The organism is Scytonema sp. HK-05 (assembly GCF_963872035.1).
Taxonomy (GTDB): Bacteria; Cyanobacteriota; Cyanobacteriia; order Cyanobacteriales; family Nostocaceae; genus Kalymmatonema.
In genome coordinates this window covers 46,639-104,309 of sequence record NZ_CAWMYC010000097.1, presented here as the reverse complement: position 1 = coordinate 104,309, position 57,671 = coordinate 46,639, and the positions used below count along the sequence as shown (strand labels likewise).

The 57,671-nt window shown below is 44.4% G+C and carries 47 protein-coding genes and 2 pseudogenes (1 of these 49 running past the window's edge); 23 read left to right on the top strand and 26 right to left on the bottom strand.

Annotated features, from left to right (window positions below):
- Positions 1-15, top strand: partial view of a recombinase RecA gene (gene recA / locus AACT52_RS15860; RefSeq protein ID WP_073632089.1) — the 3' end only. Its footprint begins 1,074 nt before the window's first position; the window shows 15 of its 1,089 coding nt (coding positions 1,075-1,089); the start codon falls outside the window, past its left edge; it ends in the stop codon at positions 13-15.
- 56 nt (positions 16-71) lie between these two features.
- Here the strand turns inward: recA and AACT52_RS15855 are convergent, their stop codons facing one another.
- The 8 genes from AACT52_RS15855 to AACT52_RS15820 all read right to left on the bottom strand — a co-directional run bounded on the left by AACT52_RS15855 (position 72) and on the right by AACT52_RS15820 (position 4,285).
- A complete protein-coding gene (locus AACT52_RS15855; protein WP_073632088.1) occupies positions 72-731 on the bottom strand; it encodes a Na(+)/H(+) antiporter subunit B in 660 nt (219 codons plus the stop codon).
- Complete coding sequence (locus tag AACT52_RS15850) at positions 728-1,342, bottom strand: DUF4040 domain-containing protein (protein WP_073632086.1); 615 nt, start codon at positions 1,340-1,342, stop codon at positions 728-730. The genes AACT52_RS15855 and AACT52_RS15850 overlap by 4 nt, the downstream gene beginning before the upstream one ends.
- On the bottom strand, positions 1,339-1,620 hold the full coding sequence (locus AACT52_RS15845) for a monovalent cation/H(+) antiporter subunit G (RefSeq protein WP_073632084.1): 282 nt from the start codon (positions 1,618-1,620) through the stop codon (positions 1,339-1,341). The genes AACT52_RS15850 and AACT52_RS15845 overlap by 4 nt, the downstream gene beginning before the upstream one ends.
- Positions 1,617-1,868 carry a hypothetical protein gene (locus AACT52_RS15840; protein WP_073632083.1) on the bottom strand — a complete coding sequence of 84 codons (252 nt, stop codon included), beginning with the start codon at positions 1,866-1,868 and terminating at the stop codon, positions 1,617-1,619. The genes AACT52_RS15845 and AACT52_RS15840 overlap by 4 nt, the downstream gene beginning before the upstream one ends.
- On the bottom strand, positions 1,865-2,254 hold the full coding sequence (locus tag AACT52_RS15835; protein WP_073632081.1) for a Na+/H+ antiporter subunit E: 390 nt from the start codon (positions 2,252-2,254) through the stop codon (positions 1,865-1,867). Before AACT52_RS15835 ends, AACT52_RS15840 begins: the two co-directional genes overlap by 4 nt.
- A complete protein-coding gene (locus tag AACT52_RS15830; protein ID WP_073632079.1) occupies positions 2,251-3,684 on the bottom strand; it encodes a cation:proton antiporter in 1,434 nt (477 codons plus the stop codon). The genes AACT52_RS15835 and AACT52_RS15830 overlap by 4 nt, the downstream gene beginning before the upstream one ends.
- Positions 3,681-4,016: a cation:proton antiporter subunit C gene (locus AACT52_RS15825; RefSeq protein ID WP_073632077.1), complete on the bottom strand. Its 336-nt coding sequence runs from the start codon at positions 4,014-4,016 to the stop codon at positions 3,681-3,683. Before AACT52_RS15825 ends, AACT52_RS15830 begins: the two co-directional genes overlap by 4 nt.
- 113 nt (positions 4,017-4,129) lie before the next feature.
- Positions 4,130-4,285 (bottom strand): hypothetical protein, encoded by a 156-nt coding sequence (locus AACT52_RS15820; protein WP_158054658.1) that lies wholly within the window; start codon positions 4,283-4,285, stop codon positions 4,130-4,132.
- Positions 4,286-4,386: 101 nt separating this feature from the next.
- Here AACT52_RS15820 and AACT52_RS15815 point away from each other — a divergent pair, with 101 nt between their 5' ends.
- Positions 4,387-5,607 (top strand): ATP-binding protein, encoded by a 1,221-nt coding sequence (locus AACT52_RS15815; RefSeq protein ID WP_443216654.1) that lies wholly within the window; start codon positions 4,387-4,389, stop codon positions 5,605-5,607.
- A 143-nt stretch (positions 5,608-5,750) separates the two neighbouring features.
- On the opposite strand, the gene AACT52_RS15810 is transcribed toward AACT52_RS15815, so the two are convergent.
- Positions 5,751-5,909 (bottom strand): hypothetical protein, encoded by a 159-nt coding sequence (locus AACT52_RS15810; RefSeq protein WP_158054656.1) that lies wholly within the window; start codon positions 5,907-5,909, stop codon positions 5,751-5,753.
- Positions 5,910-5,992: 83 nt separating this feature from the next.
- Positions 5,993-6,217: pseudogene (locus AACT52_RS15805) on the bottom strand (pentapeptide repeat-containing protein); the annotation flags it as partial.
- A gap of 237 nt (positions 6,218-6,454) precedes the next feature.
- Here AACT52_RS15805 and AACT52_RS15800 point away from each other — a divergent pair.
- A complete protein-coding gene (locus AACT52_RS15800; protein ID WP_073632075.1) occupies positions 6,455-10,195 on the top strand; it encodes an ATP-binding protein in 3,741 nt (1,246 codons plus the stop codon).
- A 545-nt stretch (positions 10,196-10,740) separates the two neighbouring features.
- On the opposite strand, the gene AACT52_RS15795 is transcribed toward AACT52_RS15800, so the two are convergent.
- Positions 10,741-12,354: a serine/threonine-protein kinase gene (locus AACT52_RS15795; RefSeq protein WP_073632073.1), complete on the bottom strand. Its 1,614-nt coding sequence runs from the start codon at positions 12,352-12,354 to the stop codon at positions 10,741-10,743.
- A 731-nt stretch (positions 12,355-13,085) separates the two neighbouring features.
- On the opposite strand from AACT52_RS15795, the gene AACT52_RS41390 reads away from it, so the two are divergent.
- Together AACT52_RS41390 and AACT52_RS41385 are read left to right on the top strand one after the other, a co-directional pair.
- A complete protein-coding gene (locus AACT52_RS41390; protein WP_443216653.1) occupies positions 13,086-13,196 on the top strand; it encodes a hypothetical protein in 111 nt (36 codons plus the stop codon).
- On the top strand, positions 13,180-13,278 hold the full coding sequence (locus AACT52_RS41385) for a hypothetical protein (RefSeq protein WP_443216652.1): 99 nt from the start codon (positions 13,180-13,182) through the stop codon (positions 13,276-13,278). The genes AACT52_RS41390 and AACT52_RS41385 overlap by 17 nt, the downstream gene beginning before the upstream one ends.
- Positions 13,279-13,356: 78 nt before the next feature.
- Here AACT52_RS41385 and hemL read toward each other — a convergent pair whose 3' ends face one another.
- Positions 13,357-14,655, bottom strand: a complete 1,299-nt coding sequence (hemL, locus tag AACT52_RS15785; RefSeq protein ID WP_073632071.1) for a glutamate-1-semialdehyde 2,1-aminomutase — start codon at positions 14,653-14,655, stop codon at positions 13,357-13,359.
- Between the two features lie 129 nt (positions 14,656-14,784).
- On the opposite strand from hemL, the gene AACT52_RS15780 reads away from it, so the two are divergent.
- Positions 14,785-14,970 (top strand): ChaB family protein, encoded by a 186-nt coding sequence (locus AACT52_RS15780; protein WP_073632069.1) that lies wholly within the window; start codon positions 14,785-14,787, stop codon positions 14,968-14,970.
- A gap of 100 nt (positions 14,971-15,070) precedes the next feature.
- Positions 15,071-15,721 carry a bifunctional phosphoribosyl-AMP cyclohydrolase/phosphoribosyl-ATP diphosphatase HisIE gene (gene hisIE, locus AACT52_RS15775; protein ID WP_073632109.1) on the top strand — a complete coding sequence of 217 codons (651 nt, stop codon included), beginning with the start codon at positions 15,071-15,073 and terminating at the stop codon, positions 15,719-15,721.
- A gap of 10 nt (positions 15,722-15,731) precedes the next feature.
- On the opposite strand, the gene AACT52_RS15770 is transcribed toward hisIE, so the two are convergent.
- On the bottom strand, positions 15,732-18,164 hold the full coding sequence (locus tag AACT52_RS15770) for a glycoside hydrolase family 31 protein (protein ID WP_198940933.1): 2,433 nt from the start codon (positions 18,162-18,164) through the stop codon (positions 15,732-15,734).
- 96 nt (positions 18,165-18,260) lie between these two features.
- A pseudogene (iscB, locus tag AACT52_RS15765) lies at positions 18,261-19,543 on the bottom strand (RNA-guided endonuclease IscB).
- 785 nt (positions 19,544-20,328) lie between these two features.
- Between iscB and AACT52_RS15760 the strand changes: the two are divergent.
- On the top strand, positions 20,329-20,526 hold the full coding sequence (locus tag AACT52_RS15760; protein ID WP_041039473.1) for a DUF2811 domain-containing protein: 198 nt from the start codon (positions 20,329-20,331) through the stop codon (positions 20,524-20,526).
- 712 nt (positions 20,527-21,238) lie between these two features.
- On the opposite strand, the gene AACT52_RS15755 is transcribed toward AACT52_RS15760, so the two are convergent.
- On the bottom strand, positions 21,239-21,958 hold the full coding sequence (locus tag AACT52_RS15755; protein ID WP_073632067.1) for a response regulator transcription factor: 720 nt from the start codon (positions 21,956-21,958) through the stop codon (positions 21,239-21,241).
- A 683-nt stretch (positions 21,959-22,641) separates the two neighbouring features.
- Here AACT52_RS15755 and AACT52_RS15750 point away from each other — a divergent pair.
- The gene (locus tag AACT52_RS15750) at positions 22,642-23,277 is read left to right on the top strand and encodes a CPP1-like family protein (protein WP_073632065.1); all 636 of its coding nucleotides are present in this window, start codon (positions 22,642-22,644) and stop codon (positions 23,275-23,277) included.
- A 114-nt stretch (positions 23,278-23,391) separates the two neighbouring features.
- Here AACT52_RS15750 and AACT52_RS15745 read toward each other — a convergent pair whose 3' ends face one another.
- From AACT52_RS15745 to AACT52_RS15730, 4 genes are all read right to left on the bottom strand, one after another.
- Positions 23,392-23,667 (bottom strand): hypothetical protein, encoded by a 276-nt coding sequence (locus AACT52_RS15745; RefSeq protein WP_143172802.1) that lies wholly within the window; start codon positions 23,665-23,667, stop codon positions 23,392-23,394.
- Positions 23,668-23,995: 328 nt separating this feature from the next.
- On the bottom strand, positions 23,996-24,694 hold the full coding sequence (locus AACT52_RS15740) for an HAD family hydrolase (protein ID WP_073632063.1): 699 nt from the start codon (positions 24,692-24,694) through the stop codon (positions 23,996-23,998).
- Between the two features lie 98 nt (positions 24,695-24,792).
- On the bottom strand, positions 24,793-25,938 hold the full coding sequence (gene hppD, locus AACT52_RS15735; protein ID WP_073632060.1) for a 4-hydroxyphenylpyruvate dioxygenase: 1,146 nt from the start codon (positions 25,936-25,938) through the stop codon (positions 24,793-24,795).
- 137 nt (positions 25,939-26,075) lie between these two features.
- Complete coding sequence (locus AACT52_RS15730) at positions 26,076-26,894, bottom strand: peptidylprolyl isomerase (RefSeq protein ID WP_073632057.1); 819 nt, start codon at positions 26,892-26,894, stop codon at positions 26,076-26,078.
- A gap of 636 nt (positions 26,895-27,530) precedes the next feature.
- Here AACT52_RS15730 and AACT52_RS15725 point away from each other — a divergent pair.
- A complete protein-coding gene (locus AACT52_RS15725; RefSeq protein WP_073632055.1) occupies positions 27,531-28,361 on the top strand; it encodes a hypothetical protein in 831 nt (276 codons plus the stop codon).
- A gap of 210 nt (positions 28,362-28,571) precedes the next feature.
- On the opposite strand, the gene AACT52_RS15720 is transcribed toward AACT52_RS15725, so the two are convergent.
- The 4 genes from AACT52_RS15720 to AACT52_RS15705 form a co-directional block, all read right to left on the bottom strand.
- Entirely contained in the window at positions 28,572-29,444 is an 873-nt protein-coding gene (locus tag AACT52_RS15720) for a hypothetical protein (RefSeq protein ID WP_073632054.1), read from the bottom strand.
- Positions 29,445-29,858: 414 nt separating this feature from the next.
- Entirely contained in the window at positions 29,859-31,520 is a 1,662-nt protein-coding gene (locus AACT52_RS15715; protein ID WP_073632052.1) for a permease, read from the bottom strand.
- Between the two features lie 319 nt (positions 31,521-31,839).
- Positions 31,840-32,502 carry a response regulator transcription factor gene (locus AACT52_RS15710; protein WP_073632050.1) on the bottom strand — a complete coding sequence of 221 codons (663 nt, stop codon included), beginning with the start codon at positions 32,500-32,502 and terminating at the stop codon, positions 31,840-31,842.
- Positions 32,499-33,701 carry a sensor histidine kinase gene (locus tag AACT52_RS15705; protein WP_073632048.1) on the bottom strand — a complete coding sequence of 401 codons (1,203 nt, stop codon included), beginning with the start codon at positions 33,699-33,701 and terminating at the stop codon, positions 32,499-32,501. Before AACT52_RS15705 ends, AACT52_RS15710 begins: the two co-directional genes overlap by 4 nt.
- A 442-nt stretch (positions 33,702-34,143) precedes the next feature.
- Here AACT52_RS15705 and AACT52_RS15700 point away from each other — a divergent pair, with 442 nt between their 5' ends.
- From AACT52_RS15700 to AACT52_RS15660, 9 genes are all read left to right on the top strand, one after another.
- Positions 34,144-34,479: a hypothetical protein gene (locus AACT52_RS15700; protein WP_143172801.1), complete on the top strand. Its 336-nt coding sequence runs from the start codon at positions 34,144-34,146 to the stop codon at positions 34,477-34,479.
- 87 nt (positions 34,480-34,566) lie between these two features.
- The gene (locus AACT52_RS15695; protein WP_073632043.1) at positions 34,567-35,829 is read left to right on the top strand and encodes a S41 family peptidase; all 1,263 of its coding nucleotides are present in this window, start codon (positions 34,567-34,569) and stop codon (positions 35,827-35,829) included.
- A 507-nt stretch (positions 35,830-36,336) separates the two neighbouring features.
- A complete protein-coding gene (locus AACT52_RS15690) occupies positions 36,337-37,992 on the top strand; it encodes an efflux RND transporter periplasmic adaptor subunit (RefSeq protein WP_073632041.1) in 1,656 nt (551 codons plus the stop codon).
- Positions 37,989-41,222 (top strand): efflux RND transporter permease subunit, encoded by a 3,234-nt coding sequence (locus AACT52_RS15685; protein ID WP_073632039.1) that lies wholly within the window; start codon positions 37,989-37,991, stop codon positions 41,220-41,222. Before AACT52_RS15690 ends, AACT52_RS15685 begins: the two co-directional genes overlap by 4 nt.
- 176 nt (positions 41,223-41,398) lie before the next feature.
- Positions 41,399-41,653 carry a hypothetical protein gene (locus AACT52_RS15680; RefSeq protein WP_339374988.1) on the top strand — a complete coding sequence of 85 codons (255 nt, stop codon included), beginning with the start codon at positions 41,399-41,401 and terminating at the stop codon, positions 41,651-41,653.
- On the top strand, positions 41,653-42,072 hold the full coding sequence (locus AACT52_RS15675) for a PIN domain-containing protein (RefSeq protein WP_073632037.1): 420 nt from the start codon (positions 41,653-41,655) through the stop codon (positions 42,070-42,072). The genes AACT52_RS15680 and AACT52_RS15675 overlap by 1 nt, the downstream gene beginning before the upstream one ends.
- A gap of 420 nt (positions 42,073-42,492) precedes the next feature.
- Entirely contained in the window at positions 42,493-45,627 is a 3,135-nt protein-coding gene (locus AACT52_RS15670; RefSeq protein ID WP_073632035.1) for an efflux RND transporter permease subunit, read from the top strand.
- Positions 45,628-45,922: 295 nt separating this feature from the next.
- The gene (locus AACT52_RS15665; RefSeq protein WP_198940931.1) at positions 45,923-46,954 is read left to right on the top strand and encodes an esterase/lipase family protein; all 1,032 of its coding nucleotides are present in this window, start codon (positions 45,923-45,925) and stop codon (positions 46,952-46,954) included.
- Positions 46,955-47,022: 68 nt separating this feature from the next.
- Positions 47,023-47,538 (top strand): GUN4 domain-containing protein, encoded by a 516-nt coding sequence (locus tag AACT52_RS15660; RefSeq protein ID WP_073632033.1) that lies wholly within the window; start codon positions 47,023-47,025, stop codon positions 47,536-47,538.
- Here the strand turns inward: AACT52_RS15660 and AACT52_RS15655 are convergent.
- Complete coding sequence (locus AACT52_RS15655; protein WP_073632031.1) at positions 47,525-48,025, bottom strand: hypothetical protein; 501 nt, start codon at positions 48,023-48,025, stop codon at positions 47,525-47,527. The two genes, AACT52_RS15660 and AACT52_RS15655, sit on opposite strands and share 14 nt — an antisense overlap.
- A 35-nt stretch (positions 48,026-48,060) precedes the next feature.
- A complete protein-coding gene (locus AACT52_RS15650) occupies positions 48,061-48,759 on the bottom strand; it encodes a hypothetical protein (RefSeq protein ID WP_073632029.1) in 699 nt (232 codons plus the stop codon).
- Positions 48,760-48,807: 48 nt separating this feature from the next.
- On the opposite strand from AACT52_RS15650, the gene AACT52_RS15645 reads away from it, so the two are divergent.
- Complete coding sequence (locus AACT52_RS15645; RefSeq protein ID WP_073632027.1) at positions 48,808-49,281, top strand: hypothetical protein; 474 nt, start codon at positions 48,808-48,810, stop codon at positions 49,279-49,281.
- 15 nt (positions 49,282-49,296) lie between these two features.
- Here AACT52_RS15645 and AACT52_RS15640 read toward each other — a convergent pair whose 3' ends face one another.
- Complete coding sequence (locus tag AACT52_RS15640; RefSeq protein ID WP_073632025.1) at positions 49,297-52,797, bottom strand: AAA-like domain-containing protein; 3,501 nt, start codon at positions 52,795-52,797, stop codon at positions 49,297-49,299.
- A gap of 871 nt (positions 52,798-53,668) precedes the next feature.
- Between AACT52_RS15640 and AACT52_RS15635 the strand changes: the two genes are divergently transcribed.
- The 3 genes from AACT52_RS15635 to AACT52_RS15625 all read left to right on the top strand — a co-directional run bounded on the left by AACT52_RS15635 (position 53,669) and on the right by AACT52_RS15625 (position 57,417).
- Entirely contained in the window at positions 53,669-54,247 is a 579-nt protein-coding gene (locus AACT52_RS15635; RefSeq protein ID WP_073632023.1) for a PadR family transcriptional regulator, read from the top strand.
- Between the two features lie 213 nt (positions 54,248-54,460).
- Positions 54,461-56,737: a Mu transposase C-terminal domain-containing protein gene (locus tag AACT52_RS15630; RefSeq protein ID WP_073632021.1), complete on the top strand. Its 2,277-nt coding sequence runs from the start codon at positions 54,461-54,463 to the stop codon at positions 56,735-56,737.
- A complete protein-coding gene (locus tag AACT52_RS15625) occupies positions 56,731-57,417 on the top strand; it encodes an AAA family ATPase (RefSeq protein WP_083630349.1) in 687 nt (228 codons plus the stop codon). Before AACT52_RS15630 ends, AACT52_RS15625 begins: the two co-directional genes overlap by 7 nt.
- Positions 57,418-57,671: the final 254 nt, after the last annotated feature.

Below are 57,671 nucleotides of genomic sequence, written 5' to 3'. Positions count from 1 at the left end.
GTCGAAGAAGAATAACAAAGCGTGCTTTTGCTTGCAGTTTGGTGTGTGGAGCATCGCTCCACACACTTAATTCACAACAATCCCCGATAATGAATAAAAACTAAAATAGCCGCCCAAGAACCCAAGGCAACTTTTACTGCGACTAGGATGTTGAGCACAGGGATAACCCCGCCGCTGAAAAGTGCGCCCAACTCTCCGTGCGGTAATTCTAATCCGGCTAGAGTGATAACCGACAGGACGATGAAAATAAGAACCGAAACCTTCTCCCATGTAGCGGCGTGCCAGCGCTGATAGATTGCCTGCATCCACTCCGTTGATGAGGTAATCGCAACAAGACCGATCGCCGTTCCGCCCGCAACTCCAGCCGCAAAACCACCGCCCGGACTCAGATGCCCCCGAATAGCCAGTTCGATACCCACCATCGCGGCAATGGTTGCTCCTAGACGCGCCATAACAATCGATGGTTGATCGGTGAACTGATAGATCGCACAAAACGGTCTCTCATTCGCCAGTAGAAACTTTGCACCCATTACCGCGATCGTAAATACCACCACTTCAAAGATCGTGTCATACAGGCGATTCCTGAGAATGACAGCCGTAACTGCATTAGGTACTCCACTATCTTTTACAAGCGCTTCAACGATCGAGAGCGATAAGTCCGGTGCCGGATTGGGCATGATCAGGAATTTGACGAACAGCGCTATCCCCGCTGCAATATAGACCCATTTCATTTATGTTCCTCCCCTGAGGAGAGTGCATTTACATAGGTTAGGTTTGTCGCTGGTGACGAAAGTTCGGTTCGCATGATGTCATAGAGGCGTCGAACCCTAGTTGTGGTGTGATAGGGTTGCTGTTCGTCCTGACTCGCTACGGGGTCTTGATTATCGTACTCTCGTCTGACACAGGTCGCATGGACTTCTTTGTCCATCAGCGCCCGGTGCAAAGCCTGTGTATTCGTGTACGGGACTAGCTCAAGACGCATATAGTGTTTGCCGAAAATTGTTCGTAACTCATCCATCAGTTGCCCTAAATGGGACTCGTCATCTGTCTCGATTGCCTTTGGCACTGCGCTTTGCGCAATCGCCCCGTCTTCGAGTACACCAAGACGCATCACCAGCGATGAACGCACTGCGATCGCATAGAGAGTAATCGCCAGCAGGGTCCCCATCAATGCTTGGGTCAAAGCAACATCCGCCGCCCCGAAAACCGCAAATACCAATGCCGCCACCGCTCCCACTATTCCCTGGATTACCAGGGCATGGTATGGATTGGTCTGAAGTACCAGCATGAGTGCGGACAACGGCAGCAGGGCGGTTATGACATAGATATAGCTATCATTCATGATTGATTCCCTCCACTGCTGGAACCGTATGCCAACACATACCCCAGCACTGTATTCCAGATTGCTAAGGTGATAATGCCAAGGATGAGCAACGGCCATTCGCTAGGTACCTTCGGCAGGAGCAGTCCTACCATGATGAGCATGCTCCCTAGCGTATCTGCAACCGAAAGAGTATGCAGCTTGAATAATACCGAGCGATCGCCGACCAGGGGAAAGGTTCCCCAAAACCAGAAGAAAATCCCTATACCTATGCAGGTGTAACTAAGCGCGGTGATCATAGTTCATTCATGCGTTTAAGGACTTGTGCCAACAACATTAATCCGGCATTACCCACACTCAGGATGATGACCCCTACAACACCAAGCATCCAATCATCCCGTAAGACAGATACAACCAGGAGTATGATTGATGTCTTGGTAGCGATACTGGCAAATGCCAACATCTTCTGCCAGATATTTTCATCCTGCCAAGCCTCGTACATGGGTATGAGCAGAGCCAGAATCATTGCAATCAGTGCCAAGTTCATGCCTTTTTCCTCCGGCGCACCCAGTGGACTTCGTACCAGCCATTTTCGTGATATTTCAAGACAATGGTCTTGGGCGTAAAAGTAATCAGAAATATATCCAGGAAGATGAGTCCAGGTGTCCGTCCGGGTTTGACTTGTTCCATCGTCACATCTTCGTAATTATGGGGACGGAGGATCATTTCAAAGGCTTCCTTATATGCCTGCGGAATCGCCACGAGGGTTTCCCACAGCGCCCGCAGCCAGTCCTTTAATCGTCCTGGGGTTTTGGGGCGTCCCGGTAATAGGAGTGCGATGGTGACACCGATGATGATATTTGCCACACTCAGATTAGCGGTGAGCAAAAACCAGATGGCCAGTCGCAATATCAGATTCAGATACCCAATCATGCCAACACCATCCAAAAGAGCAGGATTAACATTAGACTCATCCCACCGATCAGATGCTCAAATTGCTCCATAACACGGGGCAGCTTGAGTACGGATCGTTTGAAAATCAAAAGATACGCCAACCAACCCAGGCCAATAGTTGCCAGTGGTTTCACGATATTCTCAAGGCTATACGCCTCGTAATAGACAACGTTTGCCGCAAACAGACCACCGATCAGCAGGATCGCCGCTGGCCAGAAACCGGGCTTTACTACCTCCTCGCCGTCCGCTTTATGCGGCAAGAATATGAATTTGGCAAATGAGATTGCTGTTCCCAAAGCCGCAACGTTCATGGCGATCGCATGAGCGGGCAGAAGATTCTTCGTCGTCAACACCTTCGCCCCAAAGCCGGACAACAAGGGAAAGCCTGAGATCGAGAAGCTGGCGATAACCAAAGCAATCCAGACGGTTGTATTGATCGGCTTGTGTTGCAGTTCCTTGAAATTTCGGCTCGGTAAAGCACCCGCAATCAGGAAGAGTGCCGATTTGACCAGTCCGTGAGTCAGTGCATAAAAGCCACCTACGACTGGGGCAGCGAGGATAAAGCCTAACTGCGAAACCGTATGAAACGCCAGCATCCGCTTGGCATCCTTTTCAAAGACGGCATAGAACACGCCTAGCAGGGCTGTCCCAACTCCGAAAATCCGGATGAGTGGATCGACCTCCGCCACCATCAGCGCACAACGTACTAGCGGATAGACTCCAGCTTTGACCACAACTCCCGACAGTAAGGCTGATACCGGCGTCTCCGATTCGGAGTGGGTCAACGGTAGCCACAATCCCGATACAAACACCCCCCCCTTAACCAAGAGTCCCAGAAAGATAAGGGCAAGCGCCTCCGGCGGTGCCCCGCGCAAACTTGCAAAACTAAACGAATGATTGGTCTGATAGGCTAGAACCGCGCCCACCAGATAAAACAGCATTGCCGTGTTGCTAATAAACAGATAGCGCAAGCCAACCCAAATCGAGCGATCAGTGCGAGTATAGGTAATCAAGAGAAACGCGGCAATCCCGCTCACCTCTAACGCCACGTATAAACTGATAAAGTCTGCACAGGCGAACGCGGCATTGAGGCTGCCATGTAAAATGATGGCTTGTGCATAAAAGAAAGTCGTCTTATCGCTGTGCCAACAGTAGAGGATGACTGCGGCTGTTACCAGCGCATTGGTCAAGATAAAGTAGCCGCTTAACTGATCGACTATTAATGTGACGCTGAAATGATCGAGTAACTCTAGTTTCAGGGGCGACTGTTCGACAAATAGCTGCAACGCATATGCAGCCGAAGCAAATGCCGTGAACAATGCGAGGGTTTTGTCAAGTTTGGGGAACAGATAAATGGTGAACCCCAAGAAAAACGGTAGTGCGATCCATGCAAGGGTAATGGTATTCATGGGGTATTGCTCTTCTCGATCTCGTTGGTTTCCAGGGTGGGATTATCCCGTGCCAGCTTCATGACACCGACCAGCATTAAGCACTGAATCGAAAAGCCAATCACAATCCCTGTCAATATGACCGCCTGGGGGACGGGATCGGCGTAAGCCCCATTTGCGCCGTCTGAAATAATGGGTGTGAATAAGCCATCTCGCGATGCAATCAGCACGTAATAGGCGATAACCCCTGTGCTCATGACATCCATGGAGATGATCTTCATAACCAGGTTCTTTTTAAGGATGATGCCCAAAAATCCGCAGAATATTGTTGCGAAGACGAATGCTTCTAACACGGGAATTGCCTCACAGAATGTCTCTAAAACTTACGTGTTTCTGTGTCTTAGTTAGGTGGGTTAAAACGATTGACAATCGCTCGCTGCCCAGAGAATCATCGGTGAACCTACTGCTAAACAAGTCCTAAAACTTTCTCAATTTCTAAAATTTCTAAAGTATGCCAAGTTGTCGGCTGCACAGGACGCTGTGCGGTCGTGGACAGATGAACCATGAGTAAATACTTATCAAACCGTGCTAAAACATATATAGCACGATTAAATAGTGCCATACTATAGCAGCACTATAGAAAAGTGCCAAGATAAAGCATAGACTGATGCCACATTAAACCACTTTGCGAGTCACTAAGCCATTCAAAATGCTCTCACTCAAATGAAAGAATCGACTGATGCCAGAGCCATGCTAAACTTTAGCACTGACTCACGCGCCGACAAAGTCAACGGCTTGCGAGATAGTCAAGCTCCAAATCAAAACGTCATACCCGTGAATCTCTTAAATTTGTCAGCACCGTTTGAATTAGTCGGGCGGCAGGCTCAATTTCAACGCATCACGCAGGTTTTAGCGCATGATGGTGACTTGCTAATTGCTGGAGTGCCGGGAAGCGGACGGCGGACTCTGGTACGGCGGGCGGCTCAAGAAGTTGGCGCTCAAATCTTGGAGGTTGACTGCATCCGAGTTACCGATGGTCAGCGCTTTGTGCAATTGCTGTGCGAGAGTATAGACCAGACGTTTCAAACTGCAGCCGCTCGATCGCCAATGCAAGAGTGGATTGAAGGCAAGGCATGTGGATTATTTGTCCTGAAAGACGAAGCAAGTGGCAGACAGCGGCTGAAACCCGTTCGGCCAGAGAGCCAAGAGCAACAATGGAGAGCATTTGAGGTATTACTCCATCTTCTGCAACAGTTAGCGGAGTTTTCGGGCAAACGGGTGGTGCTGATTTTGGAAAGCTTCCCCCACATTCGCTCTTGGGATCGCAATGGAATCTGGGAAACGTTCTTGAGGAACGAGATTCAGCGTCAAACTCAGGTAAGTTATGTATTAATCGCCACGATCGCAGAAATCAGCATTCATCTCGATGAACCTGGCAATAATTTGGAAATCGTGCAACTGGCTCCCTTAGCCGATGATGTTGTCGCCACTTGGGTTCAGGAGGGCTTGCACACCGAAGGGCTGACATTCGATCCGCGATCGCAAGCGCTGGAAATCTTTGTCAATGCGGTGCAGGGACACTTAGGCGATGCTTCGGCACTGGTGCGACGCCTAAAGTCGCTACGAGTTTCTGACGGGCTAATTCGCGATTGGCACGTCCAGCAGGCAATCCAAGAACTCCTAGCTGACCTATCGATGGTCTTTGAGTCATTACTCATGCTGCTTCCCGCCAATCAGGCGCATCTTTTAGAGTCCTTGGCGTTAGACCCTACCGACAAGCCGCAAAGTCGAGATTACATTCACAAGCATTACCTGTCCAGAGGGGGCTCTCTCCAAGGAGCGATCGCGGGATTGCAGCACAAAGGCTTGATTTACGGTGCTGAACAAGGTTACCGACTTGCTCTGCCTCTTTTTGCTTTGTGGCTTCGCCAGCGCCTGAGTTAAATTCACTCACTCTAACCGAACGAGTCCGCGTTTGATGGCTAGGGTAGCGGACAGAATTTTTTGTAGGATGCGTTAGCCTTGGCTAACGCATCCATCGCAAAGGACAGCATGGGTTAGCGAAGCGTAACCCATCCTACATTTCTTCACGTCGAGCTAGCTTGAAAAAGCACCCGACCAGGGAGCAGGGAGCAGGGAGCAGGGGAATTATGTAATTTTTCATGGGTGCTGGTGAACCAGCGCTCTCCGGCGGGAAACCCGCCGTAGGCGACTGGTGAACCCGGAGGGTGTACCCAGTTCATCATGGCTACTTAATTGATGAGTTGTTGAACAATTTTCTCTTATTAAAGTGACAAAATACACATCATATCTAGACGAGCTTCGCAAATCACAACAAGCCTTGCTTACCACAGGGGCGCACAGTCATCCAATTCGTCTTAGCTAGTGCTAACTGCTCTTGAGAAATGTTGGCACCTGTCAGATTAGTTCCACAAAGATTAGCTCGCTGGAGATTGGTATTGTTAAGATTGGCATAGCTAAGATGTGCGCCTCGTAGGTCTGCTCCTTCTAAATTGGCATAACTGAGATAAGCCTTGGTTAAATTAGCGTCTTTGCCTGTACTACTTTGTACACACCTCTACTTACCACTTTGTCAACATTTGGATGTTAGAGGCGTTTGCCCTGCTTATTGTACGGCTTCGTTCCTAAGAGTAGAGCCAGGAAACGCCTCGCCAAATTTAGAGTGATGAAGAGTAAAGGTATGTAGTGCAAGTATCAAATTACTAGTTCGCCTCTATACTGGAAAAATATTTACAATTAGGTAAATAAATTTTGAGAAGGTGACACGCAATTGACTACAGCAGAAAGACTAGAAGCAATCACTGAGCGAGGAAAATTTGAGCTTTTAGTAACTTCAATACTTCGTAAAGACAACAGAGATTATGCAGCCATTGTACATACTGGTATTAATGCCCAGGGAGAAACTATTAAATCGCCAGTAGACGGATTTTGCCAAGTTCCTGGGAGTATTCCTCCTCGCTTCTTACTGGTGGAACACACCACAACAGATAGAGATGGGCTAGAAAAAAAGTGGCTGTACGACCATAGCACCGCTAAAAACGCCAAAGTCTCAGAGAGTAAAGATGGCGACCTCTTGAAAGCTGGTCGTGAAGCGCAGAAACTCAGAAACAGCTTCCCTGATGCTAAATTTACAGTCATCTTGACTACAAACCAACATTTACCTAAAGGCATCGAACTTATAAATAAGGTATACAAGAAGGCAGCAGAACTTGGGGTTGATGTCGATATCTGGGAGCAGTCCCGGTTGGCTGACTTTTTAGATTCCAATTGTGAAGGTCAGTGGCTTCGTAAGCATTATCTTGATATTAAAGCTGAGATGTTATCTGAGTCTCTGCTACGCGATCTTTGTGAGCAGAGTTTAGCCAATTATGAAAAGGAATTTTTAACACATCCTAACAGTTGGGTTTCCCGTGATATTGACAGCAAAATTGAAAAAGGGGCACAAAGTAACGCCTATACAATTCAGCTTTTGATTGGGAAATCTGGCTCTGGCAAAAGTGCTGCTGCATATCGAATGTTGAAAAAGCACTTAGCGTCTGGTGGCTATGGTTTGTGGGTTTCTAATGAATTTCTTAGGGAATGTACTTCCTTTGAAAATGTAGTTGATAAAATTTTACGAAACCTTTCTCCCAGTTTATTACTTGATGCAGGAAGAGCAGCACTACAAATTATTCCCGCACGTTCACGGTTGCTACTGATTGTTGACGATGTTAATCGAGCAGATGATCCTACAAGATTGGTAGAAAAACTTGTTAACTGGTCGAAACCACAACAGTCAAGTACACCTAATTCACAACCTATATTTTCACCATACCTTGTTATTTGTCCTGCTTGGTCTAAAAATATCAGTTCTATCAGTCCTGATTTTAAAGAAATGTCCTGGGTAGATCAAGTTTTTATCGGCTCTATGAATCCAGCCGAAGCAATGACTGCTGTTCAAAAAATCACTTCATTCGCTAGTGTAGAAATCACAAACATAGAAGCGTCTTCTTTAGCTACAAAGCTAGGAAACGTCCCTATCCTCATAGCTTTATTTGGTTCGTTATTATCAAACACTCAACCAACTCAACCATTGGAGTTAGCTAATTTAACTGAAGACGTTATTGAAAGATTTATCAAAACTTCTATTAATGAATCTTCTAGCTCAGGTAATTTTCTAGAAAATGAGTATCGAGCGGCTTTGTCTACCCTAGCTACTTATATGTTAAAAAACCGAAAGCTTTACCCACTCTGGACAGAAATTAAAAACTGGTTGAGGGAATCTCCTGACGATTTGGATGCATTGCGGGAGCTGCTCAGACATAATAAATTGTGCCGATTAACTCAAGAAGACAGATTTATTTTTCGTTATGACCGCATTCAAGAAACTCTCTTAGTAAAGAGTATGATTAAGTTTCTGGCAGAAACTAGTTTAAACCCAGACATAATACGGGAGCCATTCTATGCAGAAATCATTGGTAAAGCAATTGCTATCTCACCACAAAATAGTGAGTTTCTGCGAGAACTGCGACATCATCTTCCCTTAGCATTAGTAGAAGCAATTAAGCACTTTACTACTCCTATTAATAATTATCATCAAGCAATAATTAAAGAAGTAAAGGAATGGTCGGATACTGGTGTTGCAAATGGTTCTGTTCCCAAATCAGGAATTGATGCAGTATGTTGGAGTTTGGTAGAAACTGACTCTCCAGTTGTGTTGGACATAACTGAGACATTTTCGACCTATCCACTAGTTCTTCTAGCCCGTCTACGTAATGGTTGTGTTGAAAGTGGTATTCGCTACTGCATCCTGGTTGACTTTTTCTACAATAACAGCTTTCCTAATGAGGTACTTGAGCAGGTAAAACGTTACCAAAAAGAGAAACTTTTAACAAAGTTGGGGCAGGTACTAAAATCCTGCGACATAACAGATGAATGGCGAAATGGGGCTTTGCTTCTTGCTGGTTTTCTGGGATTCTCTGAGTTAGAAGAAGATGTAGTAAAATGCTGGGAACTCGCAACAAACAAGACACTAGTCCTTCATGGTACTACTTGGGCGGCTATTCAAATTTGTAGGCTAGAGTCTACCAATCTCTTAAATTTAATCGTGAAACATTGGAACGAACTATCAGAAAAACACGATTCAGATTCTTTCTCCAGTGTTGATTGGAACCTTGAACAACTAGCTTTAATATTGGCGCGCTGTTCCCGTGTAGACATAGTTAAATATATTACAACTCTCTTTAATGCATATAGTAAATTAAGCCATTCAATTGTTTTTATCTGTCATTATATTGAACAAGAAGATGTGGTAGAACTTCTTTTTCAAAGTGCTGCTGATATTTATAATCAAGGTGAAGCAAATGCTGAAAAATTACCACCTTGGAGAAGCATTCTCTCCCAAATCTGTGCCCAGCTTAACAATGAATGTTTATTTGATAGACGTAAACTATCGTCTACTTTTATGAGCCGATTAAAAGTCTGGTGGGAAGGAACGCAAAATAATGATTTTGTAAAGAGAGAAGCATTTTATTTATGGTGTGCAAGTACTGACAATAACCAAATTAATATTTTAAAAACAATTCTATCTGATTCGCCTTTCTTTTATAGTGCCGTAGAAAGGCGTGCAAAACTGGGAGATAAAAGCGTAGTAAAGGAACTGCTTTTGCTTTTGCCAACTAACTTCCACTTATTCTCTGTTGCTCACAATGTATTTTGTGAGGATATTATGCTTGTGGCTCAAATTTTTTTGGAAGCATTACAGAAGACTATCCCTACAGACTTCTCTGGTGGCTGTGAAGCTGAGCATTATATACTCTCAAAATTTATTACACAAATTCCTGTGAAAGACGCGGAGATTTTATTAGAAAAGTATTGGAATTATCTAGGGTATAGTTCTATATTTATATTAACAGCTTTATACGTAGGGACACCTAAATGTATAAAGCTTGCTACATCTAGTATAAATAAATGTTCTAGCAGTATCCCAATCTTCCATTATGTTAACTATATCTTTGGCTTTTTAGACCCAGAGAAACAGAAGTGTTTGAATGTGCATAAATTAGACAGATTATTGCCCTATCTCAATCATTTAAACAAAATTACTATAGAACATATAGCAACAGCCTGTAAACAGATGCAAATACCTGAATGGGGGCATAAAAATCTTTCTAATTATATTAGCGAACAAAAACGAAAACTTTATTACCCTTCTGATGACGATTTACTTGAAGAGCTAAATGAAATCGCCTTGCATCAAAACAGTGAACGGCGAGTAATAAGCTGGTTGAAACAATTTGATGACATTCGCTATACTCCAGACCAACATCATTTATTAAGCGTTGTAGACTGCTGGCTTGCTTTTAATTCGACAGTAAAAGGTCTTAAAATTGCTGCCGCTTATATTCAAGCTATTGGTACTCGTAAGGATTTATCTATTTTGGATCAATACACAATAGAAGGCTCGCCGGATGAAATCGCCAAGATAAAAGAGAGTGCTCGATTTGCTGTTTATAGACGTTCTTTAATCTAGTTCGTTTACCGCAAAGAACTAATTTACTACAAAAATCAACCCGCATTGCTTGGCAGCCGTGGCTGCCACAAACTCTCCCTACAACTATTATCATTATTCGCTTTCATACCTAATTTTCGCAAAGTCCTGCGTTATGCAGTGTTGGGGAATTCCACGTTGAACATCAATCTTTAATATTTAGATGCGTTCGCCCTGGGCTAGGTCAGGGTGGAAACGTTGGGTTGATCAAGGATTTAGTAACCAATGGTAGAAACACTGAGCCATTGCCAGGGCTTCAAATGGGTAACCCAATGGAAAAAAATGGGATGGTTGATCATGCTAAGAGTTTGATTGCAGCACCAGGAGACACAAGAATTCCTACCCCAAGCATAATGTAAGCAGCATTATGGATTAGAACTGCCAGTAGAGGTTGTTTTCAGCACAATCTCTACTTGCTCTGCTCGAGGGTTGTATCCCATATTAATTACCAGGTGGCTCGTACCAAGGCTATTCTTTGTGAAGTTTTTCTGCAACTATACTCCTAAGATCTAGACGAGCTACTGAAATTACAACAAGCCTCGCCTACCACAAGGGCGCACGGTCATCCAGTTCATCTTAGCTAGTGCTAACTGCTCCTGAGAAATTTTGGCACCAGTAAGATTAGCTCCACAAAGATTAGCTCCCTGGAGATTGGCATTGTTGAGATTAGCATAGCTGAGATCCGAACCTCGCAAGTCCGCCCCTTCTAAATCGGCATGACTCAAATAAGCCTTGCTTAAATTAGCGTCTCTAAGATTAGCTCGGTTGAGACTAGCTTTTGTAAAATTACTATTGTAAAGATTAGCTCCTTGGAGATTGGTTTTCACCAATTGTGAGGAATGAAAATTTGTTTGTGATAAGTCAATGTCTTGCAGGTTAAGCATACTCAAATTGTATAGGGCAAAATCCCGTTTTCCTTTTAAGTAGTCTCTTAACAAACCCTGAGTATCCAACCGACGGGAAGTTTTTGAATTTTGACCAGTATTACAGCCAGTATGAGTGCTGACTAAAGTTGTTGGTTTTGTCACAACTGTTGGTTTTGTTTCCACTGCATATGTGCCAGTGGTCTCTCCTGTTTTGGCTCGTTTTGGCAGAATAGCAGATCTCACCTGTGCCACCCCAAGTCCTGAGACAGCAGCAGGGTTGATCGAGAAAACACCGGATTCTTCGCAATTTTGGGACATTCGTTCTTTGCTGACAGTGCAGGATTGTACCAACATACTTTGTGCCAAACTATCCAGATAAGGCTCTAGCTGCAACGCTGTGAGAACTTCCTGTGCTGATTGGTAGCGATTGCGAACTGATATTTCCAGCATTTTCCGCAACACTACGGTTAAATGGTTGCTCGTTTGCACCAGTCGCTCCCACAGCATTTCACCTGTTATCTGGTTGTAATCTAAATCTTTAGGGGGTTTGCCACTTAGGAGATAAATGCACGTCACTCCTACAGCATAAATATCGCTGGCGAAGACAGGACGCATTGCCATTTGTTCTGGAGGAGCAAAACCAGGAGTCCCAATGGCATATGCAGTTAATGCTGTTTGCTCGGTAGGGTTTGCTAATGTTTGGCTAACTTGGTTTTTAACGGCACCAAAATCAATCAAAACCAATGTACCATCTTGAGCGCGGCGAATGATATTGGTAGGCTTGATATCACGGTGAATCACTTTTCGCTCGTGGATGTATTGCAGCAATGGTAGGAGTTCGCTCAAGAATTGGTTCACTCTTGCTTCGCTGAAAACTCCCTTGCGTTTGATCTCTTGTTGTAAAGTGGGACCATGAATGTATTCCTGAACTAAGTAAAGTTGTTCCCCGTCTTCAAAATAGTCCAGCAGCCTTGGTATTTGAGGATGATTGCCAATCCGATCTAAAGTTACGGCTTCTCTCTCTAAGAGTTCCCGTCCCATTTGCAAAACTTGTGGTGCTGTTCCTGAAGGGCGTAGTTGCTTGATGACGCAACTCGGTTCTCCAGGTAAGGCTTGATCTTGAGCTAAAAACGTTGCTCCAAAACCACCTTGACCTAATGGTTTGATGACTCGATAGCGATCGCGCAACAGCAGTTGCGAGCCACAAGACTGACACCTCTGGCTATACGCGGAATTTTCCGGATTGGGACACGTAGCATTTATGCAGTAGCTCATGAACTCTTAACTCGCTGCACGAAAAATAACGGGGAGCGTTTAACTCTAATCTCATTATTAAATTGCAAATCATCTCTTACCAGGTAAATTTCTCTAAAATTCTATTGAAGAGTTGCTAAAGTTCAGCGAATTTTACATGAAGCAAGCGTAAATCTACGAAAATTCACTATTTTGCTGCTCTCTAATTGTTTCTCACTCATTGTTTCATTCCATTGCCATAGATGAGGCGAGTTGACATTTGGGTAATTTTCTTACAGCGCTTATTCTTATGATTAGACCACAAATCGTAGGTGGGCATTGTCCATAAAAGCTATGTGATGGACATTTGAGATATTCGTGAGCAGTCCGCCCTTGGGGGTTCCCCCCGTTGAAGGAACTGCGTTCGCCGTCAGGCGTGCCGGAGCCACACCCGGAGGGCGGCAATGCTCACAAAGAAAGAAAACCGCTGTATTGCAAATAAGAAGTCATTCTTGTTTCTATTCAAAAATTTCGCCAACCTTAGAAAAACAAAGTATTTTCCTGTCACTAAGACTATTTTTTTGCAAAAAATAAGAAGCTCAAATTCTCAAAAGGCTTTGTCAGTCAAACCCTGTTGATTTTAGATTTTGAATTGGGGAATATCTCTATCTAAGTAGAAACACGCTATCGTCGGTATAGGTTTTTATATTAACAACATATAAAAAATTTGAATTCTCTTCCAATATATATGAATACTTGTTCATATATAATATATGAATCTTAGGACGATTCAGGAGAAAATTATGACCAACGTAAGCCAATTAAAATGCGCCTGTGAACCTTGCTTATGTGTTGTTTCCTTAGAGGATGCCATTCACCCCTGACGGTAAATACTACTGCTCACAAGCCTGTGCTGAAGGGCATAAAACAATGCAAGGCTGCGGTCACACTGGCTGTGGCTGTTAAAAAAGGACTGGGGACCCTTGGACTGGGGACTAGGAATTTTCTTCCCCAGTACCCAATCCTCAATTCCCAATACCTAATTTACAGAGTAGACATCACATCTTGTGCGGCTTTTAGCGTCCGCTCAATATCTTCTTCTGTGTGCGCAATGGAAGTAAACCCTGCCTCAAATTGAGATGGTGCTAGGTAAATGCCACGCTCCAACATACCGCGATGGAACCGCCCGAACTTACCTGTATCTGACTTTTTGGCATCCTCGTAGTTATGGACAGGTCCATTCGCGAAGAATAGACCAAACATCCCACTGATTTGACCGCCGCAAGCTGCGTGACCTGTTTCTTTAGCAATTTGCAGCAAGCCATCGGCTAACTTTTGAGTTATGCTGTCCAAATACTCGTATGTACCTGGTTTTTGCAGCAATTCCAGCGTTTTAATTCCAGCAGTCATTGCCAAGGGGTTACCAGAAAGCGTTCCAGCTTGATACACCGAACCTGCGGGAGCAACCATTGACATGATATCGCGACGACCGCCGTAAGCTCCTACTGGCAAACCACCGCCGATAATCTTGCCTAAAGTTGTTAAATCAGGGGTGATGCCAAACTTCTCCTGTGCGCCGCCGTAGGCAATGCGGAAGCCCGTCATCACCTCGTCAAACACCAATAACGCTCCATGCTCGTGAGTTAGCTCTCGTAGACCTTCTAAAAAGCCAGCATCGGGAGCAATAAACCCAGCATTGCCTACAATTGGCTCTAGAATGACACCAGCAATTTCGTCGCGGTTTTCTTCAAACAGTTGCTTGACAGCTTCCAAGTCATTGAAGGGAGCAGTCAGGGTGTTGGTGGTAGCTGATTTAGGAACGCCTGGAGAGTCGGGTAAACCAAGTGTGGCTACACCAGAGCCTGCCTTTACTAAGAACATATCGGCGTGACCGTGGTAGCAGCCCTCAAACTTGATAAGTTTATCGCGTCCGGTGAAAGCTCGCATCAACCGCAGCACTGCCATACAAGCTTCAGTACCCGAGTTAACAAATCTTACCATTTCGATGCTAGGAACGGCATTGATGACCATTTCTGCCAGTATATTTTCTAACACACTAGGCGCACCGAAGCTAGTCCCTTTTTCCAAGGCTTCATGGAGTGCTGCAATCACCTCAGGATGAGCATGACCGCAAATGGCTGGTCCCCAAGTGCCGACATAGTCGATATATTGGTTGCTATCCACATCCCAAATGTACGCGCCCTTGACATGGTCAAAAACGATAGGTTGTCCACCCACGGATTTGAAGGCTCGCACAGGGGAACTGACTCCTCCTGGCATGAGATTTTGGGCAGCAGCAAAGATTTCTTGTGATTTTGTAGTTTTAATTGTTGTATTTACCAAGGTTCTCTCCTACAGTGAGAATAAAAAGCTCTATCCTAGGATAGGGGTAAACACTGCCTATAAGTTATATCGTAGTAAATTACTAGAACTTATATCCTAGTAAACTAGCTGAACCAGGAAAATAACAATATGTTGTACAAGTCCAATCAAGACTTGCCAATCGAGATTCGCGCTCGTTTATCAGAGGCATACCAGGATTGGTACCGAGCTGCTTTTAACTCGGCAATCGACTGGTACGGTGAAGCAGCAAAGGCTCACAAAGTGGCGTTGAGTGCTGTTAGGATGCAATCCGCAATGCATAAAAGTGTCGTTTAAAGTTAGGGAAGAAAGTGAGTAAAAAAAACATATCAGATGCCGTATCTAGAATGGTATCGTGAACGAAGGAGCTATTTCTAACAGCAACATTGCATCTGGTATGTTTTCTTCCGATTTACACTCACTACACCACGCCATTCCTGTGGAAAAAATTCGTTACGATGAAAAGGGTCTCGTGCCAGCGATTGTTCAAGATCATCTGGATGGCACTATTTTAATGATGGCGTGGATGAATCGGGAGTCCCTACAAAAAACTTTGGAAACTCAAGAAACTTGGTTTTGGAGTCGTTCTCGTCAGGAATTGTGGCATAAGGGAGCGACTTCGGGTCATATTCAAAAAGTAAAAAGCATCCGTTATGACTGTGATAGTGATGCGCTACTAGTTGGGGTAGAACAGGTAGGAGATATTGCCTGTCACACTGGTGAGCGCAGTTGTTTTCATCAAGTTGATGAAAAAATTGTTCCACCACCAGGGGATACATTGTCGCAATTGTTTGCTGTGATATGCGATCGCCGCGATAACCCAACAGAAAGTTCCTACACCTGTAAGTTGTTTGCAGGCGGTGATAACAAGATTTTGAAAAAGATTGGCGAGGAATCTGCTGAGGTGGTGATGGCGTGTAAGGATGATGATGCAAATGCCATTGCTGGGGAGGTAGCTGATTTGTTATATCACACTTTGGTCGCTTTAGCTCATCACAAAGTTGATATAAAAGACGTTTATCGCAAGTTACAGGAACGGAAAAAATAATTCATCATTTCTATTGTGAGGGTATGACGACCAGTTGCCAACTTGCTGACTGGGGAACCTCCTCCAAAGTGACTTCCAACACTTGCTCTACCCAACTTAGGTGACTCACCTTGACACCAATCGCTTCAACCTGACTACCAGGGGCTAAGCCAATCCAGCGGATGCGGAAGTTGCGCTCTTTTGGCATGCCGTGGTAATTTCCCCGCACTGGCTCACAGGTGAGAAGATGACGGTGAGTCGAAAAGCGTTGGGTAAATAGGCGGCGACTGCCTGCATCAGTGCGATAGGTTGCACTTTCACCATCATCCTCGTAAAAATCTAGTTCGCCCTCTGCCCCCGCATACACTTCCAAGATTAGGGAAGCAGGTGGTGCAGTGCCGACGCGGAGTGAGACTTCACCAAGAGGTAGAATCGTGCCAGCACGGACAAATACTGGCACTTGGTTGAGGGGAACCCAAAGGTGCAGGTGCTGATTTCCTGGGTACGATTGATTTGTTTCCCGTTGCCACCAAACTCCTGAAGGTAGGTAGACTTGCCGATAACCGCCAGCTTCAACGACTGGGGCAACCAATAGGCGATCGCCTAAAAAATACTGAGTTGGTACCTGGTAAGCTTGTGGCTCTTCAGGATACACCAGATACATTGGGCGACACAGCGGCAAACCAGTGTCGTAGGTAATTCGGCTCAAGTGATACAAATACGGAACCAGTTGGATGCGCCTTTGAAAGGCTAGACGGATGGCTTGCAGTACCCGAGATCCATAAGCCCAAGGTTCTCGCTGACCGTGGTCTGAATGTAGGCGTACAATGGGACTAAAGCAGCCGAATTGCACCCACCGGACAAAAAGTTCCGGATCGATTGTCGGCACGCCCAGCACGTGGTTGAAAAAGCCTCCTAAATCATTAGACCAATAAGCCACCCCCACATTACCCGCTCGTGCTGTAAAATCCACTAGTAACTGGAGAATTTCCCAGTGCGAGTATGTGTCACCAGAAAACTGCAATGGGTAGCGGTGCGAACCAATTCCACCTGCGCGCGAGAGAATCAGGGCACGGCGATTTGTTTTGGCTTCTAAATGAGTGAAATAGACATGGTTAGTCCACAACTGGGAGTTTACACCCGGATGCGTAGCATTACTACCGTCAATCCACCAAAAGTCGATGCCTTCCTCCTCACGGGGGCTGTGTAGTACCTCCATAAACAGGCGTGCCTCCTCTTGCTCTGCCAGATTAAACAGCAGCCAGCCATCTTCTGGATCAGTGGTATTGAGTTTGTTCGCGCCAATATTATCTGGGTGCCAAGTATCAAATATCCACTCGACTTTTGGGTTTTTCACCGCGAAAACCTTACCTGCTCTGACGTCGCTGGGATCTAGTCCTCTTGCTGCACAAAGAGCCTGGAATTGGCTGTCACCGGGTGGGACTCCTTCAAGATGCACGTTAGCGCCAAAGTGCAGCCCACTGCCGTGTCCCCAGTCCAAAAACGCCTGAGGATCGGGGAATAAATCGCGATCCCAGTCCCAACCGCACCAACCGGAACCGTGCCAATCGACATCGAGCATCACAACGTCCAGAGGCAAAGCGAGTTCGTCAAAGTGCTTGACAAGTTCGTGATAATGTGTATCGCTTATCTGAGCGAACTGGGAGAACCAAATACCAAAAGCCCAACGTGGCAGCATTGGTATACGTCCGCACAGCTGCACAAAGTCGAACAAAGCAGCGGCGTAGTCTAAACCGTAGGCAAAGAAGTACCAGTCTTGGCAATTCGAGCCACGTTCGCTAAGCCAATTATCGTCTATCACGGCGCTGGCAGAATCGTTGAGTACGCTGTAACCACTTTGGCTGATAATTCCAGGGGGAAAGTGATGCCATTGTTTGAGAAACTCTTGTAACTCCGGAGGCAATTCCTGAGAACGGTAGCGTTCCAGATACCAGATGGGCGGTTCCTCAAAGTCAGTGGTTTCACCGCGATCGCGTAGAGTTTTGTGGATTGATATTAGGGATTTGTAGGGAAATTCTTGAGTATAGGGATAGCTTTTTTCAACAGAGGCTGGATGAACTCCTGTGGGGTAAAAGTTTCGGTGGGTGACGTCGAGGCTGGTGAAGGTGCCGCCCAAGTTCTGGGTATCGACGGCGGAGGGTGTCCACCTTCTTGAACACTTCCCCATTTGCCAGTGGATTTGCAAGTTAGCGTCGTTGAATGGCTCAGCATCAGGTTGATAGACGATCTGGATGTACTCAGTATGCAGGTTCAGCACCCCATCGTTTGTAACGCTGATAGCTTTGAAAGGCAGGGGTTCTGGGCGCTTAATAACAGCAACGGTGGGACGATCCTCAAACTGACCACCTGCTGACCATTCCAGCCGCACCAAACCATTACCCAAGGCGCTAAAACGGGCATTTCCGCAGACGATGCTGCCGTTGAGTTCGTTGTATTCCACCACTTGAAATTTCTATGTATCAATTTTAACAATTTTGCCTTGTTGATTTAGAGGCGATCGCGACGCCTCTAATCATTAATGAGCGTGGACAAAGCTGGACTATGTGGCATAACTGTACCCATCGTGCCGTTGGATTTTATGTACGTACTTATACCTCACCGGGCTAATCTTGCCGTTAACAGTGACCATCTCAAACACTCCAGTGGCTCGTGTTACTACCCTCTGACGTGTGTCCCAGCAAATTTACCTGTTGGGAGGGTGGCTCGTACCATGTCGCCTGTTCTAAAACCAAAATGGAACTTGATATTAGAACGGTGTTTGATGGGAAAGCCAAATTTGTTTGTGATGCACATTTGACGGTTGCCGTGTCCGATTGCTTTTATTAACAATGGCTTGACACCTTTAATGTTTAGAGTGGGCGTGGACTTGCCAACACAAGCTGCATCAATCCAATGCTGCTTGTCTAATAATTGGCTGCTTCTGTTAAACTTGGTCAGCCCACCAGAGGCAGTTTCAACAGGTAATCCAAACTGTTTTAAGCACTCCAAAAGAGCAAATCTAGTAGTGTTAACTGCGGCTGCGTCAGAAGCAGGTTTCTTGGTTTGAGATAGAATCCTCTTTAACTTTTCAGGGTCTTTTTTGAGAAAGTCTTTGACATCTTTGGTGCCTTTCTTAACGTTGCATTTTTCACAACTCAAGGTCAAGTTAGAGAGTCGGTTAGAACCACCCTTTGCTCTTGGGTGAATGTGTTCTACCTGGAGAGGAATGTCTTTTGCGCCACAATAAACGCAGGTTCTATCCCATTTTTGTAACAAGTATTCTCGTGTCTCGTATCCGGCTAGGGTGCCTTGCTGGTATTCGTTCCCCTGAATATCAGGATTTAGCATAAGCTGCATATCAAAGCGAACTAACTCTTGAGAAATAGCGCCAATGCCAGCAAGTTTTATTAGCCTCTTGACCCAAGTTTTGATGTTTTCAACACGACTTTGTAGGCTAGGCGTTCGCCAATATGAAGGACGTTTTCTGTTATTAAAACGCGGTGCCCGATCACGAGTTTTACGAGCGCGTGCGCTTTTACGTATTTGTCTGCGAGAGGTTAAAGCGTCTCTAATAGCAAAACCTCTATGTTGAAGTGAAAAAGCAAAAACAACTTCGCCTGTTGCATCATTAACTAGTGCAAATCCAGTGGTCTTCGCGCCAGGGTCAATCTTTAACCTTAGTGGTTGAACGGGTGCATCTGGACGCGACTCTTTCAGTATTAGTGTGAAAGGAAACCTCCGAAATATTGCAGCTTTCCCATTTCTTAGTAACTGCCTTGCTTGGGCTGAATGAATTGGATCTAAAGGCTTTTTGTCAGTGTCGATTAAGAATACTTTAGGCATTACTGCCTCTCCTTGCGGGTGATGTTTTCCTAGTCAATGTTAGGAAGGCTTGTTGCGCCAAGAACACGGTTCTAGCTAAATACTCTGTTTAATTCTTAGCGATAGAGCGGCAGGCTGGAAAGCACCTGTTGGTATCATGACCTTCCTAACGGAGCCTTTCGGCTAAGACTGGCTATCTCTCCACCGGAATGTACTGGTTGTCCAGTTCTGTCCAGTGTTTAGCGGATAGCGATACTGCTACGTTCCTGCTAAGCCTATTGACTGGTGTCTCGAAAAAATTATATACGACTTGCAGTGAGATCGCCGTTAAAATCGGTTTTTTCTCTACTAGACCTGAAATTCATATTTTTTGTAATTCTTATCATTGACTGGAATTTTCCTCACTGATTCCACAGAGTTTCCACAGGCACTTTCCTATTTTCCACAGGTGCTTAACGCTGTTACAAGCTCTTGCTGTATTACTGGGGATTTCTTTCTCTTGCGGGCTGCGGTCTTCAGAAACTGAGTTTTTATTAAGAAAAATTACAAAAACAACCAGAAACCCTGATTATTTCGTAGAAAATTATTTTTTTTCAACTCCTTCTTAATATTTCGCAGCATTGACAACCCCACCCCCTTTTGACGCAAAATGATGCGGCTTGCTTTTTTAGTCCGTTGAACTGCTGTGTAGAATTACCTAAGCTGTTGCCGCTTTCTTGTCGGACAGGCGCTTGGGCTGTGTGTTCCCACTATGGCTTATTAGAGGCAAGTTTCCCCATTGGAGAACTTCAAAGGAGACGAATTTTATGAATGCAACAGTTAGCATATTTACAGAAATTCCCGAAACACTTCATGAATCACTCAAAAGCTACTTGGAAACACATCCAGACTGGGATCAAAAACGTGTACTGACGGCAGCGCTGTCATTGTTTTTACTTCAAAATGGGGATAGCGATCGCCGCGCTGCCCGGGTTTATCTAGAAACTTTGTTTCATCAGTGCTAAATAGAAATGCGTTGCCAAAATCAGGGGTTTAAGCAAAACTTGGAATTAATGAACCGTCAGTTGCTGCGTAATATCTACTGGAATGGTCACAAAGCGGGCATAGCGCCTTTGCGCGTTCCATAACCACCAACAGAGCCGCAAAGCCTCTGTTGGCGGCACAAGCTCAAGGCTTTGATTGATGTATCAGGGTTATTTTTTTCGGCGCTTTTAAGTGAGGAAGTTGAAGCACAATATGAGGAGCGCCATTTAGGTGATAAGCATCTTAAACGGCTAAGCAGTCCGTTTGTTTCCCTTCGTTAATGCAGCATATCAGCAATCAAAAATCTTGAGTGGCGGAAGTCGCCACTCAAGATTATCGCTTGCACCATCACGAATTTTTTTGAAGTTATCAAGCTTAAACGTAACAGAAATAGTCCGATGTGTTTGCCAGCACTTAATTTGCTTGGCTCTCAACAGGTAAAAATACTACTAAAGGATGAAATATAAAGTATGAACTGTTTCATCCTTCATCCTTTATGCTTCCTCCTTTAGACTTGATTATGGTTATGGTTATGCTCCAGTTCTTGAACTCAACAAATCTACACCTCAAAGCAATGCCTGGCTTTTGATTGTGTGGTCACTGGGAGCAAGGCTTTGTATTAAGGTTAATTTTTTAACCTAGCTTCCAAGTAAAACCATTGTCATTCACATATTTTGGCGGCAATATTCCTTACTATTGCGATTTTTCAGACGGCTGGATTTGAGAAGGGCATTCAAATTTATACCCAACCCCACGCACCGTTTGAATTAATGCTGGTTGGGTGGCGTCAGCCTCAATCTTCTTACGAATTTGACCGATATGTACATCTACAACCCTTTGGTCACCGACGTACTCATAGTCCCACACCTCCTGAATCAGTTCAGCGCGTCGCCAAACTCGACCTGGATGGCTAGCTAAAAAATGCAACAAGTCAAATTCCAAAGCAGTTAAGAGCACGGGTAAGCTGTTAAGTGTGACTTCCCGCCGTACGGGGTCAATCATCAGCTTTTCAAATACCAGGCGCTTCTGTTCTGCCGTAGTGACAACACGCTGACGCCTTAAAATTGCTGCCACTCTGACTTCGAGTTCTCCCAAACCAAATGGCTTGGTGAGATAGTCATCAGCACCTTTAGAAAAGCCGCGAATCTTGTCCGCTTCATCTGCACGGCTAGTTAGCATCAATACAAAAACTCCGTTACGGCTTTGCATCTCTTGGCAGAGGTTAAACCCAATCACGTCTGGTAAATTTACATCTAAAATCACCAAGTCTGGGTTAAATTGCTCAAACAGCGCTAGAGCAGTCTTACCATCTTCGGCAGCCTCTACCTGATAGTTTTGCTTGATTAAAAAGCGTTGGATTAAATTCCGAACCGCAGGGTCGTCATCAACTACAAGAATCTTGGCAGGAGCCATGACCATCACTTTGCACAAAAATTTATAGGATTAACAAGCGAATTCCGTCATAAAAGCGGTTTTCGCTTTGGGGGACAATATGTATCTACAAGGCTAAGGCATGATTTCCCTGATTATTCAAATACTAGTGTAATCAGGATTTTCAACAATGAGGGCGTAAATATTTTGGTAATGCCACCCCTGAGTTGTGTGTCTGGCTTTTTCTTGTCAACTTTGTGTCCAAAAGGCAGATGCTTTGACCTTAGCTCTGGCAACTGAGTAAACTAGGATACAAGCTTTGTCCCAGTTGCACAATAATTTAAAACGCTTCAATTTTAAATCTATATGCGGCTTTATGGCACAAGACATCTGAGGCTAAATTATTCCCAACTCAGTAAAGCTGCAGTAAATCGTTAAATCTGAAACAAAAAAAAATTGTTCATAAAAATGGCTTCTAGGTATTTTTAGCTTAAATTCTAGAGTAAAGCTCTGGTCAGTGAACGACATGAGGGTATACACGGAGTTATGGCTATATGTTAAAGTGACTATAGTTAAAATTACCAAATTAATGCCGCTTACCTATGCTACTATCCGGGTAAGACATACGAATTGACCAAAACATTGGTTTCGACCAACATAAAACTATAGTCGTTTTTTCTTTAGCAAGATATTGCCGCCGACTGAGGCTAAAGTGATAAACTCCCATGAGCGAGCACAATCCCTACGAAAAACTTGGGGTATCAGAAGATGCTAGTTTCGATGAAATTCAGGATGTTCGCAATCGCCTATTGGAGCAATACAGTGGCGATGCTAAACGTCTAGAAGTTATAGAAGCTGCTTATGACGCCATTTTAATGGAGCGCTTAAGGATGCGCCAAGAAGGCAAAATCAAAGTGCCCGAACGCATCCGGTTTCCAGAGCGCCTCGTACAACCGCCATCAAAAGAAAGTCTCTCCCCTCGCAAGCAGTCGCCTGCGTGGCTGCAACGAGCCCTAGATAAGCCAACTCCAGCCAATTTGCTGTTGCCTGGAGCTTGGTATATTGGATTGAGTGCCATTAGCGTGTTTTACCCAGTTGGACCAGCTGGAAACGACCAGATTTTGCAATTGGCATTAGTGCTTGGGGTGAGTGTAAGTATTTATGTTCTTAATCGTAAGGAAGGAAAGTTTGGTAGAGCCGTTTTATTAACGCTTATTGGTCTGATTACGGGCTTAATTGCAGGGGGACTAGTCGCAAGTTGGCTGCTACCCCAAATACAATTTTTGAGTTGGACAGACAATCAATTTTCTACGGTGGTAACTTTCGTATTGTTATGGCTTATCACTAGTTTTTTAAAGTAAATCGATTTTTGCTAAGTAGCTAGGCACAATGAAAGACCTGGGTTGAAAAAAGCCCACCCCATACCCCCTAAGCGCAAGCAAGGAGGGGGATTAACAGTTACCAGTTACCAGTTATCAGTTATCAGTTATCAGTGAGCCAGCGCCCTTTGGAGGGTCTCCCGCTCTCACGGCGACTGGCGTTCGTCGTTCGCTTCGCGTGTCCGTTCGCCCTTGGCGTGCCGCAGGCATAGGACATAGACGTGCCGAAGGCATACCCGAAGGGTTATCAGTTTCATCCTCCGGGTTAAGTCCCCCACCAATTGGATCGAAAGCGTTGGTGGTGAGCCACTGCGGTCTTGGGGTTTCCCCAAGTAGAGCAAGTGGCGTTCGTCGAAGACGTGCCGAAGGCATACCCGGAGGGCGGGTTTAAATCCCCCACCAGCCCGCTGGCGTTACTGTTCACTGTTCACTGTTCACTGTTTTAACAAGTTTTTCATGGGTAATGGTGAAGCAGCGCTCTTGGTAGGGTTTCCCCACCCAGGCGACTGCTGTGCCTCCTATGTCCTTCCGACACGCTGCGCGAACGGAGGAGATACGCTAACGCCGTCAGGCGTGCCGTAGGCATACCCGATAGCCGTAAGGCGTGGCGTCAGCCATAGGGTGTACGCAGTTCATGACGGCTACTTAATGGGCAATAAGGAATAGGTTCATCCGATTCCTTACTGCCCTATTGCGCTCTTCAAGCTGTTTGTTGTAGCGCTGTCTCTAGGACTAAATCCACAGCAGAACTTAAATCAGAGACAATTAAGTCGGGCTGGTAAGGTTCTAGTTGAGCGCGATCGCGGATGCCACACTCTACTGCTATGACTTTAATACCGTGTTTTGTGGCAGAAATGATGTCGGCTTCCGTATCCCCCACCATCCAAATATCAGAAGCAGGAGGGAGTTCCTGTATTGCCCGTGCCATCAACAACGGTTTATCGTCGATGTCACGGGTTTTCACGTAGTCGTTGCTTAGGCAGTAACAGCGATTTTCTGGGAAAAATTTGCCTAAATCGTGTTTTTTGAAGGCATAATCTAATTCCCTCACCCGACGCATCGTCATCACGACCAAATCAACACCCGCCTGTTGGATTTTTAACAGTGCTTCTACAGCCCCAGGAGCAAGGGTGTCGTACTCAAAGTAAGCTTCTGTATGCACTGTTTGTCGTCGCAATTGAGAAAATTCCTGTGCTTGCTCCTCATCTAAACCAGAAATAACAGCGATTTGTTTTTCCGGAATGCGCGATCGCTTCAACTGCCAAAATTCCGCTTTAGCAAGTTCTCGTACCTCTTGGTTTGGGCGTCGAATCTTTTCCAAGCAGAATTGATACACACGGTAGTACCGTTCGGAAACATCAATAATGGGACCGTCGAAATCTGTAATAATTCTTAACATTGGTTTTTTAAATGTAAATAATTATTAACAGGTTATCCCAGATGCTGCTGCTGTGTACTTTTAAAAAATTAATAAGTCCGTTTTGGATTTCTTATCTGTCATCCAAAATCTTTGAGACTACCACGTTTGATTTGTTCATTTTCAATTGCTGCAAATAAAGCGCGAAAGTTTCCTTCGCCAAAACCTTGAGCTTGGTAACGACGCTCAATAAACTCAAAGAAAAAGGTCGGCTGTCGAAAGATAGGCTGAGTAAAAATTTGCAGTAGTACGGGGATTATATTCTTCGACCCAAAAAAAGTATTTTCTTTCCAATCTACCAAAATTTCCTGTCGGGCAATAGCATCCAGCTCGTCTGTAGACAGGGGAAGTCCTTTTCGCTGTTGAATCTGTGAGTAATAGCCTTTGGGAACTGGGAGTAAACATAGACCAGTAGCACGGAATTGGGCTATTGCATCAACAATATTGCGTGTCCGCAGGGCGATATGTTGAATTCCTGGTCCTCGGTTCACGTTCAAAAATTCTTGAATTTGAGAATTGGCTGAAGCTGGCTCATTAATTGGCAATTGTACCTCCCCGTTGCCCGAAACCATCACCTGGCTATATAGAGCAGAGCGAGCAGTTTGAATGTTAAACGTTTGCTGGGGTTGAAAATCAAGGATATTTTGGTACCAAGTCACTGCACGTTCTAAATCACCTGCATTGACGTTTAGCACGATATGGTCTATAGCAGCAAACGAAGAAGATGAGGATGAGGAGGAAGATATTGCTCCCTTATCTCCCTCATCTCCCCCATCTCCCCCCACTCCCCTTTCTATCAACGTATGAGACAGGGAACCCCAAGCGGCAATTTTGCCCCATTTAATGTATTTCTGACCACATTGCTGTTGTTGAACTGGTTGCAGGACTTTTGCCCCATGCACTTGAGCAAGCGAAATAACCTGTTCTACATTTTCAACACAAAAAGCAATATCTGCCACACCTGGCGGGTGCTGGCGTAAAAACTCAGCCACTGGGCTTGAGGGTAAGAGGGCAGAAGACAGCAAAAAGTAGACTGGACCACTTTTTACCACTTGCGTGCAAGTGTGAGCGTCATTCCTACCTTCTAAGGGAATACAGTCTTCCTTTTGTAGGAAGGTTGATGGAATACCAGAATCAGCGACTACTTGAAAACCCAAATGGTATACAAACCAATCGCGCCACGCTTTGGCATCTTCCACATAGAAGTGAACGTGATCAATTTTCATATACTGTGAAAATCCAGCGCAACTGCTTATCTGTTTGTAAATTTTGCCTTTTTTACTGGATTTTCAGGTCATTCCTAAGCAAGAATCTAGATTCCTAAACACAAATGAGGTATGAGAATTCATGAGATGAATTCATTTTATGTTGATTGGCTTGCGTCTGAAAAAACCACTTCTGGGGGTACATCGGAGCTGACTATACCTTTTAGTTCATCTTGATGTTGTGGAGATTGAGGCTGTAGGTTTTGTAAATTGTCTTTTAACTGAGTTTGTAGCCAGTATTCAAAGAGTTCATTGAGCAGTCGCTGCCGCATTTCTTCATCTAACTGAGCTGGCAGTAACTTTTCCAGTCGTACAATGACAATCCAATCTCCTAATGGTGTTGGTGGTAAAAGCTGACCAGGCTGAACTGATGCCAGCATATTTGCCAGGGCTGGATGGGGAGTTCCCAACTCAACTGGACCTATTAAGCCGCCTGTTTGAGCCTCAGGACCTTGAGAATACTCGCGAGCAAGTTCGCTAAAAGACTGTTCCCCTTCTTGAATTCGGAAGTAAAGCTCTTGGGCTATACAAATATCTTTAACCCGAATCAAAGCATAGACAACCCGATCTAACTTTGCCTTACGCGTTAGAAAATACGACTGTAACTTGTCTGCCCAAGTGCTGCGCTTGAATTGTTCCAGTTTGATGTTACGTGTGGCTAGATAATCTACTTGTTCGCGGTTTAAACCACGGGCTTGTAACCATGCTTGTAGATCATCTTCAGAATTCAACTGGTGCTGTTGATAGAACTGCTTATATGCCTGGCTGTTTTCTTCTTGTGTCAGGGTAAGCTTAGCGATCGCACTGTCGATGATAATCTCTCGCAGTAACTGCGGCAGAATTCCGTACTGCTTCAATAGGGGAATGAGTTCGTCCTTGCTAATGGCGCGATCGCCTACTTGTAAAACTGGAACCATAACCTCCTAAATGTTCTGCTTTATATTTTGGGCAAGATAGAGCTAGGTCACTCTAATGGTTTTATCAACATATCTTAATAATAGTATCTCTAGTTCTACTGTACTGACCATTCACAGGTAACTTTATCGTCTACTTTTTGATGATTTGGACTCTTTGCTTTCTATTCATCGGCTGCTAAAATCTGGAATTTCTACTTGCTCCTAGCTCAAAACGACTTCAGGAATCCATATTCTTTATCCTGATCTCGTGCGCTTGGTCAGGGCATCCATCCGCGTTCTTCGCTACTTAATTTTCTTGAGGTTGATATTATACCACAAAACTGACTTACCTGTGTAGCTTCATTTTGTCGCCTTCTAGCTACTGCAAAAGCTCTTGCAATATTAATTGAACAACTGTATCGTTTCAGTGGATTGTCCCAAACGTGCCCATAAAATACAACAGCATCTTTCGGATCAAAAAGCGTTATTCCTGGTAAATCTGTTTTTGTCCCTACTTAACCATTGTATGTGTTTTCTGTTAATGATCTCACTAGAAAGTATGGAAATTGCCTTCCCCAAGGCTGGAAGATAAGGATTACAGAAAACTAAGCAATCGTTAGGCTGGGAAACACATTTTAAAATCATAAAATTGAAATTATGTCAAACCAATTCATTTTTGATAGCTTCATAGGTAACTCGACCTTTGTTTCGCTTGAATTAGGAGACATCTTTATTACAGGGCGTAGTAGTGTTGCCAATGTCATCGTTAGTTTGGAATATGTCGATAAACCTGATCCAAGTGCAATCAAGCGACTACAACCGATTATCGACTTTATCAAAGATTATCTAACAGATTACCCAGATTGTGACTTGTTTGAGGTCATTAATGCTAATCTTGTCTCTAAGCTACTGTCTCATTCAAATTTAGATTTGTCATCAGAACTGGACTCGTTGAGCGTGACACTTGATGTTGCATCCATGGAAGTGCTTCCTTTGTCGTTTGCTAACACAATCACGTGTACCCCTGCGGGTGAGAGCAATGGACTTGTTTTGTTTAAGTTAAAAGACATCTTAATTCCGGCGTGTGGCAGTGTAGCAGATGTTTTTGTCAGCCTCGATTATATTGATGGATTTGACGTTAGTGGATTCAAGCCACTGCAACCTATCGCCGACTTCGTCAAAAATTCTCTAACAGATTACCCCCATGCTGACTTGTTTGAAGTCATCAACCGTAATCTCACCTTTGGGCTGCTTTCTAATTGTGATCTAGAGTTATCTTCAGTACTAAATTCCCTGAGTATTACACTTAGTGTCGCACAACCAGGAGTGGTTCCTTTCCCATTTACTAGCACAGTCACCGCCACCTCAAAAAGGGTAACTCAACTCTCTGTTTTAGCGGATGATTTACTGGGGCTCAGTGCTGAGCAGTTAGCTCATCCGTTCTACAATAATAATATTGATGACAAAACACTGAAGCGATTTTGGTGATTTGGTATTCTCACTTGTTCAAGGCGGTGCTAACAGAAAACATCAAGCTTTGGAGATACAGCAGTTTGCATCTTTAATTAAGGTATACCTTTTCAACTCAAGAGCCAGAAATAGAGCAAATTTTACTTTTGACTTTTGACTTTTGACTTCCCCGAAGGGGTGACTCCTGACTCCTAACTGGTGAATTCTGCTGTAATTTCTCAGTTTTTGCTACCATAAACGTTGCTTGTATCGCCTTTCTGTCTCTTGTATAAAAGCGTTTAAAATTTCCCCTGGAACCTCTTCTTCAATTAGAGATTTATAAAACTGTTGAGCCGTGTTTCCAATTTGATAAACTAAATAAGTATCAGTTCCTGTATTAATAAATCCTCCAGCAAATGGAATCATTTGTGTTGCGCTTAGACCAATTATTGCTAATCTATTGGCTCTAAGTACGCGATCAATAATTGCAAACGCTTCATCTTGACATTCTGGAACCTGTAGTTCAAAACCGTAAGCAACTGCGATCTGAAAAATAATTTCAGCTTGGATGAGAGCAATTTCAACATAATCAACCCCGACAGTCTCTGCCATTTTGGGCGGAACAACACTCATGACTACAGAAGTTCTGCTTACGCGCAGGAGCTGTCGGCGAAGCAGACGTTGAGCAATTTGTTCAGGTTTTGCGTTGGGAAATTTTGTCCAAAGATCAGCTACAAGTTTCTCAACTGCATCTAAATCAATCTGTTCAATCTGTGCCCTTGCAGCTGCTTCCTTTGCTGTTTGGTTTTCCTCTAGTTTCTTCTTAAGAGAGTCTTGATTCTGCCCCAGCTTCTCTCCAAAAAACTCACGTGTTTCCTGTTGTACTGCTTTCCCTCGTTCAATAGTAGATTGAGCGACGTCTTGTCCAAATTCTGTAGCCGACTTAACTGACTTGACAATATCTTGCCTTAACCTTGTTACCTCGCTAACCATATCTTCGCTGATTTGAGAACTGACTTCACTTACAGTTCCGCCAAGTTCTTGCAGTTTCTTAAAAAAGGACGGTATGTTTTTATTTTTTTGGGTATGACGACGTGATTGCTTACGGTGAAAGTTACTCATTGCTCTACTTGAAAGAATATTTTGTATCTTCGTAAACGTTTAAGTCTATTTATAGAAGAAGCTTTCAGTTCAAAGAACTGGTTCCAGTATTGTCACCAATAAAGCAAAATTATTGATAGCTATTATTAGCTTTTCATCGGTTTTGAGAAAGTGGAGTGTTTACCCATGTGGATATTGCTGCTGATTTCTATTTATTATTTGTATTTATGAGAACATGCTAATAGCATTCTTGCTTGCAGTCTTTTATGTTGTCAATCGAGCTTTGTCATGCTCAATATGACAGATTTGTTACAATTTGGGCAATGGCTCCCTTCTCGGTACAAGATTAAGGTGTCGGTGATACAATTTTCCGGCTCGATAGCCTTGCTGTAAGGACTTTAGCCTACAAAAAGTGCAACTTGTAGGCGTGACACCTTACCTATCTTTTCCTTGGGTTCTTAGCGTCCCTTCGCTAGCCTCTTGTGATGGAGATTGAACAACTTTTTGATTTGCTTTTTGATGACGCGTTTGCCATTGCGTGTAGAAAAAGAGAATGGCAAGCAAAATGTAGCCGACAGCCCAGGGCGTTCCAGTTCCAAAACCCAAATTGACAACAGTATCTGCTACAGTCCAACGGTAGCTGTGCATCAAACCTACCCAAGAGAGTAAAGCAGCTGCAATAGACCAATAGGCAGCTTTTTTGAAGTCTCGCTCAATAATATAAACTGTGATAGCAGCCAAAATCATCGCTGAAAAAATAAATCCCTGCTCCAAAGCAAAAGCACCATCAATATATGTATCGCTGAGCTTAAATTGCTCAATTAAGGCTGGTGTTAAAGGTTTTTCTGGCGTTCCTAGACTTGCTGCCCGTAGTGCATTTTTGGCAATTAATGCACCCCAGCCTGCAATTCCTGGTAACAAACCGACAACCACAGCAGGTGCATGATGAGCAGGAGTTGCTGTGAAGCTTTGAGCCACAATCACAATACCAATCCACAATACAATTGCCATTCCAGCTTCAATCGGGACAAAATAGGCAAGCATTGCCACGGTTCCAGTGAGGCACAGCAAGCCCATGAAAATACCATTGAGAATCGAGTAGCCCACTCTTGCCCCTAAAGCTTTCCAACCAGGATGTCCGATATAAATGGTGGTGGGGAAACAAGAACCACAAACAGCGGCAACAAGCGTACCGATACCATTAGCTGCAAGACTTGGGGTAGCTGGATAAGTATCTCCGGCAGCTTCTGCACTTTCTAAATTTTGCAGACTACCGACAAGGTTAAAAAGCCCCATTGGTAAAATGATGCTGAAGTAGTCTAGTAAGACTGCACGGCTATTCCATAATTCCCCTAACCACAATCTTGGTATGTAAACTCCTATCGGTTGTACTGCAGCGACGAACTTGGCATTATCCCAACTTACCAAACCTGTTCCCCATGCCAAACCAATTCCTAAAAGAACTGCTAATAAACCACCAGGAATGGCAAATCGAACCTGCCCAAAGTAGGTAATCAGAATCACGCCTAAGGGAACTAAACCGACGACGGGATTAGCAAAAGTCCGAAACAGAAAACCAATGGCAATGAAGGTGATGGCAATACCACCTAAAGTTGAAAGCATTGCCGCACGGGGAGCAAGGCGACGCAGAGGATTGCCAATCCATGCACCGACTAATTCAATCAAACCTGAACCTAAGCAAGCCACTAAACCTGCTTGCCATGCTAGTTCAGCAGCTTGTTCTGATGATGCACCTTGGGCGATCGCCCCCAACCGCACAGGTAACATGACCAAAAATACATAAGCAAAAAGGCTTACGGTGTTAATACCATAAGGCAAAGCAGTGATATCATCCCGTTGCTCCTGTTGACCTTTTTGGTAAGCTAACCAGCCATAATAAAAGTTACCAATAATTAAACTTAAAGCAATTCCTGGCAGAATACGCCCATATACCAGGGAGGGAGAAAATCCAAGCACTCCTTGACACAAATTAACAATTAATAATATTTGAATCAAGTTGTCGAGAAAAAGCCCAAATAAACCATCTATATCTCTGCGGACAAACCAGCGGGGAGCCTTAACTGTTGCGATTTCCATCGTCTACGCCTCGACAATTATTTTGCAATAGTCTTGTCGCTTTAAGGATATCAGCAACGATAAGCTATCCAACAGCTGGATCACCCCTTTGGGAATTCAAAATTCAAAATTATCTGGCGTGTCTAAGTACGGGCATTGCATAAATTCGTAACTTTTTTAAACGCACCAGGTAGCCAAGGTAGCGCAGCGAAAAGTTCTGCAGGAGGGTTTCCCGACCTAGGAAACTTTTCAAGACAAAGGGACGCAGAGTCTCGCCAAATTTAATCTGCTACGAATTAATGAAATGCTGTACTAAGCGTTGTCTGTAGGGTGGGGTAGTTCACGTGGGTAGCCGATTGTTAACACCACGGAACAGAGAATGGGCAAGCAGGGCTGCCTGAGTGCGATCGCGCAAGTTTAAGCGACTGAGAATATTCGTCACATAGTTCTTAACGGTATTTTCGGAGAGAAAAAGCGATTGGGCAATTTCGCGGTTATTCGCTCCAGAGGCAATTAAACGCAATACATCCAACTCTCGGGGTGTAAGTTGCGCCAATTCTGGCGGTGGTTCAAGGGAGGGAGCAGGAGCGGCAACAGGCATAAGTGCTTTTTCAAACAATCCTGGACCGAGTTGGGTATGTCCCTTGTAGACGGATCGAATTGCCAGCGCCAGTTCATCTGGTTCGGTATCCTTGAGCAAATAACCCTTAGCGCCTAGCCGCATCGCCTGGGAAACGTACTCATCATCATCGAAGGTGGTGAGAACCAGAACTTTGGTGTCGGGATATTGTTGAGCGATCGCACCAGTTGCGGCAACTCCATCCATCACGGGCATCCGGATATCCATGAGCACAATATCAGGTTGCAGCGTGGGTATAAGTTCGAGCGCTCGTTGCCCATTCTCCGCTTCACCAACCGCTAGCATATCTGAATTCGACTCAAGCATACTCTTAAGTCCCTGACGAATAATATGCTGATCGTCAACTAACAAAATCCTAATCATAGCAACAGTTTTGATGGTGGAAAAGAAACACAGATGCGGCAACCTGTTCCCGGTTGACTATGGAGATTTAACTCACCGCCCAACGCCGATGCGCGTTCTCGCATCCCTTGTAGCCCAAACCCGGTTGTATTTTGAGTGGGGTTAAACCCTTTTCCATTATCCTCGATCACCAGATGAATCATCCCAGCGTGAGAAAGTAGCTCAACGGTAACACCCGTAGCCTGAGCGTGTTTATAGATGTTCGTGAGCGATTCTTGCACAATCCGGTAAAGGGTTGTATTGAGTTCTGTGGGTAAGGATAATGGTAAATTGATTTTGTACGATGGTTTAATTCCTGTGGTTTGTTGAAAGTTTGTCAGCAGCTTTTCAATTGCTGATTCCAGAGATTGACCTTGCAACGGCTTCGAGCGTAAAACAGAAACCGAACGCCGAATTTCCAGCAGCGCCTCAGCCCCTAATTGCTTTGCCTGTTTAACAAAAGTTAATGCCTTGTCGTTATTCGACTGCCAAAACAGCAAGGCGTTATTAATTTGAATGGTTTGGGCTGCTAGGGTATGCCCCAGCCCATCGTGAATTTCGCGGGCAATTCGGTTGCGTTCCTGCAAAGTTGCCTGATCTTCAATTCGCAGCGCATACTCACGCAGTTGCTTATGGGTGATTTCTAGTTCCTGATGGGCGATCTGCAACTGCTCTCGACTCTGCCGCTCTGCAAGCAAGGCGTTAATCAATAATAAAGCGAATACCAGCGTCAAGCTAAACAACAACACATTACTGAATCGCCAATCCCATACGGCTAGTTTGAACTTCTGAGCCACAATGGGTTTTGATAGAAGCAGTGTTCCATAGGAGAGAAGAGATAAGCCCAAGACAACCAACTGTCCTGATAGCTTAAATATCAGACAACTCCGCATCACCAGTACCAGGCACAGCAGGAAAACGGAGCGAGTCGATAAGCCGTCTAGAGTCGCTGCTAGCCAAATTAAACCGAATTCCACAGCTGTATAAAACAATTTTGTTGCCAGCCTGGATGTTGGCGGTGTGAAGCTCATCAAGCCAAAAGCAGCGATCGCTCCTACTCGCAGCACCAATGACCAGGACAACTGAAACGGTAGCAGAACTTCCATAAACACTGCCGTGGCTAACAACAGCCACTCCAGGTAAAGCAACAGACGAAACGATGGATAGGTCAGGCGAACCATAGAACTGTTCCACATTAATGGCTGGACCGACGAAGCCAGCGGCGTTTCCCTGATTTTAGAGGGGATCAAGTAGTCAAACAACACATCAGCCCCTTTGAATCCTCAAGTTCAAATCGATGAGAGAATTCTGAGCGGTGCCCTGTTCAGAACTCTTCTTCCTCTATAACGAATCTGCCTTCAATATCGATAGAGCCGTTCCGACTAATTGACTCTCCCCAAACTAGGAAAAAAGTCACAATAACTTGAGTACTTTTTTACTGGTCGGCTTAGGAATTCTAGTTCATGTAGAGATTCATAGTAACTTCTAATATTGGTTAGTGAAAGAAGTAAAGAAAAATTCATAAACAAAAATAGGTAAATAGTCAACAACCCTAATAAGTAAATTGTGCAACTTTAGATGTGTTTTCGCTGATTGCAAACAGCTTATATGGAGCATTTCGTGATGAAAAAGACAATTGCAACAACCTTTCTACTCGTCACAATTCTTGTTGGAGGAATAACAGCCTGTAATAGTTCCAATTCCTCAGATGCCTCTCAATCAAATGCATCTCAATCGCAGGAGCGGACTCAGAAGCGTGAGGCAGTTCGCAAGCAAATTGAGGCAGTTCTGACTCCAGAGCAGGTGCAACAGTTACAAACGAAATTGCAACAAGGTGAAAAAATGCGTCAGGCATTGTCTAGTCTCAATCTCACCCCTGACCAAAAGACTAAAATTCAGGAGATTTATAAGGCTAATTATGCCCAGCGACAAAAGCAATCTAAAGAGAACTCACAGTAGTGTTCTAGATATGTGGGTTTCGGTTTAAAAAGCAAAGCAGCAATTAAGAGTACTGTTTTTTGTTAACCCATTTTTATCAGTGGAAGCATGTTCAAGCGAAAATTGCTCACTAGAATAGAAGTCGCTGTTATGGCAGCGATCCTGACAGGGACTAGTCTATATGTCTCAAAAAGTCTGGCTCAAACACAACCCACCCCCCAAAAATTGGTGAATCAGGTGTGGCAAATCCTGGATCAAAATTATGTTGATGCCAGCTTCAACCAGCAAAACTGGAAAGCGATTCGACAGGAGTATCTTAGCCCTTCCTATAGCTCTAAAGAACAGGCGTACGCTGCAATTCGAGAAATGGTAGGGAAGTTAGGCGATCGCTACACTGAGTTCTTTGATCCCGAGGAATTCAAAGCCCTGAATAACGATCTTGCTGGCAATCTCTCTGGTGTAGGTCTTGAACTTGCAGAGAATGAAAAAACCAAAGCGTTAACCGTTGTCGCCCCGATTGAAGGAACGCCTGCTTTCAAAGCAGGTATCTTGCCGAACGATGTGATTGTCCAAATCGACGGTCAACCTATTCAGGGCATGAACATCAACGATGCCGCCAAGCGGATTCAGGGACCTGTTGGAACCCCAGTTGTCTTGGTGATTCAACGCGGCAATCAAGCCCAAACCTTTAAGCTGACTCGGGCAAACATCGACCTGCATCCTGTAAGTTATCGCACGCAAACAACGCCAACGGGGAAGATTGGTTATATCCGTCTGCCAGAGTTTACGCAAACGGCTGCCCCAGAGATGCGTCAAGCGATTCAAGCCTTGGAAAAAGAGCAGGTGCAGGGCTATGTTCTGGATCTGCGGTCTGATCCTGGTGGACTGCTGGATGCTAGCTTGCAAATTGCCAGTATGTGGCTAAAGCAAGGCGAGATTGTGTCTTTGGTAAATCGGGATCAGGTTAAAGAACGCTACAATGCCACGGGACATCCTCTGACGAACAAACCCTTAGTGGTGCTGGTTGATGGCGGATCTGCCAGCGCCAGCGAAATCTTAGCGGGGGCGCTGCAAGATGACAATCGCGCCACGTTAGTCGGGACTCGCACCTTTGGCAAGGGTTTAGTTCAAGCCGTCGAGCCACTGGAGGATGGTTCCGCGTTGAAACTGACGATCGCCAAGTACTACACACCAAAAGGTCGAGATATCAATCATGTCGGCATTGCACCAGACATTACGGTGGACTTAAGCGAGGCACAACAGCAAGCATTGGCACAAAACCATACCATTGGAACTTTAGCTGATCCGCAGTATGCGAGTGCCGTTGCAGATTTGAGTCAGTTAATTCGTACTGGGATAAAGAATCGGTAATCAGTAAGTATAGCGGTAAGAACCCGGAGTAAGGTAAAGAAAGAAATAATGAACCACAGATGGACACAGATGGACACAGATAAATACAGCACATTGCAAGTAAATGAAGTACAACGTTGTTATCCAAAAGTCAGACATCAAGCTCTTTTTACTTCTGACTTCTGACTCCTGAATTCTTCTGTAATGACTTCATTCAAATAAAAAGCGCTATAGGTCGTAAAAATAAAGTTAATTCGTCATTAGTCACAAGATTGCATCTGTTTGATTCCATCTGTGTCCATCTGTGGTTCATTATTCTTTTTTTCGACTTTTGCAAGAAGTCTATTGGTAACAGTTCAAGCGTTTTCACATTTCTTAAGGTAGATTTGTTGATTCCTACTTACCTATTTAGAAGGTATCGTGTCACACCTCTAAGAATGCATACTGTTAGCAGCTAGGCATCCGTGAGCACTGGTTTTCTTAATGCCGTACAGAGATGAATTTTGAATTTTGAATTGCTTAACTCCTATGACCCATGAAATCAAAGATGAAATCAAAGATGAAATCAAAAATGAGAATTTGATTGAGAACAGTACGCAATCACAGTTCAAGTCCTCGTCTCCAAAACGGACTGGCTTGGTTATCCTGGGCGTGACGTTGCTTGCTGCGGCGGGTTTGTATGGTATACATGCGGGTGCTGCCAAGCCTGACAAAGATGGAAAGTCTGCCAGGAAAGGACCGCAGGTCACACCTGTGACAGTGGCTATGGTGATGCAAAAAACTGTTCCAGTGCAATTGCAGGCGATTGGTAACGTGCAAGCGGCGTCTACGGTATCGGTTACGCCCCAAGCGAGTGGGCGGATCACTGGAGTTTATTTCAAGAAAGGTCAAGACGTGAAAAAGGGACAACTTTTATTCACCCTCGATGACCGCACACAAAATGCTGCTATCCAGCAGGCTCAAGGGACTTTGGCGAAAGACCTGGCGCAGGTACAGCAAGCCAGAGCGACGTTAGCCAAAGACCAAGGGCTGGTAGAACAAGCCAGAGCGACGTTAGCCAAAGACCAAGGGCAGGTAGAGCAAGCTAGAGCGACATTAGCTAAAGACCAAAGTCTAGTGCGACAGGCTCAGGCGACTTTGGCAAAGGATGAAGCGCAAGCTCGATACGCCCAAGCACAGAGCAGTCGTTATGGTGAGTTGTACAAGCAGGGCGCTGTCAGCCAAGACCAAGCTCAACAATACTCTACGAATAGTCAGGCATCTGCGGCAACGCTTCAGGCAGATCGAGAGGCGATCGCCAATGCTCAGGCTGTCGTGCGGGGCGATCAAGTCGCCATCAAGAATGCTGAGCAAGTCGTGCGCGGTGATCAAATAGCGATTACTAATGCTGAGGCAGTTGTGCGCGGCGATCAAGCAGCGATCAAGAACGCTGAGGCGGTTGTCAGTTCAGATCAGGGGGCATTGGAAAATGTCCAAGTGCAATCGACGTACACCAAAATTTATGCTCCGATTAGTGGACGCGCCGGCAACATTCTGGTGACTCAAGGCAATGTGGTTCAAGCAAACGGCACGAATCCCCTCGTGACGATCGCCCAAATTCGCCCGATTCAAGTTTCCTTCTCCGTGCCAGAATCGAATCTGCCGCAGGTTCAAAAGTACATACAGAATGGCAAGCTGAAGGTAGATGTCACATTCTCCGGCAATAATGCTCGTCCAATACCAGGTGTTTTGACATTTGTCAATAATACGGTCGATAACACCACAGGTACGATTCAACTTATTGGTGACTTTGACAACGCTCAGGGAAACCTGTTTCCTGGTCAATATGTAAACACAACGCTGACGCTCACCCAAGAACCGAATGCGACCGTTGTTCCTGCACAAGCAGTTCAGAACGGACCGAATGGACAATTTGTCTTCGTTGTCAAGCCCGACATGACAGTGGAAAATGCCCCAGTGGCAGTCAGCAACACCATAGATGGACTCGCCGTGGTTCAGAAAGGAGTGCAACCAGGCGCGAGGGTTGTGACTGATGGTCAAGCAAATCTGGTGACGGGCAGCAAGATCCGCATCAAAACTGCCTCGGATTCTGCTGCCACAGTTAATTCTTCCAAATCAGGAAAAAATCGTTCTTCAGGGTCAGGCAGAAATCAGTCCTCGAAGTCAGCAGGAGGCGATTCATGAATCTCTCGGAAATATTTGTTCGTCGCCCGATCATGACAACGCTGGTGATGGCGGCAATTCTCATCTTCGGTTTCATGAGCTATCGCTTGCTGCCGATCAGCGATCTGCCGAGTGTGGATTATCCAACGATTCAGGTGAGTGCCGCGCGACCGGGAGCCAGCCCAGAAACAATGGCTGCATCGGTTGCGCGTCCTTTGGAAAAGCAATTTTCCAGTATTGCTGGACTCGATTCGCTCAACTCGACCAGCACCTTGGGTAGAACTCAGATTACGCTGCAATTTAACCTTGATCGTAATATTGACGATGCTGCTCTGGATGTGGAATCTGCGATTTCATCGGCATCAGGACAAATTCCAAACGATTTACCCAATCCACCCAGCTACAGTAAGGTTAACCCAGCTGATCAGCCGATTCTCTACCTGTATCTCGACTCTCCCACCCTGCCTCTTTCCGAGGTTGATAATTATGCCCAGACCTATCTAGCACAAAAGCTGTCCACAATCAATGGTGTGGCTCAGGTACAAGTCTACGGTTCCCAAAAGTATGCGGCTCGAATTCAGCTTGATCCGCAGCAATTGGCAAGTCGGCAAATTGGGCTAGATCAGGTGGAAACCGCAATTCAACAAGGCAACGTCAACTTACCCACCGGAAGTCTTTCAGGCAATCACAAGAATTATACGGTACAGACCAACGGGCAACTCGCAGATGCGGCGGCTTATCGAAAATTAATTGTCGCTTACAAAGATGGGGCACCCGTCTACCTGGAGCAACTCGGTCGGGTGATTGACGGTGTAGAAAATGACAAGGTAGCAAGTTGGTACAATAATACTCGCGCCATTATTCTGACGATTCAACGGCAGCCTGGAACCAACACGGTGCAAGTGGTAGACACGATTAAGAAACTGCTGCCTACTTTGAGAGATCAGATTCCTGATTCCGTTGAAATTGGTGTTCTTTATGATGCCTCCCAATCGATTCGAGACTCAGTAGATGATGTTCGGTTTACGCTGATTCTGACGATTTGCCTGGTTGTGCTAGTGATTTTCGTGTTTTTGCGCAACCTCTCGGCAACGGTAATTCCTAGTTTGGCGTTACCGGTTTCGCTGATTGGCACGTTTGCTGTCATGCATCTGCTGGACTACTCGTTGGATAACCTATCAATGATGGCGTTGACGCTTTCGGTAGGTTTTGTGGTGGATGATGCGATCGTCATGCTAGAAAACATCGTTCGTCATATGGAAATGGGCGAACGTCCGCTAGAAGCAGCGTTAAATGGATCGAAGGAAATCGGTTTCACAATTTTATCGATGACACTGTCATTGGTGGCAGTATTCATCCCGATGCTTTTTATGAGTGGGTTGTTGGGACGATTGTTCCATGAATTCGCTGTAACGATCGCCGTTTCGATTCTTGTCTCAGGCTTTGTTTCCCTCAGTCTCACTCCCATGTTGTGCAGTCGTTTTCTACGTCCGGTAGATCACGAGCATCAAAGTCGGTTATATCGAGCTTCGGAGTATGTGTTTGCTCGCTTTCTCGCTCTGTACGATTGGACTCTCAAAAAGGTCTTAAAATATCACCGCACCACGATGATTTTATCTACTGTGATGCTGTTTGTCACAGTTTGGCTGTTAGCGGTGGTTCCCAAGGGCTTTATTCCGAGCGAAGATACGGGGCAAATCACAGGCATTACTCAAGCGGCGCAGGATGCCTCTTTTGATAACTTGGTACGTCACCAGCAAGCGGTGGTTGATTTGCTGCGTCAAGACCCAAATGTGGATGCGGTAAATTCTAATATCGGGGCGAGCGCTAGTGCAACTGGTGGCGGGGCAGCCGTTGCAGGTAATTCTGGCAGTTTGTTTATTCGGTTAAAACCGCGAGGCGAACGTAAGATGAGTGCTGAGGAAATCATTCAAAATCTGCGCTCAAAACTCGCCACAGTTCCCGGTATTCAGGTGTTCTTACAAAATCCCCCAGCGATTCCCGTTGGTACTCAGCAAACGACTGGGCTTTATCAACTCGCACTGCAAAGTTCTGATGTCCAACCGTTGCAAGAGTATGTGCCGCAACTCGTTGAGAGGATGAAGACTCTGCCACAGCTTCAGGATGTCAACAGCGATTTACAGATGACTTCTCAAGTCAAACTTGACATTGATCGTGACAAAGCTGCAGCCCTTGGGATTACTGCTCAGCAAATTGAAAGTACACTCAGAAATGCCTATGGTTCCTACCAGGTATCAACAATCTACGGAGCAAGCAACGAGTATCAGGTCATTCTGGAACTGGAACCCCAGTATCAGCAAGACCCCAATGCTTTGATGAAACTTTATATTAACACTGGCAGTAGTAGTAGTAGTAGTAGTAGTAGTAGTAACAATGCTGGTAGCAACGCTAATAATGTCTCCGGCAATGATTCTGGTAATACCTCCACCAATAACATTACAAATAATTCTGGTAGCGGACAGGCAATTCCTCTGAGCACATTTGCCAAAATATCTCCAGGAGTCGCGCCGTTGATGATCAATCATGTTGGTCGGATGAATGCTGCCACGATTTCCTTCAACCTCACTCCTGGTGCATCGCTTGGAGAAGCAAATCAAACGATTGAAAACCTCATTCGTACGGTCATTCCTGATAGCATCGCGACGAACTTTCAGGGGGCAGGTCAGGTATTTCAAAGTTCATTGCCGAATCTATTGCTATTACTGTTGATTGCGATTCTGGTGATTTATCTGATTCTCGGTATCTTATATGAGGATTTTATTCACCCGATTACAATTCTTTCAGGTTTGCCTTCGGCTGGTTTTGGCGCATTAGTAACGCTGATGTTCTTCCATGTTGAGCTCAATGTTTACTCGTTCATCGGTATTATGCTGCTGGTGGGCATCGTCAAGAAAAACGGCATTATGATGGTGGACTTTGCCATTGAAGCCCAGCAGAATGAAGGGAAAAAACCATCGGAAGCGATTTATCAAGCGTGTCTGGTGCGTTTCCGTCCAATCATGATGACGACGATGGCGGCACTTATGGGAACCTTGCCGATCGCCCTCGGTTTTGGCGCAGGTTCTGAATCTCGCCGACCTTTGGGTATTGCAGTTGTAGGTGGATTGCTGTTCTCGCAAATCTTGACGCTTTATTTAACTCCTGTGTTTTACATATATATGGAGTCGTGGCGCAAACAGCTCAGTCAAGTTAAGTTCCGTCGAGTTTTCTCGTTTACAGGGGGGAGGTAAAAATGAAAACGTGAGTTTTGAGAAACTGCAAGCAGTCTCATCGTAACTTTTTTAAACGCAGAGGAACGCGGAGGAAGGCGCAAAGGAACGCAGAGTCTTGCGAAATTTCATTGGCTACGAATTCATGAGATGCTGTACAGCTAGACAGATAAGCGATCGCCCGCACTAAAATTTAAATGCCAGCGTTTGTTGGAGTGATTTCTATGTCTTTGCAAAGTCTGAAAGAGCAAGCTCGTCAATTGTCTGTAAGTGAGCGTCTTGAACTTGTGAGTGCGATTATCGAATCCTTACAAGATTCTTCAAGTCAACTACCTGAGCGATCGCGCATCATCAAGCAGATGAAAGGTTTGTTGAAAACTGATCAATCGGCACCAACCGATGACCAAGTCAAGGCAATGCTAGAAGAACGTCGAGTGGAGAAATATCTTTAGTGAGAGTTCTGATTGACACCAATATTGTTTTAGATTATTTGCTAGAACGAGAGCAATTTCTCAAAGATGCGGAGGCTCTATTCAACGCAATTGATTCTGGACAAGTGATTGGCTATGTGACAGCAACAACACTCACTGATATTTTCTACATAGCCCGCAGGCAAACTCGAAGTGTTGAGCTTGCCAGGCAAGCGGTTTCAACTACACTGGCTGTTATGGTCATTGCCTCTGTTAATCGGGCTATTTTAGAAGCGGCTTTCGCATCTGAGTTAGCAGATTTTGAAGATGCGGTACAGATTCACTGTGCAGTTTCCCAAGGTTTAGATGCGATTGTCACTCGCGACACGCAGGACTTTTCGGGTTCAGTAATACCTGTGTTGTCGGTGCCTCAGCTATTGAAGCGGTTGGAAGAAATATGATTTTTTTTACAGAGTTTGATGTGTGTTTTTATCGCTTTGATTTAGTTTGAGACGTACGTCCAAGGAGAAAAGAAACATTAAAACAAGCGCTGATATTTACCTTTAGCTCTGCAACCAAGTGACTGTTATTACAAGGCGACAATAGACCTCTAGCAAAAATCAAATTTATGAAAATGAAACCACAGATGGACACTCATGGAACACAGATAATTTCTCGGTGTGCATCTGTGTTCCATGAGTGGTTCTAAATATCCATTAATCATGACTTTTGTAAGAAATCTAATCAAGGAACATAGGTTGTTATAAATTTTCTGTGTCAGTAACTTGCCAAATTTTATATTTAATTCCATTGAGAAATATGAGCGCGGCTAACGATTTGAGCGACACGATCAACGCCACATTTCTGGGAGAACTAAATTTATGAACCTTTCAGAACTTTTTATTCGTCGTCCGGTCATGACGACCTTGGTGGTGATGGGTATCCTCATCTTCGGTCTCATGAGTTATGCACTGTTGCCGATCAGTGCTTTACCCAACGTCGAATATCCCTTTATTAGTGTCTCTGCGAGTCTCCCCGGTGCGACGCCGGAAACGATGGCATCCTCGGTTGCTGCACCTCTAGAAAGACAGTTCACGGAAATTGCTGGACTCAATTCATTTAATTCCACCAGTTCAACGGGCAGCACTAACATTTCTTTGCAATTCGATTTCAGCCGTAAGGCAGATGACGCTGCTAAAGACGTACAAGCAGCAATTTCAGCCGCAGCAGGACAATTGCCCTCTGGAATGCCAAAACCACCAACCTATCGCAAGGTTAACCCGTCTGTTGCTCCGGTTCTCTACCTCTACCTCTATTCGGAAACCCTGCCAATTTCCACTGTGGACGAATACGCAGAGGTGACAATTGGGCAGCCAATTTCCATGATTAACGGCGTGGCGCAAGTGCAGGTTTATGGTCAAAAGCAATATGCGGTGCGTGTCCAGCTTGATCCGCGCGAGTTAGCGACGCGAGGAATTGGTCTGGATCAGGTGAAGACGGCGATTCAGCAGGCAAATGTGGAGTTGCCAACGGGGAGTCTTTCTGGTAAAGACAAAAGTTACATGATTCAGGCGAATGGTCAACTAACCGATGCTGCTGGTTATCGATCGCTGATTGTTTCTTACAAAAATGGCGCAGCGGTACGGCTTCAAGACTTGGGACAAGTGATCGACGATGTCCAAAACAATAAAGTCTCGAACCGCTATAGCGATAAAAAAGTCTCGAATCGTCCGTCGATTGTGCTTGCTGTGCAGCCTCAGCCTGATGCAAATACTGTGGCGATTGTGGATGCGATTAAGGAACTTTTACCGACGCTGCGCGAACAAGTTCCCAAATCAATCGAGGTGGGGATTATGTACGATCGCTCTGAGTCAATTCGAGCATCTGTTGATGATGTGAAATTCACCCTGGTTCTCTCGATTTGTCTGGTGGTTCTGGTAATCTTCCTGTTCTTGCGGAATTTGGCTGCCACGATCATTCCCAGTTTGGCGCTTCCTGTTGCGATCATTGGTACTTTTGCCGCGATGTATCTCTTGGGCTACTCGCTGGATAACCTTTCTTTGATGGCATTGACGCTTTCTGTTGGCTTTGTGGTGGATGATGCGATCGTCGTGCTAGAAAACATTGTCCGTCATCGGGAACTGGGCGAATCGACTTTAGATGCCGCATTGAAGGGGTCGCGAGAAATCAGTTTTACAATCTTATCGATGACGCTTTCGTTGGTGGCAGTGTTCATCCCGATCATGTTTATGGGTGGGTTAATTGGTCGGTTATTTCATGAATTTGCTGTCACGATTTCTGTGGCAATTTTGGTTTCGGGTTTTGTTTCTCTCAGTCTCACGCCGATGTTGTGTAGCCGATTTCTCGGTTCCTCGCATCAGCATCAGCAAAGCCGCTTTTATCGCATATCAGAAAGGGCATTTGATTTCCTGCTACAAGGTTACGAGTGGACGCTCAAACCCGTTTTGCAATACCGTCTGATGACGCTGATCGCTTCCGGGATTCTGCTGCTTCTCACAGTCTATTTGTTCGTTCTCGTTCCCAAAGGATTTATTCCCACGGAAGACACCGGACAACTGATGGCAAACACGAAGGCAGCGCAAGATATCTCGTTTGATGATATGCTGCGTCACCAACAAGAGATTGTAGATATTCTTCGGAAAGACCCCAACATCGAAGCGCTAAACTCAACCGTGGGGGCGAGTGGACCGAACGCATCAGCGAATAACGGACGGATTACAATCCGACTCAAGCCGCGTTCTCAACGTCGCCTCGCCTCCGACGAAATTATTCAAGAACTCACTCCCAAATTACGACGCACACCAGGAATTCAGGTGTTTTTGCGATCGCCACCTGCAATTCCCATCGGAGGACAACAAACCAATTCACAATATCAATTCACTTTACAGAGTTTAAACCTGCCAGATCTGCGCGAATACGTTCCGAAACTATTAGAAAAAGTCAAAACGATACCAGGATTACGAGGCGTTGATAGTGATTTGCAACTCAGCACTCCCCAAGTGCAAGTCAAAATTGACCACGATAAAGCCGCAACCCTCGGCATCACAGCCGCCCTGGTTGAGAGAACCTTGAGTGATGCCTATGGTTCTGGACAGATTTCAACTATTTATACAGCGAACAATCAGTATTATGTCATTTTAGAATTGAAGCCAGAGTATCAGCGAAATCCCAGCGCTCTCTCGATGCTTTATGTGCGATCCAACAATGGAAAATCGATTCCGCTGAGTGCGATCGCCACCATCACTGAAAATGTTGGTCCGCTTACCGTCACCCACTTGAGTGGGCTTCCTTCAGCAACCATTTCCTTCGAGACGTTACCGGGAGTATCATTGAGTCAGGCAACCGAAGCCATCAAGCAAGCTGCACAGGAAATATTGCCGTCAACAATTACAAGCAGCTTTCAGGGTTCCACACAGGTTTTTCAACAGTCCTTTAATGATTTAGGTTGGCTGTTGCTGATTTCGATTGTGGTGATTTATCTGATTCTCGGCATTCTCTACGAGGATTTCATTCACCCGCTTACCATTCTTTCCGGTTTACCTTCGGCGGGATTTGGCGCATTACTGACGCTGCTGATTTTTCAAGTTGAGTTAAATCTCTACTCGTTTATTGGCATCATTTTGCTGGTGGGTATCGTTAAGAAAAACGGCATCATGCTAGTAGACTTTGCTATTGAACGGCAGCGAAACGAAGGCAAACGTCCGTTTGATGCTATCTATGAAGCTTGCATCGTTCGCTTTCGCCCGATTATGATGACGACAATGGCAGCGCTGATCGGAACATTGCCGATTGCACTCGGGACAGGTTCGGGATCTGAAGCGCGTCGTCCTTTGGGAATTGCGATCGTCGGCGGCTTGGTCTTCTCGCAAATCTTGACGCTTTATTTAACTCCCGTGTTCTACACCTACATGGAAGCATGGCGGAAAAACCTCGGTCATCCAAAACTGAAGCTGCGCCAAATCTTCTTTCGTCCGAAAGCTAAGCATACAAACTGAAATTGCCGATGAATAACGGGAAATTGTGTTAGCCAGGACTTACGCAAAAATCGCCAAAAAGGTTAATTTATCGGGCGTTGCTGATTGATGGTATGAATTTTGTTATGCCTCCTTCGTCGGCACGCACTCGCGTATGCCTGCGGCACGCTGCGCGAACGCGCCAAGATGTACAGTGACAGATTATTTGTCATTAGTGACAGATAATCTGTCACTCAAATACCAACAATTGACCCAAAATTGGGAAAACACCTAAGATTGGTAACGCCGTTGCTCACAACCACGAGAAATTAATACTTTGAGCTATCAATTACAACTTTTGGCTCTTTCATGGAATAAATGGTCTGGAATACATGGTATTTCTAATGAAGAACTAGTATGTCGGAGCATCATAGTAATACCACTAGTAAGGAAAGCTAATATGTTTGGTCGCAAACCCTCTGATAATTCGCAGCCAAATGAAGAAAGCAACATGACTGGTTTGATTAAAATATCAGGATGCGATAACCCCAATCAGCGGGGGGATGTAGTTTTTGTTCACGGTTTAGGAGGTCATCCTTTAAAAACTTGGCATCCGGAAGAAAAGCTAGATAATAAGTCTTGGCTATATTGGCTTGGGGAAGACTTAAAAAATGTTGGTGTCTGGACTTTCGGCTACAAAGCTGAGTTTTCTAACTGGAAAGGCAGAGCAATGCCACGTTTCGACCAGGCGAGGAATTTAATGAAGTCGTTAGAAAACGAACAGCTTGGTGAAGATAAACCACTGATTTTCATTACTCATAGTCTAGGTGGTCTATTGGTTAAAGAAGTGCTTAGAAACGCTGATACTTACGATAAACAAGAGTTTATTAACAAAATTAAAGGTATTGTATTTTTAGCAACTCCGCATAATGGTTCTCATCTAGCAAACACAGTTGGTATTCTCAGTAAAATTTTACGAACTACAGAGAGTGTTCAGGAACTGGAAGACAACAATCCTTGGTTGCGAGACTTAGACGTGTGGTATCGGCAAAAGGTAAATAATCGTAATTATCAAATCGCCACAGAGGTCTATTACGAAGCGTGGGATACATCAGGGTATAAGGTTGTAAACGCAGCTAGTGCAGACCCCAAGCTTTTGGATGTGATGCCAGTTTCTGTTGATGCAAACCATATTACAATTGCTAAACCTAAATCTAGACGCGATGATGTCTATAAAGGTGTAAAAAACTTTATTCAAAAGCATTTAAAATCAATACCACAATTGCCACCAGTTGATTCAACTCCTCTGCAAATTTCTGCAACAAAAGATACTGTTCCGCAAGTGGAGGAAAATAAAGACCCTCAATAGCCCCTCCGAATCGTGGTGGTATAAGCTCGGAGGGGGTATTGAATGCGCCATACCAAAAGATTATAGTTATGTTTATTGTGCTTGTAGTTTTTATACTGATACTAATTTGTCTTGCAATACCAAAATTATCACCAACTGTAAATGAGCGACTAAATGATCCAAAGCTAGAGTACTTAAGAAGCCTGCTAAATGAGCATAGCTTTAAAAAAGCTGACGAAGAAACGTTGAAAATTATGCGCTTATCTACTCACCCAAATACAAGTGATGGTATGTATTCTCCAAAAGATGCACTGAATTTCCCAAATAAAGATCTAATCACAAAGATAGATAAGCTTTGGTTAGAAAAAACCGACGGTAAATTTGGCTTTAGTGTACAGAGGAACACATGGATTAACTTAGGAGGCACTCTAGGAGAATACAATAAATTCAAGATTAGAGAGCGATTTTTCAGCGAAGTTGGTTGGAAACGGGGACTTTTGGATATCGAACCTCAATGTCCTCAAAATCCTGATCCAGAGAAACAAGGAAGCTTTCCTTGTCAAGCCACTCTCTTCTACAAATTTTATACACTCAATCAAAATTGAGGTTCTCAGAGCTTGATGCTGTCAGTTTCTTGTTCCGCAGACGGTTCGCAAAGTAGGGTGTACATAACGTGAATATAATTGCCATAATCAAAGCAAGACAAATTTTGATAAAACCAAGCTTGAAAATATCCTCAAGATCTATTGACAGAAGTGACAAAGCTGCCAAACGAAATGTACCTGTATTGAAGAACTCACATATTCCTAAGAAGGATGTTAGCCAACTAAGCAGCATAATAGCAATAACAATTATCTTTGCTAAACTGTTATCAAAAGATGCATCGCTATTTTCCATAATTTCGATTGTATTAGCACTAAAGAACAAAATTATAATTGCTATAAGAAAAGCCACAAAACTTTGGAATATAGCAAGTAACGTCACTCCATTTAGTACTGAGAATCCCATGCTGCTTACTAGTCCAATAAAATTGGTAACAAAATCAAACACCATTCCAATAAATGCTACTATTAATATAGGCAATATAGGCATTTTAAAATTTAAAATATTGTAGAAAATTCATTCACTTATTTAAAAAAGAAAAGCATAAACACCACTAAAAGTGTTCCCAATAGTCCAGCAATTCCTATCATAAACGTAACATGGTCTACTTGTATTCCTATTTTGACTGGTCCTATTTCTATAGTTTTGTTATGACTCAAATTATTCAATGATGGAGAATTTGAGCAGTCTATCACTTTGTCAAAAATATAGTCCATTAAGCTGTATGACCTTGATTTTATCTCCCACATCAAAAGATATAGATATATTTGCAAAAACGGGACGTTTCTTAAGCTTAAAGCGACATCTTTCACACCTTTAACCGTTTCCTGCTCAACGGAACCAACTCCTTTCGCTTTCTTGCTGATATCTTCTGCTTTCAAGTCACCAGTTAATTCAATTTCACTCAAAACTACTTGACGTATCTTTTCATCTTGTACTTGTAGCTGTTGGACTAGTTCTTTCAGTTTTTGAGCAAATGCTTCATCTGCATCCATTTGAGTTTGCAGTTCATCTTGTAGCTTTGCCTTATTCGGTAGAGTAGGGTCATTTTCTGCTCGTTTCAGTAACCCTTCTGTTCCCTCTGCTCTAAACTTTTCACGAATGGTGTTTATTAGAAGAGTAAATGTATCAGCGTCACCTTTACCTAAAGCTTTTCCGCCTTCTTTAATTGCCTCAGAGAAAAATAATGAGACAATCACTGCTGCCCTTAAAGGTTCTACCATAAGCTTGCCCTTAAATCTAGTAGCAACACACTAATATACAAGCATTCCGTGTTACTTTTCGGATTTTTTAGCTTTATTTATGATGCGGCATTAAAAAGTAGTGATGAGTTCGACTGGTTTGGTTACTCTACTCAAGTCAATTCCACCAAAGGGCATAAAGGTGGAACACACGCCTGGAGTGGGACAGATCCTTTGTATATCCCAACAAATAACCGAAGACTGGTAAAACTGCATAAATCTGGCTGCCGTGGCGGGAATGCCTACCCTTATTCTGTTGAGTTTCGCCGCATGTCTACGCTGGATACCTTCTTGAATGCCCAATCATCAAAAGTTGGTAAAATGGAAAAAACTCAACCTGCTATCTTTAGGCGCAAGTCTCCGAATCAACGGCGATATGAGGATGTGCGCTCGCGGGAATATTTGTTACCAAAGGAACCAAAGGAAGTGGACGCGATGCTGGCGATCCGCGTGGGCGCAACACCGGGATATGAAAATCCAGCGCGGGAGTCATGCGACGGCTGAAAGCGAAGCGTTTCCCTAACACAGGTGGCGATCGCTCTCTTCCACCTCTGCATTTGTCCGCAGGTAATCTCGCAGGCGATCGCATCCATAAGTCAGTAAATCCAGATTGAGAACTCGCTGCAAATTCCACAGGATAAGCGTGTTATCCTCACTGACTGAAGCGACAAATGTTCCATCAGGGCTATACGCCAATCCCCTTACGGCAGCAGTGTGACCTTTGAGGGTCGTCAGTTCTATACCATCTAGCTTCCAGAGTTTCACTGTGCCATCCACACTGCCAGAAGCAATAATTTGACCGTCAGGGCTAAACGCCACTCCCCACACCGCAGCCGTGTGACCTTTCAAAGTTCTCACTAACGTGCCATCCAGTTTCCACAGCTTCACCGTATTGTCCCCACTGCCAGAAGCGAGGATATTACCTTGAGGGCTAAATGCCACTCTCCACACCGCCGCCTCATGACCTGTAAGCGTTCTCAACAGTGTACCATCCAGTTTCCACAGCTTAATCGTTCCGTCTGCACTTGCCGAAGCAATGGTCTGACCATCTGGACTAAATGGTACCTGCCAAACAGTAGCACTATGCCCTCTGAGAGTCTTGAGTAAAGTGCCATCTATCCGCCAAAGTTTGACGGTAGTATCTTCACCTCCCGAAGCGAAGATATTTCCTTGCGGACTAAAGGCAACAGTCCACACAGGCGCAGAATGACCGATGAAAGTCCTGACTAAAGTTCCGTCTCGCCGCCAGAGTTGCACTGAATTTTCGTTACTGGCGATCGCAATTAACCTATCATCGGGACTGAAGGCAATTGAGACAGAGCCAAGCTTATTACCATGCATTGTCGTGAGCAGTTTGCCTTGGCGGTTCCAAAGTTTAGCTATCCCGTCAACGCTTCCTGTCGCGATCGTCTTGCTGTCGGAACTAATATCTGGACCCCAAACCCCACCCTGTTCGGCAGTGATAATAGTGCGGAATGGGTTTTGACTCTGCCAGAGTCGGACGACGCCTTCGGTATCTGCCGAGGCAATAAAGCTGCCGTCGGGACTCCAAGCTACCCCCCAAATTGCCGCATTATATACTCTGAGGGTATTTAGCTGCCTACCGTCAATACGCCACAGTTTTAAGGTTTTGTCGATACTTGCGGAAGCAATAAGCTGACCGTCAGGACTCCAAGCTACTCCATGCACCCCTGCACTGTGACCTTGGAGGGTTCTGAGCAAGCGACCGTCTCGCGTCCAAAGTTTAACGGTTTTGTCTCCACTTGTTGAAGCAATAGTTTGACCGTCGGGGCTAAACTTGACTGAGGTGACAAGAGCGGTGTGACCCTGGAGAGTTTTAGATAAAGTGCCATCCCGCTTCCAGAGTTTAACGGTTTTGTCGAAACTGGCAGCCGCAATCATTTCGCCGTCGGGACTCCAGGTGACTCCCCATACTCTAGCACCGCTGTTTTGAAGCGTTCTTAGCAGGCTACCGTCTCGTTGCCATAGTTTCACCGTGCCATCCACACTGCCAGAAACGATCGCCTGACCGTCGGGACTAAAGGCGACTCCCCAAACCGCCGCAGTATGACCCTGGAAAGTTCTAAGCAGCGTGCCGTCCCGCTTCCAGAGTTTGATCGTGTGATCGTCACTTGCAGAAGCGATCGTCTGACCGTCGGGGCTAAAAGCGATCGCCCTCACGTTTGCCTGATGACCTTTGAGGGTTGCTATTTCCGTTCCGTCGCGCCGCCATAGCTTGATGGTTTTATCTATGCTTGCCGAGGCAATCAGTTTACTGTCAGGATTGATAGCAACTGCCAGAACACCCGCTTTATGTCCCGATAAATGGTTGTATTCATCTGCTTCATAAACAGCTTGTTGCAGTATATTGTTAACTTGGCGCTCAGTATTGGCATCTGCCTCACCGAGTTTTTGCAGTCTTCGTTTGGCTTTAATGGCTTCTATCAGTGCATCCAATCGGCGATTTGAGGCAAACAATCCATCAGAAGAAGACACCAGCGCTCGAATTTCGCTCAGCCTTGCTTGGTATTCACTGACTGCTGCTCGGCGATACTGAAAGTAAGTTGTCACGCTCATTACACAGGCAAGCAGCAATGCCAGACTCACGATAGAAAGCAGAACTTTTTGTCTTTTTGCAGCTTTTTTCTCCTGAGCTAGTCTAGTCTTTTCTTCTGTTAGTCGTGCTTCAACTTCTTTTGCTCGTTCCGCCTCCAATACCAGTAGTATTTCTCTTCTGTCTAATTCTTCACTCTTGGCTAAAAACTGATAATCTAAATCACTTAAACTTTTACCCCGCGACCAAGTTTGAGCGTCAATTAAGGCTTGTCCGCGCAGCAGTCGTGATTTATCTTGTTGCTTTGAAGCTATCCAAGCATCAAAGGCTTGAGAGTAAGGACGTAGGGAAGCAAGTTGTTTTTCTACCCATTCGAGGTTAAAAACTTCTCGATAAATCCGGTTTGTGATCAACAGCAAACCCTGCTGTTTCACAACCAAACCCGATAGCAGCAGTTCTACCTGTTCTCGACTGTCATCGGTTGACACTTCTACACCTTGCAACAAAAGCTGATAGATGCCAAGCATTCTCCCAGCGTGTTGCGAGTTGCTTAGGATGCGATCGCGTATCGTCCTTAAATGCTCTGGTTCATCCTGGGATTCCCACCTGTGGATCAGGCGCGTCCTGACAACACTTTCCACCCAAAAGGCTTCTGTTCCCGGAGGAATAGTCACAATTCCACTCACCGCATCTTTACTAGAATCAACAATCAACTGGCACAGCTTTTGGGTAAGAAATGGTTGTCCCCCTGTCCAAGCTAATATCTCTGTTAAAACAGTCTGGGAGTTTCCTTCTTGTACCTTTAATGCCTTAGCTAATGGCTGAACTTCACCGAATTTAAAACCCTGCAGTTCTATTGCTTTACCAATATTAAACGGGGTACGCTTTCTATCAGCAATTAAATCTGATGGCGTTGCCACTCCAAATATAGCAAAAGTAATGCGGTTGTATTCTGGGTCTATTGCTCGTTGGTTGTAGCAAAAACGAATGAAAGCAAAAAAGTCATCGACTGGAAAATTAAGGCTAAGTATACTATCAATTTCATCAATAAAGATAAACAACCTCTCATTGGGGAATTGGCTGAGTATTTCGGTAATAAACCAACTCAATCTTTGGAGTAAAGAGATATCCTCGTGCTGTTGCCACCAAGCTTTTAAGTTAATTTTTCCTAACAGCTTGAAACCCGACCACAGTTCACCAACAACTCCCTTGTACCACTGAGTTGGAGTAATATTTTCACTGCCGATATTCGTCATATCCACCGTGGTACACTTGAACCCTTCTTGTTGTAGACGATACCGAGTTCTTACCAGCAGTGAGGATTTGCCCATTTGCCGAGAGTTGAGGACATAGCAAAACTCACCCCGCTTTAATGCCGAATACAGTTCTAAGTCTGCCTGTCGCTCCACATAACTTGGAGCATCACTGGTTAGACTTCCACCGATTTGATACTTATAATCAGTCATTACCTATTTTATACACTTAACCAGCAACAAGTGTCCGTTGTCAAGAACGCGCTTGAATTCCTAGAGTGTGCGTAAGTCATAACACGGTTAGAATAATCCTGAAATAGGAGGTTTTTTAGTTATTCTGCTGTTTGCAACGGGAGCATCCCAAATGTTTAAATTGCCCACAGACTAGAAGTCTGGGAGCAACGCGGGCACACAAACAAAGCCTGCGGAGGCACCAATCACAGGTACATAAAGTTTAAACCAGATAATCAACTGCCATACGATAAAGTCCCGGTACAGATAAAAGTGTTGCCGGGAGTAATACCGTTTCACTTTAAGGTTAGAACATGGTGGGCAGCAGAAAGCAGGGCGCAATGCAAGCCAGATATAGCGGCAAGGGAAACATTGACAATGCCGCAAATTTTGTCGGGGTAATGCCTTCCCGAATCCCAAACGATCATATTAATTGGATCGGAAATGATTTGTTTGAGCCTCAGTAATTTTAGAGCGCTTCAACGTTATGGTGAGAGCGTTGGCGCAGCCTCTCGGCACGAGAATCGCGACCTGTCCCTGCAACCTACATTCATACCCGCCGCCCCAAAGCGGGAAAAGAAGCTCAATTCGACCAGCGTATTTCTGAAGTGATTGTGCGATCGGCAACATTTCCCGGCTATCTCGGAACTACCAAGGTTGAACCTGATAATCTGGATGAGCCAGTGTATGGAGCAAGCAAACACGATCTAACTGCCAAAAGCTCCTTGTTTGCGGGTAATTGGTAGATGAGCAAGCATTTAGAATTTGTGTTTGACAAATCCGATATATCGCTATATATTGGATTCATTAATAACGATATATCGTGATAGGTCAAAAGCACAAGGAGTTACATATGTTCAGACAATTTCATCCACGTTTTCCTGTACCAGTCCATGCTGGAGAAGGATTTGGCAATCAATTTTTCATGAGTGGGCGACATGGACACAGAGGTTCGTCTAGTGGTGGTTGGGGAGATGAGCCTCGTACCCGTCGCGGTGACATGAAATTCATTTTGCTTGGGGTTCTATCTGAGCGTCCCCAGCACGGTTATGAACTGATTAAAGAACTAGAAACCCGTCGAGGAGGCTTTCACCGTCTTAGTCCAGGTTCTGTCTATCCAACACTCCAGATGCTGGAAGAAGGCGGTTATTTGACCAGTGAGCAAGTCGATGGTAAGCGTGTCTACACAATTACAGAGAGTGGTAGACAATTCTTGAGCGATCGCAAAGCGCAATCTCATTTAAGAAACGTTCACGACAGTTTTACGGAAAGTAAACCTTCTGAACTGATTGAGTTGCGGCGTACTTTAACAGAGTTGAATGATGCGGTCACACAAATTGCTCGCAGTGGCAATTTAGAGCAAGCAAATCGAGTACGCGATCTGCTTGTTCAGGTAAAGCGTGAGATTTACAAGTTTCTTGCAGAGCATTGACGCACCCACGGCAGACACGCCGTGGGATTCATGCGTAGAACCGCATGGGTTGCGTCAAGCAACCCCTACCTATCTGACTGAGGTCTAATCCCAATCTCGTAGCTACTTTTCTTAAAATATTTGCACTACCATTTAGGTTGGAATACTATGATCAACCCTACCGTCTGTGCCTAAAAGTCAAAGCCAAAAATGGCAGAACGGTAACAGTGACTCATGTTCGGTGATTTTTTTGTCATCCGAAAATCGAGTGCAGGTTTTGAAGAATGGAAGTCCTCTGTTCGATTAGAAAAACTAGCAACCAAGCAACCAGAACGCTATGTTTTTTCAATAGATGTGGGATGGCTAAGTCCACCAGTAGCGGAAGTCGTTGAACAATTAGGTCTGTATTACCGCCTCCGTACTGATAAGGAAATCAATTGGGTCAAGTACAGAAATCGTCAATTTCTCAAAGCCTACACCATCAAAACTTATCAAATAAATGTGGAAGTTGCGAACCGCATTAGAGAGCAGATTGCCCTGACACCAGGAATAACCTACTCTGACCTGATTCAAACCCTAACGGCGACATCAGATGAGGTGAATGCCTTAATAGCTAATGGGGAAATTTATACTGACTTGAGTGTTGCTTCTTTAACTGAACCAGAGAGAGTACATTTATTTGTTGATCAAGCAGCAGCTGATGCTTACAATCGCTGGTTATTAGAGCAAAAAAGAACTGAAGAGAACTTGCTTTTTGCAGCGATTAGTAACCAAACATCCACAACTTTTACATCTTCTATCCACCCAGAAGCAATAGAACGCTATTTAAAAGCCAGCCCATGTGATTTAGCACAAGCAAACCATCGCTATCAAATTATTACTCAACAAGCAGCAGGTAAACCAACAGATAACGCTACTATATCTGAGCGTACTATTCGTTATTGGAAAGCTAAATTTCTCCTGGCTCAAAAGAAATATAACTGGGGATATATTGGGCTGCTCGATAATCATGCAAGCAAAGGTAATAGAAAACCAAAAATATCACAACAGACGCAGGACTTCATTGACAAAATTATTGCTGACCACTATGAAACGCTCAAACAAAAAGGGAAAATGGCAGTTTACGGAGTCTTGAAACACGAATGGGAAAAAACCAAAAATCCAGAGGAACTACCAAGCTATGTGACTTTCTGCAACAGAATCAAGCAACGTTCCGGTTATGAACAAACTAAAAAACGGCTTGGTTCTCGTGCAGCTTATCAGCAATCAGCCTTCTACTGGGAATTAGACTTAACCACTCCGCCTCATGGAGATCGTCCCTGGGAAATCGCTCACATTGACCATACACAGGTAGATGTGGAATTAATCTGCTCCCGTACAGGGCGTAATCTAGGCAGACCTTGGGCTACTTTGCTGATGGATGCTTACAGTAGAAGAATTTTAGCGGTCTATTTAACCTTTGACGAACCAAGCTACCGCTCAATTATGATGGTGCTGCGAATTTGTGTGCAGAGATATTCACGCCTACCTGAGACGATTGTTGTCGATGGCGGGGCTGAGTTCAGTAGCATCTATTTTGAAACACTTTTAGCTGCCTTTGGCTGCACTAAAAAACAACGTCCGCCAGCCAAAGCTCGATTTGGGTCAGTGATTGAACGTCTTTTTGGTACAACCAATACAGAATTTTTTCATAATCTTCAAGGAAACACGCAAATAACCAAACAAGTTCGTTTAGTAACTAAATCAAATAATCCGAAAAAACAAGCAGTTTGGACATTAGATGAACTGTATGCTTTCTTTTGCATTTACAGTTATGAATTTTACGATAATAAAGAACATCCAACTCTGGGGAAAAGTCCGCATCAAGCCTTCACAGAAGGAATAGAGAAAAGCGGACAAAGAAAGATGCAAGAAATTATTTATGACGAGAACTTTAAAATATTTACTCTACCATCTACTCCTAAAGGAACAGCTAAGGTGCAACCATCCCGTGGAATCAAAATCAATTACCTTTACTATTGGTCAATAGATGATTCGTTTATCCAACCAGAAATAGAAGGGACAGATGTCCCAGTGCGTTATGACCCCTTTGACATGGGAACAGCTTATGCTTATGTCAAAGGGCAGTGGATTCGGTGTATTTCCCAATATTATAAATCTTTCCAGAATCGTTCAGAGCGAGAAGTTAAATTAGCCACAGTTGAATTACGTCGCACTCGACAGAAATCTAGTAAAAGAATCAATTTAACAGCTAAGGAAAGAGCGGCTTACCTCGAAGAAGCAGAAGCAAAAGAAGCAATATTAGAACAACGATTACATGATTTAGCTGGTCAAGACGTTCGCTCGATTATTGAGGGCAGAAGAACTCAGCCAATAGGTGAAGACCAGAAAAAAAATCAATCACAAAAAGTTAATAAAGTTGCTAAAAGCAATCTGAAGTCAGAAAAAAGTTTAGAACCAAAAATAAATTTTAATACAATTAATCCATATACGAATGAGGAGTTATGGTAAATACTAATGCACGAGCATTTACGCAAGAACTCCTAAATAAATCTAGTGAAGATAAGACTTGTTACTTCAAAAGTATTACAGTTCCTCACCGCAAACTTAAAGAAGCTTTGGACAGGCTATTAATTAATATTCTTGAACCTGCGGATACCCTAGTATTTTTAGTTTTTGGTGTAACTGGCGTGGGTAAAACTACCTTGCGACTGCGCCTAGAGAAACTCTTATTGGAACGATTTCTCCCGGAATTACAAGTAAACCCTGGTAAAATTGCTGTCGCTAGCGTTGAAGCTATTCCAGCCGAACGAGGAAATTTTAGTCATAAGGATTACTATATTCGGGCTTTAGAATCTCTCAATGAGGTTTTAATCGAGTATAAGTCTAATTATAAACTCTCTTGGACTGATAACAAAGATTTAGGATTGATTAATCAATCCAATCGTAAAGACGTACCTACTTTGCGACGAGCAATGGAGAAGGTGTTTCGGTATCGCCAGTTAAGATGTTTCCTAGTAGATGAAGCTCAACATTTGTTAATGATGTCCGGTGGACACCAAATGCTGCATCAAATGAATTGGATTAAATCAATTGCGAATCTGACGGGAACAATACATAAACTTATTATTTTAATCCACTACTATTTGCCTCAAGTTTTTACCTTATATTACAAAATTCACGTTCCTTAGTTTTGATTTTTCAACTGAAACCATAAAAATTCAGAGTAAATGCTTACTATAATAGTATATATTAATACTTGTATTTTGAAGCTTAACGCTCAACTATTACAACTAAATATTGGTAAAGATTAGATGAAGTTACTCTTTTTATTTCCGAAATACTACATAGAAAGGGTAACCTTACAAAGGTAGATTATACTCAATGCGATTTTCTACATTTTGGTAGAAGGAGTCAGATGGCGATCGCTACCAGGAGATTTTCC

What these genes read in the sequence shown, in the direction of transcription:
- hisIE (WP_073632109.1), top strand. Translation starts at nt 15,071, where the DNA reads ATGTTTTCTTCCGATTTACACTCACTACACCACGCCATTCCTGTGGAA.
- AACT52_RS15685 (WP_073632039.1), top strand. Translation starts at nt 37,989, where the DNA reads ATGAATCTCTCGGAAATATTTGTTCGTCGCCCGATCATGACAACGCTG.
- AACT52_RS15840 (WP_073632083.1), bottom strand. Translation starts at nt 1,868, where the DNA reads ATGAACTTGGCACTGATTGCAATGATTCTGGCTCTGCTCATACCCATG.
- AACT52_RS15695 (WP_073632043.1), top strand. Translation starts at nt 34,567, where the DNA reads ATGTTCAAGCGAAAATTGCTCACTAGAATAGAAGTCGCTGTTATGGCA.
- AACT52_RS15780 (WP_073632069.1), top strand. Translation starts at nt 14,785, where the DNA reads ATGTTGTACAAGTCCAATCAAGACTTGCCAATCGAGATTCGCGCTCGT.
- AACT52_RS15750 (WP_073632065.1), top strand. Translation starts at nt 22,642, where the DNA reads ATGAGCGAGCACAATCCCTACGAAAAACTTGGGGTATCAGAAGATGCT.
- AACT52_RS41385 (WP_443216652.1), top strand. Translation starts at nt 13,180, where the DNA reads ATGCCATTCACCCCTGACGGTAAATACTACTGCTCACAAGCCTGTGCT.
- AACT52_RS15760 (WP_041039473.1), top strand. Translation starts at nt 20,329, where the DNA reads ATGAATGCAACAGTTAGCATATTTACAGAAATTCCCGAAACACTTCAT.
- AACT52_RS15655 (WP_073632031.1), bottom strand. Translation starts at nt 48,025, where the DNA reads ATGCCTATATTGCCTATATTAATAGTAGCATTTATTGGAATGGTGTTT.
- AACT52_RS15640 (WP_073632025.1), bottom strand. Translation starts at nt 52,797, where the DNA reads ATGACTGATTATAAGTATCAAATCGGTGGAAGTCTAACCAGTGATGCT.
- AACT52_RS41390 (WP_443216653.1), top strand. Translation starts at nt 13,086, where the DNA reads ATGAATCTTAGGACGATTCAGGAGAAAATTATGACCAACGTAAGCCAA.
- hppD (WP_073632060.1), bottom strand. Translation starts at nt 25,938, where the DNA reads ATGAAAATTGATCACGTTCACTTCTATGTGGAAGATGCCAAAGCGTGG.
- AACT52_RS15660 (WP_073632033.1), top strand. Translation starts at nt 47,023, where the DNA reads ATGTTTATTGTGCTTGTAGTTTTTATACTGATACTAATTTGTCTTGCA.
- AACT52_RS15730 (WP_073632057.1), bottom strand. Translation starts at nt 26,894, where the DNA reads ATGGTTCCAGTTTTACAAGTAGGCGATCGCGCCATTAGCAAGGACGAA.
- AACT52_RS15855 (WP_073632088.1), bottom strand. Translation starts at nt 731, where the DNA reads ATGAAATGGGTCTATATTGCAGCGGGGATAGCGCTGTTCGTCAAATTC.
- AACT52_RS15740 (WP_073632063.1), bottom strand. Translation starts at nt 24,694, where the DNA reads ATGTTAAGAATTATTACAGATTTCGACGGTCCCATTATTGATGTTTCC.
- AACT52_RS15690 (WP_073632041.1), top strand. Translation starts at nt 36,337, where the DNA reads ATGACCCATGAAATCAAAGATGAAATCAAAGATGAAATCAAAAATGAG.
- AACT52_RS15755 (WP_073632067.1), bottom strand. Translation starts at nt 21,958, where the DNA reads ATGGCTCCTGCCAAGATTCTTGTAGTTGATGACGACCCTGCGGTTCGG.
- AACT52_RS15700 (WP_143172801.1), top strand. Translation starts at nt 34,144, where the DNA reads ATGAAAAAGACAATTGCAACAACCTTTCTACTCGTCACAATTCTTGTT.
- AACT52_RS15810 (WP_158054656.1), bottom strand. Translation starts at nt 5,909, where the DNA reads ATGATGAACTGGGTACACCCTCCGGGTTCACCAGTCGCCTACGGCGGG.
- AACT52_RS15820 (WP_158054658.1), bottom strand. Translation starts at nt 4,285, where the DNA reads ATGGCACTATTTAATCGTGCTATATATGTTTTAGCACGGTTTGATAAG.
- AACT52_RS15850 (WP_073632086.1), bottom strand. Translation starts at nt 1,342, where the DNA reads ATGAATGATAGCTATATCTATGTCATAACCGCCCTGCTGCCGTTGTCC.
- AACT52_RS15715 (WP_073632052.1), bottom strand. Translation starts at nt 31,520, where the DNA reads ATGGAAATCGCAACAGTTAAGGCTCCCCGCTGGTTTGTCCGCAGAGAT.
- AACT52_RS15630 (WP_073632021.1), top strand. Translation starts at nt 54,461, where the DNA reads ATGTTCGGTGATTTTTTTGTCATCCGAAAATCGAGTGCAGGTTTTGAA.
- AACT52_RS15705 (WP_073632048.1), bottom strand. Translation starts at nt 33,701, where the DNA reads ATGGTTCGCCTGACCTATCCATCGTTTCGTCTGTTGCTTTACCTGGAG.
- AACT52_RS15835 (WP_073632081.1), bottom strand. Translation starts at nt 2,254, where the DNA reads ATGATTGGGTATCTGAATCTGATATTGCGACTGGCCATCTGGTTTTTG.
- AACT52_RS15745 (WP_143172802.1), bottom strand. Translation starts at nt 23,667, where the DNA reads ATGCCTTCGGCACGTCTTCGACGAACGCCACTTGCTCTACTTGGGGAA.
- AACT52_RS15845 (WP_073632084.1), bottom strand. Translation starts at nt 1,620, where the DNA reads ATGATCACCGCGCTTAGTTACACCTGCATAGGTATAGGGATTTTCTTC.
- AACT52_RS15625 (WP_083630349.1), top strand. Translation starts at nt 56,731, where the DNA reads ATGGTAAATACTAATGCACGAGCATTTACGCAAGAACTCCTAAATAAA.
- AACT52_RS15830 (WP_073632079.1), bottom strand. Translation starts at nt 3,684, where the DNA reads ATGAATACCATTACCCTTGCATGGATCGCACTACCGTTTTTCTTGGGG.
- AACT52_RS15635 (WP_073632023.1), top strand. Translation starts at nt 53,669, where the DNA reads ATGTTCAGACAATTTCATCCACGTTTTCCTGTACCAGTCCATGCTGGA.
- AACT52_RS15670 (WP_073632035.1), top strand. Translation starts at nt 42,493, where the DNA reads ATGAACCTTTCAGAACTTTTTATTCGTCGTCCGGTCATGACGACCTTG.
- AACT52_RS15725 (WP_073632055.1), top strand. Translation starts at nt 27,531, where the DNA reads ATGTCAAACCAATTCATTTTTGATAGCTTCATAGGTAACTCGACCTTT.
- AACT52_RS15720 (WP_073632054.1), bottom strand. Translation starts at nt 29,444, where the DNA reads ATGAGTAACTTTCACCGTAAGCAATCACGTCGTCATACCCAAAAAAAT.
- AACT52_RS15815 (WP_443216654.1), top strand. Translation starts at nt 4,387, where the DNA reads ATGAAAGAATCGACTGATGCCAGAGCCATGCTAAACTTTAGCACTGAC.
- AACT52_RS15650 (WP_073632029.1), bottom strand. Translation starts at nt 48,759, where the DNA reads ATGGTAGAACCTTTAAGGGCAGCAGTGATTGTCTCATTATTTTTCTCT.
- AACT52_RS15795 (WP_073632073.1), bottom strand. Translation starts at nt 12,354, where the DNA reads ATGAGCTACTGCATAAATGCTACGTGTCCCAATCCGGAAAATTCCGCG.
- AACT52_RS15710 (WP_073632050.1), bottom strand. Translation starts at nt 32,502, where the DNA reads ATGATTAGGATTTTGTTAGTTGACGATCAGCATATTATTCGTCAGGGA.
- AACT52_RS15680 (WP_339374988.1), top strand. Translation starts at nt 41,399, where the DNA reads ATGCCAGCGTTTGTTGGAGTGATTTCTATGTCTTTGCAAAGTCTGAAA.